This is a genomic window from Sphingomonas panaciterrae (genome assembly GCF_036890205.1).
Lineage (GTDB): Bacteria > Pseudomonadota > Alphaproteobacteria > Sphingomonadales > Sphingomonadaceae > Sphingomonas > Sphingomonas panaciterrae.
This window is the reverse complement of the sequence record NZ_JAKNQR010000008.1, coordinates 57,672-115,342: the sequence shown is the minus strand read 5'-3', so window position 1 is coordinate 115,342 and position 57,671 is coordinate 57,672. Positions and strand designations below refer to the sequence as shown.

Annotated in this window: 40 protein-coding genes and 1 pseudogene (2 of these 41 cut by a window edge); 21 read left to right on the top strand and 20 right to left on the bottom strand. The window is 66.5% G+C overall.

The window, feature by feature from the left end; genetic code table 11:
* On the top strand, window positions 1-1,022 hold the final stretch of the coding sequence (locus L8F96_RS15595) for a TonB-dependent receptor (protein ID WP_334656575.1). The gene continues 1,465 nt to the left of window position 1, outside the view; only the last 1,022 of its 2,487 coding nucleotides appear in the window; its start codon lies off the left edge, out of view; its stop codon occupies window positions 1,020-1,022.
* Window positions 1,023-1,064: 42 nt separating this feature from the next.
* Window positions 1,065-2,726: pseudogene (locus L8F96_RS15590) on the top strand (amidohydrolase family protein); the annotation flags it as partial.
* Window positions 2,727-2,891: 165 nt separating this feature from the next.
* On the opposite strand, the gene L8F96_RS15585 reads toward L8F96_RS15590, so the two are convergent.
* Window positions 2,892-3,347, bottom strand: a complete 456-nt coding sequence (locus tag L8F96_RS15585) for an Lrp/AsnC ligand binding domain-containing protein (RefSeq protein WP_046406818.1) — start codon at window positions 3,345-3,347, stop codon at window positions 2,892-2,894.
* Window positions 3,348-3,439: 92 nt separating this feature from the next.
* Between L8F96_RS15585 and L8F96_RS15580 the strand changes: the two genes are divergently transcribed.
* Window positions 3,440-4,855, top strand: a complete 1,416-nt coding sequence (locus L8F96_RS15580) for an amino acid permease (RefSeq protein ID WP_334656572.1) — start codon at window positions 3,440-3,442, stop codon at window positions 4,853-4,855.
* A 36-nt stretch (window positions 4,856-4,891) separates the two neighbouring features.
* The gene (locus tag L8F96_RS15575; RefSeq protein ID WP_334656571.1) at window positions 4,892-7,252 is read left to right on the top strand and encodes a TonB-dependent receptor; all 2,361 of its coding nucleotides are present in this window, start codon (window positions 4,892-4,894) and stop codon (window positions 7,250-7,252) included.
* Window positions 7,253-7,286: 34 nt separating this feature from the next.
* Here the strand turns inward: L8F96_RS15575 and L8F96_RS15570 are convergent, their stop codons facing one another.
* The 3 genes from L8F96_RS15570 to L8F96_RS15560 form a co-directional block, all read right to left on the bottom strand.
* Window positions 7,287-8,531, bottom strand: a complete 1,245-nt coding sequence (locus L8F96_RS15570; protein ID WP_046406833.1) for an acyl-CoA dehydrogenase family protein — start codon at window positions 8,529-8,531, stop codon at window positions 7,287-7,289.
* 96 nt (window positions 8,532-8,627) lie between these two features.
* Window positions 8,628-9,545, bottom strand: a complete 918-nt coding sequence (locus L8F96_RS15565; protein ID WP_125946153.1) for a LysR family transcriptional regulator — start codon at window positions 9,543-9,545, stop codon at window positions 8,628-8,630.
* Window positions 9,542-10,183, bottom strand: coding sequence for a flavin reductase family protein (locus L8F96_RS15560; protein ID WP_231621816.1), 642 nt, complete (start codon window positions 10,181-10,183; stop codon window positions 9,542-9,544). Before L8F96_RS15560 ends, L8F96_RS15565 begins: the two co-directional genes overlap by 4 nt.
* Window positions 10,184-10,472: 289 nt before the next feature.
* Here L8F96_RS15560 and L8F96_RS15555 point away from each other — a divergent pair, with 289 nt between their 5' ends.
* Window positions 10,473-12,230 (top strand): DUF885 domain-containing protein, encoded by a 1,758-nt coding sequence (locus L8F96_RS15555; protein ID WP_334656568.1) that lies wholly within the window; start codon window positions 10,473-10,475, stop codon window positions 12,228-12,230.
* An 82-nt stretch (window positions 12,231-12,312) separates the two neighbouring features.
* Window positions 12,313-14,949, top strand: a complete 2,637-nt coding sequence (locus L8F96_RS15550; RefSeq protein ID WP_334656567.1) for an ATP-binding protein — start codon at window positions 12,313-12,315, stop codon at window positions 14,947-14,949.
* Window positions 14,950-15,022: 73 nt separating this feature from the next.
* Here L8F96_RS15550 and mnhG read toward each other — a convergent pair whose 3' ends face one another.
* From mnhG to L8F96_RS15515, 7 genes are all read right to left on the bottom strand, one after another.
* Window positions 15,023-15,397: a monovalent cation/H(+) antiporter subunit G gene (gene mnhG / locus L8F96_RS15545; RefSeq protein WP_197075289.1), complete on the bottom strand. Its 375-nt coding sequence runs from the start codon at window positions 15,395-15,397 to the stop codon at window positions 15,023-15,025.
* On the bottom strand, window positions 15,394-15,669 hold the full coding sequence (locus L8F96_RS15540; protein WP_334656590.1) for a K+/H+ antiporter subunit F: 276 nt from the start codon (window positions 15,667-15,669) through the stop codon (window positions 15,394-15,396). The genes mnhG and L8F96_RS15540 overlap by 4 nt, the downstream gene beginning before the upstream one ends.
* 2 nt (window positions 15,670-15,671) lie before the next feature.
* A complete protein-coding gene (locus L8F96_RS15535; protein ID WP_296218842.1) occupies window positions 15,672-16,163 on the bottom strand; it encodes a Na+/H+ antiporter subunit E in 492 nt (163 codons plus the stop codon).
* Window positions 16,160-17,773 carry a monovalent cation/H+ antiporter subunit D gene (locus L8F96_RS15530; RefSeq protein WP_334656566.1) on the bottom strand — a complete coding sequence of 538 codons (1,614 nt, stop codon included), beginning with the start codon at window positions 17,771-17,773 and terminating at the stop codon, window positions 16,160-16,162. Before L8F96_RS15530 ends, L8F96_RS15535 begins: the two co-directional genes overlap by 4 nt.
* On the bottom strand, window positions 17,770-18,108 hold the full coding sequence (locus L8F96_RS15525; RefSeq protein ID WP_046406828.1) for a Na+/H+ antiporter subunit C: 339 nt from the start codon (window positions 18,106-18,108) through the stop codon (window positions 17,770-17,772). The genes L8F96_RS15530 and L8F96_RS15525 overlap by 4 nt, the downstream gene beginning before the upstream one ends.
* The gene (locus L8F96_RS15520; protein WP_222119865.1) at window positions 18,108-21,005 is read right to left on the bottom strand and encodes a monovalent cation/H+ antiporter subunit A; all 2,898 of its coding nucleotides are present in this window, start codon (window positions 21,003-21,005) and stop codon (window positions 18,108-18,110) included. The genes L8F96_RS15525 and L8F96_RS15520 overlap by 1 nt, the downstream gene beginning before the upstream one ends.
* Before the next feature lie 372 nt (window positions 21,006-21,377).
* Complete coding sequence (locus L8F96_RS15515) at window positions 21,378-21,785, bottom strand: hypothetical protein (protein WP_052742367.1); 408 nt, start codon at window positions 21,783-21,785, stop codon at window positions 21,378-21,380.
* 125 nt (window positions 21,786-21,910) lie between these two features.
* Here L8F96_RS15515 and L8F96_RS15510 point away from each other — a divergent pair, with 125 nt between their 5' ends.
* The 3 genes from L8F96_RS15510 to L8F96_RS15500 all read left to right on the top strand — a co-directional run bounded on the left by L8F96_RS15510 (window position 21,911) and on the right by L8F96_RS15500 (window position 24,003).
* The gene (locus L8F96_RS15510; protein ID WP_334656564.1) at window positions 21,911-23,017 is read left to right on the top strand and encodes a serine hydrolase domain-containing protein; all 1,107 of its coding nucleotides are present in this window, start codon (window positions 21,911-21,913) and stop codon (window positions 23,015-23,017) included.
* A gap of 268 nt (window positions 23,018-23,285) precedes the next feature.
* A complete protein-coding gene (gene rnk / locus L8F96_RS15505) occupies window positions 23,286-23,702 on the top strand; it encodes a nucleoside diphosphate kinase regulator (protein WP_334656563.1) in 417 nt (138 codons plus the stop codon).
* Between the two features lie 4 nt (window positions 23,703-23,706).
* Window positions 23,707-24,003: a hypothetical protein gene (locus L8F96_RS15500; RefSeq protein WP_334656562.1), complete on the top strand. Its 297-nt coding sequence runs from the start codon at window positions 23,707-23,709 to the stop codon at window positions 24,001-24,003.
* Between the two features lie 2 nt (window positions 24,004-24,005).
* On the opposite strand, the gene L8F96_RS15495 is transcribed toward L8F96_RS15500, so the two are convergent.
* From L8F96_RS15495 to L8F96_RS15485, 3 genes are read right to left on the bottom strand one after another with little or no spacing between them, the layout of a single operon-like run.
* Entirely contained in the window at window positions 24,006-25,823 is a 1,818-nt protein-coding gene (locus L8F96_RS15495; RefSeq protein ID WP_334656561.1) for a flavin-containing monooxygenase, read from the bottom strand.
* 39 nt (window positions 25,824-25,862) lie between these two features.
* A complete protein-coding gene (locus L8F96_RS15490) occupies window positions 25,863-26,801 on the bottom strand; it encodes an SDR family NAD(P)-dependent oxidoreductase (RefSeq protein ID WP_136450391.1) in 939 nt (312 codons plus the stop codon).
* A 37-nt stretch (window positions 26,802-26,838) separates the two neighbouring features.
* The gene (locus L8F96_RS15485; protein WP_334656560.1) at window positions 26,839-27,666 is read right to left on the bottom strand and encodes a phytanoyl-CoA dioxygenase family protein; all 828 of its coding nucleotides are present in this window, start codon (window positions 27,664-27,666) and stop codon (window positions 26,839-26,841) included.
* Between the two features lie 166 nt (window positions 27,667-27,832).
* Here L8F96_RS15485 and treF point away from each other — a divergent pair, with 166 nt between their 5' ends.
* Window positions 27,833-29,434, top strand: a complete 1,602-nt coding sequence (treF, locus tag L8F96_RS15480; RefSeq protein WP_417158995.1) for an alpha,alpha-trehalase TreF — start codon at window positions 27,833-27,835, stop codon at window positions 29,432-29,434.
* Between the two features lie 14 nt (window positions 29,435-29,448).
* On the opposite strand, the gene L8F96_RS15475 is transcribed toward treF, so the two are convergent.
* Window positions 29,449-29,961: a MarR family winged helix-turn-helix transcriptional regulator gene (locus tag L8F96_RS15475; protein ID WP_334656558.1), complete on the bottom strand. Its 513-nt coding sequence runs from the start codon at window positions 29,959-29,961 to the stop codon at window positions 29,449-29,451.
* A gap of 214 nt (window positions 29,962-30,175) precedes the next feature.
* On the opposite strand from L8F96_RS15475, the gene L8F96_RS15470 reads away from it, so the two are divergent.
* From L8F96_RS15470 to L8F96_RS15435, 8 genes are all read left to right on the top strand, one after another.
* Window positions 30,176-30,784 (top strand): hypothetical protein, encoded by a 609-nt coding sequence (locus L8F96_RS15470; protein WP_334656556.1) that lies wholly within the window; start codon window positions 30,176-30,178, stop codon window positions 30,782-30,784.
* A gap of 38 nt (window positions 30,785-30,822) precedes the next feature.
* On the top strand, window positions 30,823-31,680 hold the full coding sequence (locus L8F96_RS15465) for a cytochrome b/b6 domain-containing protein (RefSeq protein WP_334656555.1): 858 nt from the start codon (window positions 30,823-30,825) through the stop codon (window positions 31,678-31,680).
* The gene (locus tag L8F96_RS15460) at window positions 31,677-32,453 is read left to right on the top strand and encodes a molybdopterin-dependent oxidoreductase (protein ID WP_334656554.1); all 777 of its coding nucleotides are present in this window, start codon (window positions 31,677-31,679) and stop codon (window positions 32,451-32,453) included. Before L8F96_RS15465 ends, L8F96_RS15460 begins: the two co-directional genes overlap by 4 nt.
* A gap of 84 nt (window positions 32,454-32,537) precedes the next feature.
* Window positions 32,538-33,965 (top strand): L,D-transpeptidase family protein, encoded by a 1,428-nt coding sequence (locus tag L8F96_RS15455; RefSeq protein ID WP_231621819.1) that lies wholly within the window; start codon window positions 32,538-32,540, stop codon window positions 33,963-33,965.
* A gap of 421 nt (window positions 33,966-34,386) precedes the next feature.
* The gene (locus L8F96_RS15450; RefSeq protein WP_334656553.1) at window positions 34,387-35,856 is read left to right on the top strand and encodes a hypothetical protein; all 1,470 of its coding nucleotides are present in this window, start codon (window positions 34,387-34,389) and stop codon (window positions 35,854-35,856) included.
* 120 nt (window positions 35,857-35,976) lie between these two features.
* A complete protein-coding gene (locus L8F96_RS15445) occupies window positions 35,977-36,732 on the top strand; it encodes a Crp/Fnr family transcriptional regulator (protein ID WP_334656551.1) in 756 nt (251 codons plus the stop codon).
* A gap of 594 nt (window positions 36,733-37,326) precedes the next feature.
* Complete coding sequence (locus tag L8F96_RS15440; RefSeq protein ID WP_334656549.1) at window positions 37,327-40,266, top strand: TonB-dependent receptor domain-containing protein; 2,940 nt, start codon at window positions 37,327-37,329, stop codon at window positions 40,264-40,266.
* Window positions 40,267-40,397: 131 nt separating this feature from the next.
* A complete protein-coding gene (locus L8F96_RS15435; protein ID WP_334656547.1) occupies window positions 40,398-43,577 on the top strand; it encodes a WD40/YVTN/BNR-like repeat-containing protein in 3,180 nt (1,059 codons plus the stop codon).
* Between the two features lie 71 nt (window positions 43,578-43,648).
* Here L8F96_RS15435 and L8F96_RS15430 read toward each other — a convergent pair whose 3' ends face one another.
* From L8F96_RS15430 to L8F96_RS15420, 3 genes are all read right to left on the bottom strand, one after another.
* On the bottom strand, window positions 43,649-46,138 hold the full coding sequence (locus tag L8F96_RS15430; RefSeq protein ID WP_334656545.1) for a TonB-dependent receptor: 2,490 nt from the start codon (window positions 46,136-46,138) through the stop codon (window positions 43,649-43,651).
* A 236-nt stretch (window positions 46,139-46,374) separates the two neighbouring features.
* Window positions 46,375-48,321: a TonB-dependent receptor gene (locus tag L8F96_RS15425; protein WP_334656544.1), complete on the bottom strand. Its 1,947-nt coding sequence runs from the start codon at window positions 48,319-48,321 to the stop codon at window positions 46,375-46,377.
* Window positions 48,322-48,409: 88 nt separating this feature from the next.
* Window positions 48,410-51,745, bottom strand: a complete 3,336-nt coding sequence (locus L8F96_RS15420; RefSeq protein ID WP_334656542.1) for a VPS10 domain-containing protein — start codon at window positions 51,743-51,745, stop codon at window positions 48,410-48,412.
* 131 nt (window positions 51,746-51,876) lie between these two features.
* Here L8F96_RS15420 and L8F96_RS15415 point away from each other — a divergent pair, with 131 nt between their 5' ends.
* Both L8F96_RS15415 and L8F96_RS15410 read left to right on the top strand, forming a co-directional pair.
* A complete protein-coding gene (locus L8F96_RS15415) occupies window positions 51,877-52,344 on the top strand; it encodes an Lrp/AsnC family transcriptional regulator (RefSeq protein WP_125945606.1) in 468 nt (155 codons plus the stop codon).
* Between the two features lie 302 nt (window positions 52,345-52,646).
* Window positions 52,647-53,183, top strand: a complete 537-nt coding sequence (locus tag L8F96_RS15410; RefSeq protein ID WP_046408258.1) for a PepSY-associated TM helix domain-containing protein — start codon at window positions 52,647-52,649, stop codon at window positions 53,181-53,183.
* Here L8F96_RS15410 and L8F96_RS15405 read toward each other — a convergent pair.
* Window positions 53,175-54,818 carry an MFS transporter gene (locus L8F96_RS15405; protein WP_334656588.1) on the bottom strand — a complete coding sequence of 548 codons (1,644 nt, stop codon included), beginning with the start codon at window positions 54,816-54,818 and terminating at the stop codon, window positions 53,175-53,177. The two genes, L8F96_RS15410 and L8F96_RS15405, sit on opposite strands and share 9 nt — an antisense overlap.
* A 75-nt stretch (window positions 54,819-54,893) precedes the next feature.
* On the bottom strand, window positions 54,894-56,204 hold the full coding sequence (locus L8F96_RS15400) for a serine hydrolase domain-containing protein (protein WP_334656541.1): 1,311 nt from the start codon (window positions 56,202-56,204) through the stop codon (window positions 54,894-54,896).
* Window positions 56,205-56,391: 187 nt separating this feature from the next.
* On the opposite strand from L8F96_RS15400, the gene L8F96_RS15395 reads away from it, so the two are divergent.
* Window positions 56,392-57,671: the 5' portion of a M24 family metallopeptidase gene (locus L8F96_RS15395; RefSeq protein ID WP_334656540.1), read on the top strand. 67 nt of this gene lie beyond the right edge of the window; only the first 1,280 of its 1,347 coding nucleotides appear in the window; it begins with the start codon at window positions 56,392-56,394; its stop codon lies off the right edge, out of view.

The window sequence follows — 57,671 nt, the reverse complement described above, 5'->3', positions numbered from 1 at the left end:
GCCCGTCGACGCCAGGCGCGATCGCCTATGACCGGACGATCAACGACGAGCTGCGGCAGAAGGCGGCGTATGCGGAATTGAGCTACAAGCTGGCCGACCAGCTGACGCTGACCGCCGGCGCGCGATACTTCAACTTCGAGCGCAAGGTGGGCGGACGGATCGACGTCGGCCAGATCCACTACAGCTCGCGCGTGACGCCCTATACCGAGGCGAATTACGAAGAAGACGGCCTGATCTACAAGTTCAACGTGTCGTGGCAGCCGACCACCCGGCTGCTGTTCTATGCGCAGGCCGCGCAGGGCTTCCGGCCCGGCGGCGTAAACCAGGTGATCGGCCTGCCCGCCGAGCGCGCGGCCTATACCTCCGACAGCCTGTGGAATTACGAGATCGGCGCCAAGACCACGCTGGCGCGCGGCGTGTACCTGAACCTGGCGGGTTATCGCATCGACTGGGACAATCTGCAGGTGTCCGCGCGGACCGCGGGGACCGGTTCGGTGTTCGGGCTGATCTCCAACGCGGGCGCCGCGCGGGTATGGGGCGCGGAGGCCGAGCTGTCGGCCAATCTGCTGCCGGGCCTGTCGTTCAATGGCGCGGTCGGCTACACCGATGCCAAGCTGTCGGAAGATCAGGTCAGCGATTTCGTGGTGGCCACCGGCCGCCGCGGGGACCGCATCCCCAACGTGCCGCGCATCAGCGCCTCCGCCTCGCTCGACTATAAGCGGCCCGTGTCGGACACGCTGACCGCCACCGCGCGGGTCGATGCGAGCCATGTCGGCTCCTTCTACAGCACGCTCAGCCCGACAGACATATACCGCCGCAAGATCCCGGCTTATGAACTGGTCAACCTGCGCTTCGGCATCGAGGGCGTGGACAGTGACTGGGGGGTATATCTGTTCGCCAACAACCTGCTGAACGACACTGCCATCAACCAGATGAGCGCGAACGCCAATACGGGCGGGATCACCAACGCCGTCAGCATCGCACCGCGCACCTATGGGCTGAACCTGATGCGGCGCTTCTGATCCGCCGCGTCACGCCCCTGCCCATCTATTCAAGGATCGACCATGGCCCTGTTTCGCCTGTTGAACACTCGCCTGCTGATGCTGTCCTCGGCCGCCGGCATGGCATTGGCCGGCCCCGCGCTGGCGCATGAGGAAAAGGCGCCGCGCGCCGCCGCCGCGGCAGCCGCGCCCGCCGGCAACCAGCCGGGCGCCGCCCCGGCCCGCGCGGCCGGGGAAGGCGCCGGCCCGTTCCGCCGCCTCGTCATCCGCGGCGCGACGCTGATCGACGGTACCGGATCGGTGCCGCGCGGCCCGGTCGACATCGTCGTCGAGGGCAATCGCATCGCCGACATCCGCCAGGCCGGCTGGCCGGGCATGGCGTTGGCGCAGAACCGCGCGCCGCAGGATTTCGACCAGGAGATCGACGCAACCGGCATGTACGTGCTGCCCGGCTTCGTCGACCTGCACACGCATTTGCCGGCCAAGGACAAGGCGCCCGACGCTTCCTACGCCTACAAGCTGTGGCTGGCGCATGGCGTGACGACGGTGCGCGGCGTGTCGCTCGCCTCCCCGTCCTTCACCAGCAATGAAAAGGCACGGTCGGCGCGCAACGAGATCGCGGCGCCGCGCATCTTCAACTATCAGACGCTGGGCGCCGGCTGGTCTGGCGGGCGGATCTCCAGCCCCGAGAAGGCGCGCGAATGGGTGCGCTGGGCCGCCAAGAACGACATCGACGGGATCAAGTTCTTCGGGCGCGAGGATGAAACCCCCGCGGTGATGAGCGCGGCGATCGACGAGGCGCACAAGAACAAGATGGGCACCGTTGCCCATCTCAGCCAGACCGGCGTGTCCGATTTCAACGGTGCGATCGCCGGCCGCGCGGGGCTGGACACGATCACCCACTTCTACGGGCATATGGAATCGCTGCTGAAGAACCACACGATCCAGAAGTTCACGCCCGATTATAATTTCTACAACGAACTGCATCGTTTCGCACAGGTCGCCGACATCAAGGACGAGATCTATGATGTCGGGTCGGAGCAATGGTGGGATTATCTGAAGGAGCAGAAGGCGAACGGCGTCACGTTCGACCCGACGTTCAATATCTATGCGGCCTCGCGCGACCTGATGCGCGCCCGCAATGCGGACTGGCAGGGAAAATATACGACGCCGCAGCTGTGGAATTATTTTCAGTCGACGCGCGACAATCACGGATCCTATTTCTTCGACTGGACCAGCCAGATCGAAAATAACTGGAAGGGTTTCTACAAGAACTTCTTCCAGCTGATCCATGATTACAACCAGATCGGCGGCCGGGTGACGGTGGGGACCGATTCCGGCTTCATCTACAAGGTTTATGGCTTCGCCTATGTCGAGGAACTGGAATTATACCAGGAGGCGGGGCTGACCCCGCTGGAGATCTTCCGCGCGGCGACCGTCAATGGCGCCAAGACGCTGATGGAGCCCAAGGGTCAGGAGCCGGAGTTCGGCGCCGTGCGGCGCGGGATGCTGGCCGACCTCGTCATCGTGCCGGAGAACCCGCTCGCCAATCTGAAGACGCTGTACGGCACCGGCTACGTCCGGCTGAACCCCGAGACGAACAAGCAGGAGCGGATCGGCGGCGTGCGCTACACGATCAAGGACGGCATCGTCTATGACGCGCCCCGCCTGCTCGCCGATGTCGCCGCGATGGTCGAACGCGAGAAGCAGGTGGTGCCGACGCCCGTGTCGCCGCCGGTCATTCCGCAGGAACCGCCCTTCGCCACCNCAGGTGGTGCCGACGCCCGTGTCGCCGCCGGTCATTCCGCAGGAACCGCCCTTCGCCACCGCGACGCCCGCATCCTGATGCCGGTCGGGCGCCCCTGTTGAAGGGGCGCCCGGCCGATCGGCTCAGATCGGGAGGGCAGTCGTGTACTTTACCTCTTCCAGCACGGCGAAGGTGCGCGTTTCGCGGATGCCCGTCATGTGGAACAGCGAATTGCCGAGGAATGCGCGATAGGCGGCCATGTCCTCGACCCGCGCCTTCAGCAGATAATCGAAGCCGCCGGCGACCATGTGGCATTCCAGGATCTCGGGCATGTCCTGCACCGCCGCCGCAAAATCGCCCAGCACGTTGCTGGTGGTCCGATCCAGCATCACTTCGATGAACACCAAGAGCGCCCGATCAAGCTTTTGGGGGTCGAGCAAAGCGACGATGTCGCTGACATATCCCTGTTCACGAAGCTTGCGCAGACGATCGAAACACGCTGATGGGGAAATTCCGGCCTGGGCCGCAAGCTCCTGATTGGTGATGCGGCCATTGCGTTGGAGAACCCGAAGAATATTCCGATCGATCACATCAAGCATGGCAGACCTTCGGGAGGGAGCAGGAACGACAGACTATCCTGGCGAACCTGCTGCGCAACAAGGATCTGCTAAGACGGCATGAAGAAGGGGAATTGAGCGTGGCACGCTGGAATAAACGCAAGATCATCGCGCCACGGGAGGCCGGAGGGGAACAGCAGCTGAAAGCCACGCTGTCGTGGCCGCATCTGCTGGCGATGGGTGTCGGCGCGATCGTCGGCACCGGCATCCTGACCCTGATCGGCGTCGGCGCGGGCAAGGCCGGGCCGGCCGTCATCCTGTCCTTCGTCATCGCCGGCCTGATCTGTGCCTGCGCCGCGCTCGCCTATGCCGAAATGGCGACCATGTATCCCGGATCGGGCAGCGCCTACACCTATACCTATGCCGTGATCGGCGAACTGGCCGCCTGGGTGATCGGGTGGAGCCTGATCCTGGAATACAGCCTGGTGGTCAGCGCGGTAGCTGTCGGCTGGTCAGGCTATGCCGCGCCGTTGCTGCAGGGGACGTTGGGGATACCCATGTCGTTGATGCAGGGCCCGGAGCTTGGCGGGCTGGTCAATTTGCCGGCGATCTTCATCATCGGCGTGGTCGCGACGCTGCTGCTGCTCGGCACGCGTGAGAGCGCGACGCTGAACGCGCTTCTGGTGCTGGTGAAGATCGTCGCGCTGATCGTCTTCGTCGTGGTCGCGCTCCCATATTTCAACGCCGACAATTTCCACCCGTTCGCGCCGAACGGCTTTGCGAAGTCGACCGGGCCGGATGGCGTCGAGCGCGGGGTGATGGCCGCCGCAGCGATCATCTTCTTCGCCTTCTACGGCTTTGACGCGATCGCGACCGCAGCGGAGGAAACCCGCAAGCCGCAGCGCGACCTGCCGATCGCGATCATCGGATCGATGGTGGCATGCGTGGTCATCTATGTCGCCGTGGCCGCCGCTGCCGTCGGCGCCCTGCCCTACACCAGCTTTGCCAGCAGCCCCGAGCCGCTGGCGCTGATCCTGCGCGAGTTGAACCAGCCGGGCGCAGCGACCTTCCTCGCCGGATCCGCGGTGATCGCGCTGCCGACGGTGATCCTGGCGTTCCTGTACGGTCAGTCGCGGATCTTCTTCGCGATGGCGCGCGACGGGCTGCTGCCAGCATCGCTCGCCCGGCTGTCGAGCCGGGGCAGCCCGGTGCGTATCACCATCTTCACGGCGGTGATCGTCGGGGTGATCGCGGGCGTCTTCCCGCTCGACGAGATCGCCGCACTCGCCAATGCGGGGACGCTGGCAGCCTTTGCCGCGGTCGCGCTGTGCATGATCCTGATGCGCCGCCGTGCGCCCGATCAGCCGCGCGCCTTTGCCACGCCGCTGCCGTGGCTGGTCGGCGGAATCGCGATTGCCGGCTGCGCCTATCTGTTCCTTAGCCTGCCGGCGCAGACGCAATTGTACTTCCTGCTGTGGAACGGCCTTGGCATCGGCATCTACCTGCTGGTGACGATGATGATGAAGCCGCAGGCCGACGTTCAAGGCTGATCGCAACGCGGGGGTGACGCACATCGCCCCCGCCCCTTGACCAAGTGGCGTCCGCTCCATAGCGGGCGCCGGCTTGGCGCGCTGCGCCGGCTGTCGGGGGGATATGTGCGCAACGTCATGATGATAGCGGCTGGCCTCGCCGCCGTGCCGGCCAGTGCGCAGGTGGCACCGGACTCCGTTGCACCAGCAAGCCCGCGGGATGTTGCGCGTGGCGAGGTGCTGGGCGAGCCGCTGGGCGACATCGTCGTCACCGCGCAGCATCGCGAGCAATCGGCGCAGCGTGTGCCGATCGCGATCACCGCGCTGAGCGGCGCGCGGCTGGAGGCAGAGGGCGCGGCCAACCTCGACCGCATCGGGGCGGCGGTGCCCAACCTGTACCTCGCGCGAAACTTCGGGACGAGTTCGGGCGCGCTCGTGTTCCTGCGCGGCGTGGGCGAAGGCGATTCGATCTTCACCAACGATCCGCCGGTCGGCATCTATGTCGACGACGTGATCCTGCCGCGGTCGACGGGATCGCTGCTCGACCTGATCGATGTCGAGCGGATCGAGGTGCTGCGCGGCCCGCAGGGGACGCTCTACGGCCGCAATACGAGCGGCGGCGCGATCAAATTGGTGATGAAGCGGCCGACGCTGGACGCGGTGAGCGGCGCGATGGACGTGACGCTGGGGAGTTACCACCGGCTGGACGCGCGCGGTGCGATCAACGTGCCGCTGGCCAGCGATGTCGCGGTTCGTGTCTCCGGCCTGTCGCGCAACCAGCGCGGTTGGGGGCGCAACCTGATCAATGGCGCGCGGGTCAACGGGCAGGACCTGCTGGGGGGCCGGGTATCCTTGCTGTGGGAGCCGGATGCCGCGCTGACGATCCTGGCGACGGGTGACCTCACCCGCGATCGATCGGGGCCGCGTTTTCCGCAGCGGTTCCAACCCGATCCCGCCGCCCCCGGCCGCATCACCAACCGCTTCGTTGCGCCGAATGGAGATATCGACAATTTCCTGTCCGCCGACACCGATCCGCTGAACAGCACCGACAGCGGCGGGCTGTCGCTGCGTGCTGATTATCAGTTGGGCGGCGGGATGAAGCTGTCGTCGATCACCGGCTATCGCGCGCTGCGATCGCGCATCGGGTTCGACCAAACCGCCAATCCGCCGGGGGTCGGCAGCAATGTGATCCTGTTGCAGGATCAGCGGCAGCACAGCGTCAGCCAGGAAGTGCAGCTGACCGGATCGGCGCTCGGTGAGCGTGCTGAATGGGTCGCCGGCGCCTATTATTTCCACGAGCATAATGACCAGCTGACCGCCGTCAGCCTGGCGACGCCCGCGGGGTCGGATGCGCGGTTCCGCAACGGTGATTTCTTCAACGCGCCATCGCGCGGGGCGGGGACGAGCGGCAATTGGTCGCCCTATGAGCCGCGGCTCGATACTGACAGCTATTCGGCGTTCGGATCAATGACGGTCGCGCTCGATCCGCGCGCGCATGTGACCGCTGGCTTGCGCTATACCGATGAGCGCAAGCGCTACGCGGTGCGCTTCCTGACCGCACCCGACACCGTGCTGGTGCTGCCCGATGGGCGCGCGGCGCAGCGGCGGATTGCGCAGCGGTGGACCGACGTGTCGCCGCGCATTGCGGTCGATTATCGGCTGGGGAGCGAGGGAGGCGACAGCGCGCTGCTCTATGCCTCCGTGGCGAAGGGGTTCCGCAGCGGCAGTTTCGATGGGCGGGCGCGCAACATCAGCTTCGCGCTGGACCGGCAGGGCGCGATCGCGCCGGAGACGGTGTGGACCTATGAAGCCGGGGTGAAATCCGACTGGTTCAACCGGCGGCTGCGGGTGAACGCCGGCTATTTCATCAACGATTATACCGACATCGCCTTTTCCGCGTCGCGCGTGACGGCGGGGCCGCCGGAGATCTTTCGCCAGAATGTCGGCGATGCGCGGATTCAGGGGCTGGAGGTCGAATGGGCGGCGAACCCGTTGCCGGGGCTGGAGATCGGCGGGTGGATCGCGACGCTGGCGGACCGCTTCACGCGGCTGGCCTCAAGCCCAGGGTGCGGCGCGTTCGTTGCCGATGAGCGCCAGCTCGACCTGCGGTTCACCCCGTCGTTCCGCTATCAGCTGCGCGCCGCGCTGACCCGACCGATCGGCGACGCGCAATGGCGTGTGGGCGGCGATGTGAGCGGCGCGTCCGACTATAACATCGCCTTGTGCAACGAGCCGCAGCACCGCGTGACCAACGCCGAAACGGTCAATGTGCAGGCCGGGATCGACTGGCGGGACTGGGGCGTGATGATCGCCGCGACGAACCTGACCGATCGCCGCTACAATAGCGGCAGCGTGGGGACGATCGGTTATCCGATCGCCCCGCGCGAAGTGACCGTGCAGCTGCGCCGGCGGTTCTGACCGCCAGCGCCCCTGCCCCGGTTTCCTGATCGGATCAGTGCAGCGCCAGTTCGTTGCGACCGACGACCATGTGGTGAACCTCATCCGGGCCGTCGGCGAAGCGCAGGTGGCGCACGTCGGCGTAAAGCTCGGCGAGCGGGGTCCATTTCGACACGCCGGTCGCGCCATGGATCTGGATCGCCTGGTCGATGATCTGGCAGGTCTTTTCCGGCACCATCGCCTTCACCATGCTGACCCAGACGCGCGCCTCGCGGTTGCCAAGCACGTCCATTGCCTTGGCCGCCTTCAGCACCATCAGGCGCATCGCCTCAATCTCGATCCGCGCGCGGCTGACGAGTTCGAGGTTCTTGCCCAGCATGATGAGCGAGCGACCGAATGCCTCGCGCGAATTGCCACGCTTCACCATCAGGTCGAGCGCGATTTCCGCCTTGCCGATGGTACGCATGCAGTGATGGATGCGGCCCGGCCCGAGGCGGACCTGCGAGATCTCGAACCCGCGGCCGACGCCGAGCAGGATGTTCTCCTCCGGCACGCGCACGTTGTTGAAGCGGATGTGCATGTGGCCGCGCGGCGCGTGATCCGCGCCAAAGACGTGCATCGGCCCGAGGATTTCGACGCCGGGGGTGTCGATCGGCACGAGGATTTGCGACTGCTGCTGCGAGCTTGGCCCATCCTCGCTGGTGCGGACCATGGTGATCATCACCTTGCAGCGCGGATCGCCGGCGCCCGAGATGTAATATTTCTCGCCATTGATGACCCATTCGCCATTTTCGAGCACCGCCTGGCAGCGGACGTTCTTGGCATCCGACGAGGCGACATCGGGCTCGGTCATCGCATAGGCGGAGCGGATCTCACCGGCGAGCAGCGGCTCCAGCCACTGCTTCTTCTGTTCGGGGGTGCCGACACGCTCAAGCACTTCCATATTGCCGGTGTCGGGGGCCGAGCAGTTGAGCGATTCCGAGGCGAGCGGCGACTTGCCGAGTTCGGCGGCGATATAGGCATAGTCGAGGTTCGACAGCCCCTCGCCCGTTTCGGCATTGGGAAGGAAGAAGTTCCACAGGCCGGCGGCCTTTGCCTTCTCCTTGGCGCCTTCGAGCAATTCGAGCTGGCCCGGCGCGAAGCTCCAGCGGTCCTCGCGGCCTTCGCCAAGGCGGACATATTCCTCCATGATCGGATCGACGTTTTCGCGAATGTGGCGCTTGACCGCCTCAAAGAGCGGCCGGGCGCCCTCGGACATGCGCAGATCGTCAAGCTCGGGAATGGTGAAGATGTTGGACACGGGGGACGCAAGCCTCTCTTGATGATTGGCGCCAAGGCTAGCGCAGCGCGGATCATGCGCGAAATGACGTTTGTCGATCACGCACATGAGCACCATTCATGGCGTGCTGCCGGCAAAGGTTTCCTGCACCAGCGCCCGCAGCCAGGCATTGCCCGGGTCCCGCGCGGCACTTTCGTGCCAGAGCAGCTGGAGCGGCCATGCCGCGATCCGGAACGGCAGCGGCAGTACCTGGTGGTCAGCGACCGGCCTCAGCGCACGGGCATGGGCATCGAGCAGGGTCAGGATCATGTCGCTGCGCGCCACCGTCTGCCATGCCGACCAGATGTTCTGGCAGCGGACGCGCACGGTGCGCGACAGGCCTTTCGTGGCCAGCGCCTGATCCTCGAGCCCCAGCCCGGTTGAGCGGGGCGAGGCGTGGACGTGGTCGCAGGCAAGATAGGTCGCGAGATCGATCGCGCCGTCGATCGCCGGGTGACCGCGCCGTGCCGCGACGACCATCGTATCGGTGCGCAGCGGCTCGGCAAGCAGGCCGTCGATCGCCGCGCTTGGCACGTCGATCGCCATGTCCAGCTCGCCATGCGCCAGCGCGGCGGCGATCTCGCTGCGCCGGAAATTGACGCTGACCAGCGTCGCGCCGGGCGCCTGTGCCAGTGCGCGCGAAACGAGATCGGCAAAGAAGCGCGCCTCGTTCGCCTGGCGCAGCCCGATGCGAAAGCTGCGCTGCGTGGTGGCGGGATCGAAACGCGCGGCGGCGACCAGCGCCTGTTCCACCATGCCCAGCGCGTCGCGCACGGGACCGATGATTGCGCGCGCGAGCGCGGTCGGCACCATGGCATTGCCGAAGCGCACGAAAAGCTCGTCATCAAAGGCGACCCGCAGCTTGGCCAGCGAGTGGCTGATCGCGGATTGCGTCAGGTGCAGGTGCCGCGCCGCCGCGGTCACGCCCCCGCGCGAATAGATCGCCTCGAACACGCCGAGGAGGTTGAGGTCGATCCGACTGATCGGCCGGGTCATTCGCCCCGTCGCGCCGCGGCGGCTGCCGCGCGATCCGGGTCAAAGGCGGGGCGCTTCATGGTGAAGGTGTCGCTGTTGCGCAGATAGGTGCCGGTGCCATGGACGCGGCCGATCAGCCCCATGGCGGCCGTATCGAGATGGAGGCGTTCGCGATCAGTGACGAAGGCGTCCTGGACATGCGCGACCACCACCTCGCCCACGGCGATCACCTGGCGCGGGCCGATCTCCAGCATCTCGCGCCGGACGCATTCGAAGCTGACCGGCGCGCTGGCGATCAGCGGCGGTGTCACCCGGCTGGCGGGACGCGTCGCGATGCCGGCATAATCGATCTCGCTGACATTGCGCGGCGCATCGACGCAGGAGAGGTTCATCGCCTCGGCATCCGCCTCGCTCACCAGATTGATGACGAATTCACCGGTGTCGAAGATGTTGGTCGCGGTGTCCTTGTTCGCGCCCGACGCGTCCTTCAGCAGCCCCAGCACGACGAGCGGCGGATCATCGCCCATCGCGTTGAAGAAGCTGTAGGGCGCGGCGTTCACCACGCCGTTGCGCCCGCGCGTGGTGACCCAGGCGATCGGCCGCGGCGTGACGGTGGACACCAGGATCTTGTAGCGGTCGCGCGGCGCGAGATCGGACATGACGAACTGCATGCCGCCAGCGATGTCATCATCGGGCGGCGGGTGAAAGAGACTTGTCGCGTGCAGCCACGCGCCGCCGCTTTCGATCCCCCCGCACAACCGGGATGATCCAGATCAGTGACAAAGCAGCGTAACAGCGCCCCCGCCTACGACAATCGCGCTTTGTGTTGCTGGACCCCCGGCCCCATTGCTGACAAGGATGTAGGCAAGCAAAAGATGGTAACGGGGGAATGCATTGACGCAGGGATATACACGCCGGTCACTTATCACATCGGCCGCGGTGGGAACGATGCTCATCGCATTTCCTGCCGCCGCGCGCACCAGGACGACCAGCACGGCCATTCCAAACCTGCTGACCCGCCAGTTTGAAGAACGGCTGACGCTAAATCCCGAAATGGCGACCTTCTTCGGGATTGATACTGGAGAACGGGCATCATTGCGCAGCCGGTTCAGTGAAAGTTCGTTGAGTGGACTTGACCGGGCGAGGCGGACGACGGCGAAACATCTTCGCGAGCTTCAGGCCATGCCGGACACTGATCTTTCCGATGAGCACCGGCTGGAACGCGAGGTATCGCTTTTCGACCTGGAGGCGCAGCACGCGCTGAACAGCTTTGCCTATCACGCCGGCAGCGGCCCCTATGGGCCGACGCCGCTGGAATCCGCCTATCAGAACAGCACGCTGTTGCTCCGCGACTTCCATCCGGTCACCAGCCGTGACGATGCAGAGGCCTATCTTACCCGGCTGGCGCTGATACCGGGGCTGATCGACGGCGAGAGCGCGCAGATCACGCGCAATGCGGCGGCCGGCGCGATCGCGCCGCGCGTGATCGTGGCGCAGTTGATTGCCATCCTGACGGCGGCTCGGGACGCTGATCCTGCCAAGGACGGGCTGGTCACCGCGATCGAGACCAAGGCCTCCGCACTAAAGCTGGCCGGCTATGGCGCGCGAGCACAGACAATCGTGGCGGATAGCATACGGCCCGCGCTGACGCGCCAGATCGCGGCGTTGCAGGCCGTGCTGCCGCGGGGAGCGGACGGCGCCAAGGCGGGCGTGGGCGTGGGCCGATTGCCCAACGGCGCTGCCTATTACGAAGCCTGCCTGCGCATGCATACGACGACGGACATGACGGCCGACGCGATCCACGCATTCGGCGTGGCGCAGGTCGCCACGCTCTCGACGCAGATTGACGCTCTGCTGAAAAGCCAGGGAATGGCGAGTGGCAGCATCAAGCAACGCACCAGCGCGCTGGCCGTCACATCCGACCAGGCATTTCCGGATACGGAGGAGGGGCGCGCGGCGATCATCGCGTACCTGAATGACCGGCTGGACCGCGTGAAGAAGAAGCTGCCCGAGGCATTCGGGCAGCTACCCAAGAACGGGTATGAAATCCGCCGGATGGCGCGGGAGATGGAAGACGGCAATCCGTTCGGTGTCGCCTACCCCGGCGCCGCCGATGGCAGCCGGCCGGGCGTCTTCTTCATCAACCTGCAATCGATCAGCGACTGGCCGCGCTATACGCTGCCGACGCTCGCCTTTCATGAAGCGGCGCCTGGGCATTTGTTCGACATCGCGCTTCAGCTCGAGGCCGGCGAGCTGCCGCTGTATCGCCGCACCTGGTTCTTCAACGGCTTTCGTGAAGGCTGGGGCCTGTATGCGGAGCAGGTCGCGGACGAACTGGGCATGTATGACGATGATCCCACCGGGAAGATCGGCTATCTGCAAAGCCATCTGTTCCGCGCTGCGCGGCTCGTCGTCGATACCGGCATCCACAGCCGTGGGTGGGATCGCGAGCGGGCGATCGACTATCTGACCGAGCATAGCTCGATGACACGCGATGGCGCTGCCAAGGAAGTGGACCGGTATATCGTGATGCCAGCGCAGGCCTGCAGCTACATGATCGGTCATACGACCTTCACCCGGCTGCGCGACGAGGCCAGCAAGCGGCCGGGCTTTGACCTTCGCGCCTTCCATGACTTCGTGCTGCAAGGCGGGGCGATGCCACTGACGGTGCTGGAACGCCGGTTGAAATCGTGGCCAAGCGCCTGACAACCGGTAACCATTTAACGGATTGGACTATAGCCTGCGCGGATCGTTGGCGTTACTCGCACGCGATCCGCAACCGGGGCCCATGACATTGACGATCCGCAGTATCGAGCATGAGCTCTACAGTGACATCTTCGTAGGCGACAGTGAAATGGCGCGGCTGATGCGCGCCCATGACTGGTCCGCCACGACGCTTGGCGATCCCGACTGTTGGCCAAACGCGCTGAAGGTGGCGCTTCGCCTGCTGCTGACGTCGCGGTTCGAGATGTGGCTCGGCTGGGGCTCCGACATCCATTTCTTCTACAACGACGCCTATCGCCCGACGCTGGGCAACAAGCATCCGCAGTCGCTGGGCGCCCCGACGCGGATCCTGTGGGCGGAGATCTGGGACGACATCAAGGATCGTCTGGCGACCGTCTACGAGCAGGGCCAGTCGACCTGGGACCGCGCGCTGCTGCTGGTGCTGGAACGCAACGGCTATCGCGAGGAGACCTACCACACCTTTTCCTACAGCCCGCTGATCGGCGACACCGGTGCGGTGGAGGGCGTGTTCTGCGCGGTATCGGAGGAGACCGATCGCGTCATCAGCGAGCGCCGGCTCGAATCGCTGCGTGAGCTCGCCTCCGGGCTCGCCGCGGCGCAGGGCCGCACGCAAGTGGTGGAGGCGGTGCAGACCGGCCTTGCGCATAACCGTTCGGACCTGCCGTTCAGCATCGTCTATCTGTTTGGCGAAGACGGTGCGCCGCAGATGGCGGCCCATGCCGGGATCGCGGCCGATCATCCGCTGACATCGGCAGAGTGCTGGTCGCTTGACCGCTTAACCGACAACAACGCGATCCTGGTCGAGGATGCGCCGCCCGGAGACCTGCCGACCGGCAATTGGGACCGTTCCCCGTCGCGCATCGCGATCGTTCCGCTGGGTGCGCAGGTCGGCCACCGGCCGCGCGGCGCGCTGGTGGTCGGGCTCAACCCCTATCGCCCGGCGAGCGACCAATATCTGAGCTTCCTTGACCTGCTGGGCGGCCAGATCGCCTCCGGCCTGGCGAGCGCCGACGCGCTCGAGGCGCGCACGCGCGAGCGCGACCGGGTGCGCGACCTGTTCCGTCAGGCGCCCAGCTTCATGTGCATCGTGACCGGGCCCGATCACCGGTTCGAGCTGGTGAACAACGCCTATCTGCAGCTGGTCGGCCATCGTGACCTGATCGGCCTGTCGGCGCGCGAGGCGCTGCCGGAGATCGCCGGCCAGGGCTATTTCGAGCGGCTTGACCACGTCTATTCCACCGGTGAGCCCTATATCGGCCGCAACGTGCCGGTGATCGTCGAACGGCAGCCGGGGGCTGCGCCCGAGGAGCGGTTCGTCCACGTCGTCTACCAGCCGATCCGCGGCGAGGATGGACGCGTCACCGGCATCTTCGTCGACGGCTATGACGTGACTCACCAGAAGCGCGCCGAGGACCAGCTGCACCAGCTGAACGAGACGCTGGAGCATCGCGTCGCCGAGCGCACCGAGGAACTGCGCGCCGCGCTGGAGAAGCTGCACCATGAGGCGGCCGAACGCGCGACGATGGAGCGCGCGCTGCAACAGGCGCAGAAGCTGGAGGCGCTGGGCAAGCTGACCGGCGGGGTGGCCCACGATTTCAACAACCTGCTGCAGGTGATCAGCGGCAATCTGCAATTGCTCACCCGCGATGTGGTGGGGAACCCGCGCGCGGAAAAGCGCGTCGAGAATGCCATGGCGGGGGTCACCCGCGGCGCCAAGCTTGCCTCGCAATTGCTCGCCTTCGGCCGGCGTCAGCCACTGGAGCCCAAGGTCATCAACCTCGGGCGACTGGTGCGCAGCATGGACGATCTGCTGCGGCGGTCGATCGGCGAGGACGTGGAGATCGAGACGATCGTCGCCGGGGGGCTGTGGAACACGCTGATCGACCCGAGCCAGATCGAGAATGCGATCCTGAACCTCGCGATCAACGCACGCGATGCGATGGCGAACGGCGGGCGGCTGACGATCGAGGCGAGCAACGCCTTCCTCGATGACGAATATTGCCGCCAGCATGAGGATGTGAACCCCGGCCAATATGTGATGATCGCGGTGACCGACACCGGCAGCGGTATCCCGCGCGAGCTGATCGACCAGGTGTTCGAGCCGTTCTTCAGCACCAAGCCGGAGGGCAAGGGCACCGGGCTGGGGCTGTCGATGGTCCATGGCCTCGTCAAGCAGAGCGGCGGCCATGTGAAGATCTACAGCGAGGTGGAAGAAGGAACGACGATCCGCCTGTACCTGCCGCGATCGGCCGAGGACGAGGATATCGTCACCGAGATCAGCGCGGGGCCGGCACGCGGGGGGTCGGAAACCGTGCTGGTGGTTGAGGACGACGACGAGGTGCGCGAGACCACCGTCGCGCTGCTGACCGAACTTGGCTATCGCGTGCTGAAGTCACGCGACGCGCTGAGCGCGCTCAGCGTCGTTGACAGCGGCATCCCGATCGACCTGCTGTTCACCGACGTGGTGATGCCGGGGCCGCTGCGCAGCCCGGAGCTGGCGCGCAAGGCGAAGGAGCGGCTGCCGGAAATCGCGGTACTGTTCACGTCCGGCTATACCGAGAATGCGATCGTCCATCATGGCCGGCTGGACCCGGGGGTCGAGCTGTTGTCGAAGCCCTATACGCGCGAGGCGCTGGCGCGGAAGGTGCGCCATGTGCTGGGGTCGCGAACGGCCCCGTAACGCGCGGCGGCGGCCTGTCTGCGGCGATAATCGGCCTCGGATGACGCAGGACCGGACAAGCCCTGGCCAGCGTTTAATCGCGCCGGTCGGGGGCGTCGCGATCGTGCGCCAGATCGACCGCGCTCCCCTGTTTTTCCGCGCGCGTGCGATAGAGCGCGGAGCGGGCGAGGAGCATGAAGGCGGCCGGCGCGGTGCAGGTCAGGAACAAGACGACGAGCAGCTCGTGAATCGACGGGCGGGTGCGCAGGACCGAGAAGCAGACGATCGAGGCGCTGACGATCAGCAGCATCCCGAGGCTGGCGCCGAGCGTCGGCGCGTGGACGCGGTCAAAGAAGGAATTGAGCCGCAGCAGGCCGATCGACCCGATCAGCGTGACGCCCGCGCCGGCGAGCACGAGCAGGCCGACGAGCAGCGCTGCCCAGCCGGGAAGGTCCGGTGCCTGGATCATTCGATCACCTCGCCGCGCATCAGGAATTTGGACAAGGCAACGGTGCCCACGAAGCCGAGGAGCGCAATCGTGATCGCGGATTCGAAGTACAAGGTGCGCCCCGTCTGGATGCCGAAGGTGAGCAGCAGCAGCATCGCATTGGTGAAAAAGGTGTCGAGCCCCAGCACGCGATCCTGCGCGCGCGGCCCGATGGCCATGCGATAGGCTGCGCACATCATCGCCGCGCCCAGCATGACCTGCGCAGCCGTGATGGCGAGGGCGAGGACGATCATCGTCACCGTTCAAAGATCTCCATCAGCAGCGATTCATACCGGCCCTTGATCAGCTGGATCCAGCTTTCCTCGTCCACCAGGTCGAGCACGTGGAGCAGCAAGGTGCCGCGGCGGCGATCGAAGTCGACCCACAGGGTACCCGGCGTCGCGGTGACGATCAGCGCGAGGCAGGCGATTGCCTGCCGGTTGGTGAGCGAGATGGGGATGGTGATGAAATCGGCCACCCGGTCGCGCCGGCGCGAGACGATGATCGCCGCCACCGCCAGGTTGGAGCGCAGGATGTCGATCGCGACATGGCCGAAGAGCCGCGGCAGCGGGCGAAGGTTCACCCGGATCGGCGGGCCGGCGTAGAGCGCGGCAAAGGCGTGCGTAGCGAGCAGCGCGGCGGCCGCGCCGAGGAGGATCTGCCCGGGCGACACCGACTGGGTGAGCATCAGCCAGATGCCCAGCAGCGCCAGCGCGAGGAGCGGATGCGGGAGCAGGCGGCGGATCATGGCCGCCCCTCCTGCGCGGCGATGCGCGAGGCACCGAGCACGGCCTGAACATAGCCCTGTCGATCGCCGAGCGACTGGCCCGCGCGCTCCATGTAGCGCATCACCGGCCCCGCGAAGACCATGAGGCCGAGGCAGACGACGAGCAGCAGGCCGACCGGCACCGCCTCGCTGACGCGCAGCGCGGGCTGCGGCATGTCCGACGGGCCCCAGATGAGGTCGATGCCCGCACGGCTGGTGGAGATCAGCGTGGCCAAGCCCGAGCTGATCATCAGCGCGATCAGCACCCAGGTGGCAGGCGCGACCTTTTCACCCAGGTTCAGCAGGCCGTCGATCATCGCGAACTTGGCGATGAAGCCCGACAGCGGCGGAAGCCCGGCGATCAGCAGCGCACAGAAGGCGAAGCCGCCGCCGATGATCGCCAGCGTCGCCGGGATCACGACGCCGACCTCCGTCTCGCGTTCGTCGGGCGGGCCGGCATATTCATCGTCGAACACCGGCTCCCCCACGGCGAGCGGCCCCATGTCACGCCGGTCGATCAATTCGATCAGCAGGTAGAAGGCGCTGATGCCGAGCGTCGAGCTGACCAGATAGAACAGCGCGCCGGCAAGGACGTCGCCCTCCCCGGCGCCGACCGCGGCGAGCAGCGTGCCGGCCGAGACGATCAGCGAATAGCCGGCGATGCGCGTCAGCGTGCGGACCGCCAGCACGCCGATCATGCCGAAGGCGATCGTCGCCATGCCGCCGAACAGCAGCCATTCCTCACCGAAGTTGCCGCCCTGAATGCCGAACAGCAGGAGATAGACGCGCAGCAGCGCGTAGATGCCGACCTTGCTGAGGATCGCGAACAGCGCCGCGACCGGCGGCGCGGCGGCGGCATAGGTGCGCGGCAGCCAGAAGCCGAGCGGGTACATGCCCGCCTTCACCAGGAAGGCGATGCCGAGGATCGCCATGCCGCTTTGCAGCAGCGCGAGGTTTTCCGGGCCGACGGCGCGGATGCGCAGCGTCAGATCGGCCATGTTGAGCGTGCCGGTGACGCCATAGACCATTGCCGCGCCGATCAGAAACAGCAGCGAGGTCGCCACGTTGATCGCGACATAATGCAGCGCGGCCTTGATGCGCGCCTTGCCCGATCCGTGCAGCAGCAGGCCGAAGGACGCGGCCAGCAGGACCTCGAAGAACACGAACAGGTTGAACAGGTCGCCGGTCAGGAAGGCGCCGTTCAGCCCCATCAGCTGGAACAGGAACAAGGCGTGGAAGCGCGGCCCGGCGCGGTCCCAGCGCGCGGTGGCATAGATCAGCGACGTGAGGCCGAGGGTGCTGGTAAGCACCAGCATCAGCGCGGACAGCCAGTCGAGCACCAGCACGATGCCGACCGGCGCGGGCCAGTTGCCGACCAGATAGGCGACGGTCGCACGCTGCCCGGCGAAGCCGGCGGAGGCGACCTGCATGAGGAGCGCGATCGAGACGCCCAGCAAGGCAGCGGCGGTGCCGAGCGCGATCACGCGCTTTGCCACCACGCGCTGCTCCTTCAGCAGCAGGATGATCGCCGCCGCCACCATCGGCAGCAGCACGGGAGCGATGATAAGATGACGTGCCCAGTCCACCGTCATTCGCCGTCGTCCCCGTCGACATGGTCGGTCCCGGTGATGCCGCGCGAGGCGAGCAGGACGACGAGCAGCAGCGCCGTCATCGCGAAAGAGATGACGATCGCGGTCAGCACCAGCGCCTGGGGCAGCGGATCATCATAGCCGCTGGCATCCCCGGCGATGGCGCCGACGATCGGCGGGGCATCCACCTTCAGCCGGCCCATCGCGTAGATGAACAGGTTCACCGCATAGGACAGGAGCGACAGGCCAAGGATCACCTGGAAGGTGCGCGGGCGAAGAATCAGCCACACACCCGACGAGGTGAGGACACCGATGCCAAGGGCGAGAACAAGCTCCATCAGACGTGCTCCGGCGCGGGATCGACCGGCGGGCTCTTGCGCCGCACGGGGGTGCGGATCGACTGGTGTGCGATCGCGATCAGGATGACGCCGGTGGCGCCGACCACCAGCAGATAGACGCCAAGGTCGAACAGCAGCGCGGTCGCCGCCGGCACCTTGCCGATCACCGGCAGGTCCAGATAGCGGAACCAGGAGGTGAGGAACGGCCGGTCGAACAGCATCGCACCCGCCCCCGTCCCGGCCGCGCCGAGCAGGCCGATCGCCATCCAGTTGATCGGCCGGACCCGGAGCCGCGCCTCCACATGGCGGGTGCCCGACGCGATATATTGCAGCACCAGCGCGATCGACATGGTGACGCCGGCGGCAAAACCGCCGCCCGGCAGGTCATGCCCGCGGATCAGCAGGTAGAGCGCGAACACGATGATGACCGGGAACAGCCATTCGATGATCACGCGCGGCGCGAGCAGATAGTCGGAGAGCGTGTCACCGCGTTCCCGGCCTTCGCCGGCGTCGTCATACGCGTCCTGCCGCAACTGCTGCTTGGGCAGGCCGACGCTTTCGCCAGCCGGGCGGAAGCGGCGCAGCAGCGAGAAGACCGTCAGCGCGACGATCGCCAGCACGGTGATCTCGCCAAAGGTATCAAAGGCGCGGAAATCGACGAGGATGACGTTCACGACATTGCGGCCACCCGCCGCGACATAGGATTGCTCCACAAAGAAGCGCGAGATGGTCGCCGGCAGCGGGCGGGTCATCACGGCATAGGAGATGAGCGCCATGCCAGCGCCGGCCAGCACCGCGAGCAGGAGATCGCGCCCGCGGCGGAAGCGTACGCGGGACGGCGTATGATGTTCGGGCCAGACGTCGGGCAGGCGCTGCGGCAGCCAGCGCAGGCCCAGCAGCAGCAGCACCGTCGTCACCGTCTCGACCAGCAGCTGCGTGAGCGCGAGATCGGGGGCGGAAAGCCAGACGAAGCTGATGCAGCTGATCATGCCGACGCCCGACACCAGCACCACCGCAGCGAGGCGATGGTATTTCGCCTGCCAGGCGCCGGCGATGGCGAGCACCGCGCCGATCACCCACAACATGCCAAAGCCCGGATCCAGCACGGTGCCGAGCCGCGTACCCAGCGAATAGCCGTGGCTGAGGAAGGGGAGCACGCCCGCAAGGCAGGCGACCGAGACGAGGATGCGCAATTGCGGCTGCAGCCGGCTGGTTCCCGCGCGCGGCAGGACCCAGCGGGCGCCGGTGACGAGCCAGTAGAGCGCGGCATCGAACATGCGGCGGCCCTTGAGCAGGCCGACGAGCGGCGGCGCGCTCATCGCGTTCAGGCGGCGGGCGAAGATCACATAAGCAAAGGTGCCGAGCACCATCGCCACCACGCTCAGGAACAGCGGGAAGTTGAACCCGTGCCAGATCGCCAGGCTGTACACCGGCATGCGTTCACCGAGCACCGAAGCGGCGGCGAGCGAGAGCACCGGGCCGATGGTGATCGCCGGGACGATCCCGATGAGGAGGCAGGCGAGCACCAGCACCTCGATCGGCACGCGCATCCAGCGCGGCGCCTCGTGCGGGACACGATCGAGCTGCGGCGGCGGGCCGAAGAACGTCTTGTGGATGAAGCGCACCGAATAGAGCACGCTGAAGATCAGCGCGACCGTGACGAGATAGGGCAACGCCTGATCGAGCCAGGTGTCGTTGTAATCCTCCAGCGCCTCGGCGAGCAGCATTTCCTTCGACAGGAACCCGTTGAGCAGCGGCACGCCGGCCATCGCCGCGGCCGCGACCATCGCAAGCGTCGCGGTGATCGGCATGAAGCGGTAGAGGCCGCTCAGCTTCCTCAGGTCACGCGTACCCGCCTCATGATCGATGATGCCGGCGGCCATGAACAGCGATGCCTTGAAGGTCGCATGGTTCAGCGTGTGGAAGATCGCGGCGACCAGCGCGAGCGGGCTGCCGATCCCCAGCAGCAGCGTGATGATGCCGAGGTGGCTGATCGTCGAATAGGCGAGCAGCCCCTTCAGATCCTGCTGGAAGATCGCCGCCCAGGCGCCGATCATCAGCGTCGTGATGCCGGTGAGCGTGACGACGAAATACCAGGTGTCGGTGCCGGCCAGCACCGGCCACAGCCGCATCATGACGAAGATGCCGGCCTTCACCATCGTCGCCGAGTGGAGATAGGCGGACACCGGCGTCGGTGCGGCCATGGCGTGCGGCAGCCAGAAGTGGAACGGGAATTGCGCGCTCTTGCTGAAGGCGCCGATCAGGATGAGGATCAGCACCGGCTTGTACAGCGGATGCGCCTTGATCGTCTCGCCGGCCGAAAGGACCACCTGCAGATCGTAGCTGCCGACGATCTTGCCGATCAGCACCACGCCGATCAGCAGGCACAGCCCGCCCGTCGCGGTGACGAGCAACGCCATGCGCGCCGCCGTGCGCGCGCTTTCATTCTGGTGCCAATAGCCGATCAGCAGGAACGAGACGAGGCTGGTCATTTCCCAGAAGAAGGCCAGCTGGACGAGGTTGCCCGACAGGACGAGGCCGAGCATCGCGCCCATGAAGGCAAGCAGGAAGGAGAAGAAGCGCGGGACCGGGTCTTCCGGCGACATGTAATAGCGGGCGTAGAGGACGACGAGGAAGCCGATCGCCAGCACCATCATCGCGAACACCCAGGACAGGCCGTCGAGCCGAAGCACGAGGTTCAGGCCGAGCGAGGGCAGCCATTCGACACGGCTTTCGAGCAGGCCGCCGCCCGCCAGCGCAGGATACAGCAGCCCCACCAGGATGGTGCCCGCGAGCGCCGTTACCCCGGCGATCGATGCGGCGGCGGTACGCGCGCCCGGCCGCAACAGCGCGGCGGCGAGGCTCCCCGCGAACGGGAGCAGAAGGATCAGCCACAACAGGCCTGTGCCAGACGTCGGTATCCCACGACCTCCAATGGATGCGATGATTTCGGCAAAGCCAACGGTTCTGGGGGACTATCGCGAAAAACGCGCGAGTGCCACCCCCACGAACGGACAGATTTGCCGCCAACCACCGCGCCGGTAAGGCCCACGCAGCGAAAATCCCTGGATTGTGAAGGATGTGGCGACGGGTGGCGGGTCGGGGGGGGGGGGGGTGGGGGGGGGGGGGGGGGGGGGGGGGGGGGGGGGGGGGGGGGGGGGGGGGGGGGGGGGGGGGGGGGGGGGGGGGGGGGGGGGGGCCGGGGCCGGGTGTCGACCCGCCGGTTCAGCCCGCCGGCCCAGCCCGCCGGCCCAGCCCGCCGGTCGGGGTCAGCGCGCCGGGAGCGGCACGTCCGGCAGCGCGGCGAGCTGGTCACGCGTCATGGTGGTCGACAGGTCGCGATCGTCGCCGCGCTGCACGACGTTGAGGCCGGTCAGCGGAATCTGCACGTAGCGGTCGGGATTGGTGTCCTCCACCTCGACGATCAGGCCCTCCACGGCGCCCGAGGCGTTGCGCACCAGACTCTGCACCTCGCCGATCTCGACATTGTTCGGGCCGATGAGGTCGGCGTCGAGCAGCTGCGCCTCGCTCAGCCCCAGCGCGACCGGCGTCGGGCCAGCGGCGGCGGCATTGGCCTCGGCGGCGTCCTCCATCCGCTCGGCGGCGGCATCGCGGCCGTTATTGCCGCAGCCGGCGACCAAGGTAGCGGCGGCAAGTGCGAGAACCATGGTCTTCATCTATCTTCTCCCTTGGCGGACAGCATCAGGATAACCGGGGCGGCACACATCTGTTCCGAAGCGGCACCTTGCAGGTAGCGAGCGGGGACGTTACGACTACAGATGTAGTCAATGAGGATGTGCCCGTGTTCCGCAAGATCGCCCTCGCCTGTACCGCCATGCTGACTGTTGCCGCTAAGCCGCTTCCCGCCCCGCCCGAGGCGCTGGCGGCGATCGGCGCGCGGATCGACGCGGAATGCGCCGAGGGGCGGTTCTCCGGCGTGGTGATCATCAGCATCCGGGGCCGCGAGGCGTTGCAGCGCAGTTGCGGGATGGCGGATATCGTCAATCAGGTGGCGGTGACGCGCGACACGCGATTCAAGATCTATTCGGTCAGCAAGTATATCACCGCGCTCACCATCATGGCGCTGGTCGAGAATGGCACCCTGTCGCTGGACCAGCCGATCACCGCCTATATCGCCGATGCGCCGGCGGAATGGTCGGGCGTGACGCTGCGCATGTTGCTGAACCATACGTCAGGAATCGACGACCTGACGCTGCGGCTGCTGTATCACTATCGCAGCGATCATCCAGCCGCGATGCGCGACCTCTTCGCCGCGCTGACGCCGGGCGAACGGGCGCTGAAGAGCGCGCCCGGCACCGCGCGGAGTTACAACAATTTCGGGTTCGAGCTGCTCGCCGACGCGGCGGCGCGGGCGACCGGCACGCCCTTCGCCAACCTGGTCGAGCAGATGGTGTTCCGTCCCGCGGGGATGCGCAGCGCCAGCATCGAACCGCCGTTGATCGAGGCCGGGCACCTCGTCCCCGTCAGCGAGCCGGGGCTGGCCAAGGGCTATAATGGCGAGCGGGGGGCGCTGAGCGAGGCGGTGAACTGGGCGTTCGTTCAGCTGGGCGCGGGCGCGGTGCGGGCGAGCGCGGCGGATTTCATCGCGCTCGATGCGGCGCTTCGCCAAGGCAAGATCATCGGCCCGGCGATGCAGGCGGAGATGATCCGCAACCCCGTGGCGCCGCCCGACGGCAAGGCGGGCGCGGCGTTCGGGCTGGGCGTCGCGATCCAGGCGCCGCGCGGCACGGCCATGATCGGCCACACCGGCGGCACCAACGGCTATATCACCGATTTCCAGCGCTTTCCCGACGAGGACGCGATGATGATCGTCCTGTCCAATCGCGGCACGACGCGGACGGCGTGGATGTATGACCTTGTCGCGGCAGCGCTGATCGCGGCGCGCTGACGCCCCCCCCCGCCGACGCGCCATCGCGCCGTTGCGGCCGGCAAGGTTGACTCAGCGGCCCGCGATCATCAAATTCGGAAGATGTACGCTTCCGCGACATTCAGGCGCTTTCGCCACCACGCCGGGCAACTCGCCGCGCGCCCGTAGCCCGGGCTCCGGACGGCCGCGCGCCGCCTGAGTTCGGGCCTTTGTCGATCAGACCTGTGGGCAGGCCCCGGCAATGTTCCGGATTCCTGCCGTCGATAAAGCGGAAGAAGCTGTAACTGTCATGAACCATCAACCCTCGCTCGCGGTGGAATCGCCGCCGATCTATCTCGTCGCGGCCGAATGCGACGCGCTGTTCGATCTGGCGCTGAGCGCCGAGCGCCGCCACCCGCACTCCGCGGCGATGCTGCTGGCCGAGCTGGACCGCGCGACCGTATGCGATGCGCCCGACCTGCCCGACCAGACCGTGGTGATGAACTCGCGCATCGAATTCGTCGACGAGAAGAGCGGCGCACGGCGCATGGTGGAGCTGGTCTATCCCGGCGACGCCGATATCGCGCAGGGCCGCGTGTCGATCCTGACCCCGATCGGGGCCGGGCTGATCGGCATGCGCGCGGGCCATTCGATCAGCTGGCCCGACCGCGACGGGCGCGAGCGACTGCTGCGCATCGTCAGCGTCACGCCGATCAGCCGGACGTAAGCGGGTGATCGAGGAACTCGCCCGCCACCGCTGCACCGACGCTGCCGGCCTGACGGTCTTCGTCGTGGAGCAGCGCGCGGTGTTCACCTCGCACGATGCGAACGGGCAGCACCACCGCTATGGCGCTGCCCGGCTGGCGATGCTGAACGGCGAGCCGGTCCGCTATGTCGACGAGCGCACGTTCGGCGTCATCGCGAGCGGCGACATGATCGCGCATGATCCGGTGCGGTGCGGCTGTTCGCCGGCGCCCCGGATCATGGCGCGCGAGGGCGCCGAGGCGCCGGCGCCCTTGCTGGGCTGACCCTAGGCGCGCAGCGCCAGCCCCTGTAGCTCGCCATTGTTGCGCCAGTCGGCGAGCAAGGCGTTGAAGGCGTTGATGCCGGGTGCATAGGTCTGCCCCGCCTGGCCGCCCTCCAGATCCCCCTCATTGTTGTAATAGCCGGGCGTGCAGCTTTCGAGATAGGCGCGGTTCACCACCGACAGCTTTTTGATCGTCGTCACCCAGGCGTCCTGCGCCTCGGGCGTCGGCTCCACCTCGGTTGCGCCGCGCTTCTTCGCCTCGGCGATGATATAGGCGATGTGCTGCGCCTGATCGTCGAACATCGCGGTCATGTTCACCGACAGGCCGTTCTGCGACACGCCGATGTAGAACCAGTTGGGAAAGCCGGTGGTCGCGAAGCCGTGCAGCGTCCTGTACCCATTGGCCCAATGATCGTGCAGCAGCACGCCGTCGCGCCCCTTGATGTCGAAGCCGACGCGGCGCTTGAACGAGGTCGTGATCTCGAACCCCGAGGCGTAGATGATGCAATCCACCTCATACTCGCGGCCGTTGGCGACGAGGCCCTTGGGCGTGATCCGCTCCACCCCCTTGCTTTCGCTGACGTCGACCAGGGTCACGTTGGGGCGATTGAAGGTCGGGAGGAATTCGTCGTTGAAGGTCGGCCGCTTGCAGAACTGACGATACCAGGGCTTCAGCTTTTCGGCGGTGTCGGGATCCTTCACCACCTCGTCCACGCGCTGGCGGATGCGGTTCATCTTGCGGAAGTCGGCGACCTCGGCGTGGCGGATCGCCGCCTCCGGCCCCATCGTCTTCGCGTTGCGGATGACGAAGGACTGAACCTCGCGGAAGATCGAGGTCCAATTGTCGTTGACGAGGTCATGTTCGAACGGGCGGCCTTCGATAATGTCGGCGAAATTGTGCCGCCGTGCGCGCTGCCAGCCGGGTTGCAGCGACTGCGCCCATTCGGGATCAGTGGGCTTGTTGCCGCGCGTGTCGACCGATGAGGGCGTGCGCTGGAACACGTAGAGCTGCTTGGCATGGCGGCCGAGCGCGGGGATGCACTGGATCGCGGTGGCGCCCGTGCCGATGATCGCGACGCTCTTGTCCTCCAGCTTCCACAGGTTTCCGGTCGTGTCGCCGCCGGTATAGCCATAGTCCCAGCGGCTGGTGTGGAAGCTGTGCCCTTCGAAGCTTTCGATGCCGGGAATGCCGGGCAGCTTGGCGCGGCTGGCGGTGCCGAGCGCCGAGACGACGAAGCGCGCGCGGATCGCATCGCCGTGATTGGTGCGGATCACCCAGACCTTTTCCGCGTCATCCCAGGCGAGTTCGGAGACGCGCGTCTGGAACAGCGTGATCGGGTAGAGATCATAATGTTTCCCGATCCGCTGGCAGTGTTCGTAGATTTCGTTGACGTAGGAATATTTCTCCTTCGGGAGGTAATTCAGCTCCTCGAGCAGCGGCAAATAGCAATAGCTTTCGATGTCGCATTGCGCGCCGGGATAGCGATTCCAATACCAGGTGCCGCCGAAGTCGCCGCCCGCCTCGATGATGCTAAGATCAGTGACGCCCTTCTCCTTCAGCCGCGCGGCGGCGAGCATCCCGCTGAACCCGCCGCCGATCACCGCCACCTCGACGAAATCGGTCAGCGGCTCGCGGGTAAAGCCGGGTTCCACATAGGGGTCTTCCTCGGCGTAGCGGGCGTAATCGCCGGACAGCTCCTTGTACTGACGGTCGGCGTCGGTGCGCAGGCGCTTGTCACGCTCCGCCTTGTAGCGCGCGCGCAGCGCCTCGATGTCGAAATCAGCCTCGAGCACCGCCTCCTGGGTCTCGCTGTTGCTCATCGTGCCTCTCCGTTCTTTTTTGAGTAAGTCGCCCAGGCGCTATTCTGCGGCGTAGGCGAGGAAATCGGGGTCATAGGCGCGCTCCGGCTCGGCGCGGACGCGGCGGTCGAGCCGCTCGGCATCCTCGCCCACCAGGATGCGCCAGCGTTCGGCCTTCACGCCATCGAGGATGATCGTCGCGGCACGCGCGGCGCTGGTCGGCGCGAGTTCCTCGAACCGCTTGGCGAGCATCGACTGCGCCGCCTCCAGCGCGGCATCGTCCATCGTGTCGGCGCCTTCCATGCCGATCATCTTCAGATGCTGGCGCAGCTTGCGGCGGGTGACGTCGGTCATCGCGCCGGCCAGCACGCGGCGCGAATTGAGGCCGATCGGCGTGCCGACGCCGCCGGGCATGACGATCGACGCCCTGATATGCGGGGCATAGTTGCGCAGGTCCGTCACCAGCGCCTCGGTGAAGCCCTTCACCGCGAACTTCGCCGCGCTGTAGGCGGTCTGGGACACGCCGGGCATCAGCGCCGCCCAGAAGCCGTTGGCGCTCGACGTATTGACGATATGTCCTTCGCTCGCGCGCTCCAGCATCGGGAAGAAGGCGCGGCAGGAATAATAGACGCCGAACCAGCAGATCTGGAACACGCGGTCCCATTCGGCGCGGTCGTCGAGCACGAAGCTGCCGCCGCCGCCGATGCCGGCATTGTTGAAGAGGAGGTGGATGTGATCGCTCTGGTGGTCGCGCGCGACCTCCGCGGCGAAGCGCGTCACCTGATCCTCGTCGCCGACGTCGGCGATGTGGCTGGTGATGCGCACGCCCTGCGGCACGCCGTCCGCCTCGCACAGCGCCACGGTTTCGGCCATGCTGTCGGCGAACAGGTCACACATCGCGACGCTGGCGCCCTCGGCAACGAGCTGGCGCACCAGTTCGCGGCCCATGCCGGTGCCACCGCCGGTGACCACCGCCAGCTTTCCGCCGAAATCCTTCATCGCGATGCTCTCCTTGTCGTGGTGGCACGGCGCTGGGTCACGCGGTTGCGGCCGTCTTTGGGTGGAGGCGCAGGAAACCGGGCGCGCGCATCGGGTCGCCCGGCTTCAGCTTGGTCGCCATGTCGGGGAAGTTGGGCAGGGATTTCGCCGCCTTGGGATCATAATGCGTGCGCTCCCCGAAGAAGCGCAGCGTCAGTGTGCGGCGGCGCTGGCCGGGGCGCGTCGGCGCGCCGCCGTGCAGGGTGCGGAAGTGGAAGAAGATGACGTCGCCCGGCTCGACCGCCCAGGAGACGATGTCATGCCGGTCACGCTCCGCCTCGACATCGGGCAGGCGGGGGAGCGACAGGCGATCGTCGATCGGGCGGGTGTCGTCGTTCGGATCGAAGGCCGAGGTGTTGTACATCGGGCCCCGGTGCGAGCCGGGGATGAATTCCAGGCTGTCCTCGCGCGCGAGCGGTTCGAAGGTGATCCAGGCGACGGCATTATCCTCGCCATCCATCGGGATGTAGGAGCCGTCCTGATGCCAAGGGGTGCGGCGGGTATCGCCGCCTTCCTTCAGGAACACCTGTTCGTAGATGAACCAGACGGGATCGCGGCCCCATAATTGCGCGCACGCCGCCGGGATCGGCGAGCTTTCCAGCATCTCAGCATAGCCATCGAGCACATCAGGGTGAAAGGAATCGTTGTAGAACAGCGGCGTGCCGTCCCGCTTCAGCGCGGGGGCGTTGCGCGGCGTCGGATTGGCGAGACTCCATTCCCACGCCCGGAGCGTGGCGGCGAGTTGCGTGGGATCGAGCAGGCCCGGGATGTGGACCACCCCGTCCCGCTGGTACGCGGCACGCTTTTCCGCCCAGTCGACGACCATGGCATCCTCTCGCTTTTGGCGAAGAACCTATAACGTGTTTCACTTATGTCAAACGCAAAGCGGCGGCTGGACGAAGCGGGACGTGTGGGGCGAACTGGGTGCGTGCTGCTGCGTTGCCGCTACAGAGCGGGGCGGTGTAGCCAGGTGGACAGGAGCGAGATGAGGCATGCGGCAATGGCGGGCGACGGCTGGAACGATACTGATCCTTGGCGCTCTCCTCGCCCAACCCGCCTCCCCTGCCCTTGCGCGACAGAGCGCGATGCCGGCCGTGGCGCGGTCGGTCGCGCCCGCCTCCCCCGCCGCATTATATGGCGACCTGTTCCGCGCGGTGCAGACGCTTCGGATCTTCCCTGACGGCAAGACCTTCGTCGATGCCACGGCAAAGCGTGACCCGTCGGCGATCATGGCGGATTACCGCCGGCAGCGGCCGCGCGATGCGGCGGCGCTGCGTGCGTTCGTGCTGGCCAATTTCACCGTGCCGGGGGTCAACGATCGCCAGCCCGGCGATCTGAGGCAGCATATCCGCAGCCTGTGGCCGATGCTGGTGCGGCCCGCCGATCCGGTGGTCGCGGGTTCCTCCGCGCTGCCGATGCCGCAGCCCTATGTGGTGCCGGGCGGGCGCTTTCGCGAAATGTATTATTGGGACAGCTATTTCACGATGCTGGGCCTGGCGGTCGACGATCAGCAGCCGCTGGTCGAGACGATGCTGGCGGATTTCACCGACACGATCGAACGCTATGGCCATATCCCCAACGGGATGCGCAGTTACTATCTGGGACGATCGCAGCCGCCCTTCTTTGCGCTGATGCTGGACCTGTCGAAGGACGAGGACCCGGCGCTCGCCGCGCGGCGGCTGGCGGCGCTGAAGCGGGAACATGCCTATTGGATGAAGGGCGCCGCCTGCCTCGACGCGAGCGGGGCGTGCGCGCGGGTGGTGCGGATGCCCGATGGCACATTGCTGAACCGATATTGGGACGATCGCCCGCTGCCGCGCGATGAATCCTATGCCGAGGATGTCGCGACCGCCGCCGAGGACCGGTCACGCAGCGCAGAGGTGATCTATCGCCACCTGCGCGCGGGAGCGGAAAGCGGGTGGGATTACAGCAGCCGCTGGCTGGCCGATCCGAAGCGGCTCGCCTCGATCCGCACCACGGAGATCGTGCCGGTGGATCTCAACAGCCTGATGCTGATCATGGAGGAGGCGATTGCGCGGCGTGCCGGGGCGGCCGGGGATCGGGCGACTCAGGCGCGGTTCACCAGACTGGCGCAGCAGCGGCGCGCAGCGCTGAACCGGTATTTCTGGGTCGCCGATCAAGGGCGCTACGGCGATTGGGACCGGGTGACGCAGGCCCCGACATCGGCGGTGACCGCGGCGATGCTGTATCCGCTGTTCGCGGGCGCTGCCTCGCCCGAGCAGGCGCGCGCTGTTGCTGCCACGGTGCGCAGCACGTTGCTGGCGCCCGGCGGCCTGCGCACCACGCCGCTGCGCACCGGGCAGCAATGGGATGCGCCCAACGGCTGGGCGCCGCTGCAATGGATCGCGATCGCCGGATTGGAGAAGAATGGCGAACGCGCGCTGGCGAAGGAGATCGCGCGGCGCTGGCTGGGGACGGTCACGGCCGCTTATGCCGACACCGGCAAGATGCTGGAGAAATATGACGTCGAGGAGCGCAAGCCCGGCGGCGGCGGCGAATATCCGACGCAGGACGGCTTCGGCTGGACCAATGGCGTGACCAGCGCGCTGCTGGAACGGTATCCCGACCTGTAGAGGCGCGGCGCGGCTCAGCCGGCGCCGCCGCGCCCCGACAGCTCCGGCCGGGCGGCGAGGTTTTCGACGAGCTTGCGCGCGATGCGGCGCAGGGTTTCGCCCTCCTCCGGGGTGAGCGCGGGGTTGGTCACCATCTTTTCAGGGACATGCCGCGCCACGTCGCGCAGATTGTCGCCCTTTGCCGTCAGTGAAATGAGCACGCGGCGCTCATCCTCCACGTCGCGGCGGCGCGCGATGAGGCCGTTCGCCTCCATCCGCTTCAGCAGCGGAGTCAGCGTGCCACTGTCGAGATACAGGCGGCGGCCGATCTGGCTGACGCTCTGCCGGTCATTTTCCCACAGGACCAGCATCACGAGATATTGCGGGTAGGTGAGCCCCAGTTCGTCGAGCGCCGGACGGTACAGCCGGGTCAGCAGGTTCGAGGCGGCGTAGAGCGGGAAGCACAATTGCCATTCGAGCTTCAGCGCCTCCGACGCGAAATCGGCCGGCAGCGCTGCCGCGCCGCCAGAATGCATGTCCTGATCCATCTGCCTCTCGCCCATCATCCGTGACTCCGGCTGCGCTTGAACCGGCTATCCAGCGGATACGGCCTGTTACAACAAGGTCGTGGTAGCACGCAGCACGGAGCATCGCTTATTGTATTGTGCGCAATCTAGCCGCGCGCTACTATAAGCGAGTCGACGTGAGAAAAGCGTCGCCGCATCGTGGCGCCACGGGCGTCACCCATTGGGAGAGGTTCGAATGCGCTATTCGACCATGAGCGCCGCCTGTGCGGTGCTGTTTGCCGCGACGCCCGTTGCGGCTGATCCGGCCGCCACACCACAGATGCAGTTCCTGCGCGGTACCGTGACGGGCGTCTCGCCCGCCGCGCTTCGCGTCAAGACCGCCGCCGGCAAGACCGAGACGGTGAAGCTGGCGTCCGACTGGAACGTCCAGGTGACGAAGCCGGTGTCGGTGGAGCAGATCAAGAGTGGCAGTTTCATCGGTACCGCGGAAATGCCGCAGGCCGACGGCACTGGCCGGTCGCTGGAAGTGCATGTGTTTCCGCCGGGCGTGAAGGTCGGCGAGGGCCATTATGGCTGGGGCCTCAGGAAAGGCTCGATGATGACCAATGGCACGGTGGGCAAGGTCGTCGCCAGCCCGCAGGGCCGATCCTTCACCGTCAGCTATCCGACCGGCAACCGCCGCATCGTCGTGCCGCCCAGGACACCGATCGTTCAGATCGGGCCGGGCCCGCGATCCCTGGTCAAGGTAGGCGCGCGGGTGTTCATCCCGGCGGCGATGACGCCGGGCGGGCTGGCGACCAATTCGGTTGCGGTCGGCGCCAACGGCTCCGCGCCGCCGATGTGATCGGCTGAGGAACCAGGTTCGGCCGGGAGGGCGAAGCGATGAAGGCGGACAGACCGGCCGGACGGGGCCGGATCCTGATCTATCGCCATGGTCCGATCGTGCGGCTGACGCACTGGATCAATGCAGCGTGCATCCTGGTGCTGCTGCTGAGCGGCCTGCAGATCCTGTGTGCCCACCCGGCCTTCTACTGGGGCGACACGTCGCACTTCGCCGATCCGGCGGCGGCGATCGTCACCACCACCAATGATGATGGCGAGACGCGCGGCGCGCTCAGGATGTTCGGCCGGACGTTTGATACGACCGGCGTCCTGGGCGCGTCGCGCACCGCCGACGGACAGATGGTGCCGCGCGCGGTGCCCGCCTGGGCGACGTTGCCGGCGGAGCTTGACCTCGGCGCGGGGCGACGCTGGCATTTCTTCTTCGCCTGGATCTTCGTGCTGAACGGGATGCTTTATGTGGCGCAGGGGCTGGCGAGCGGGCGGGTACGCCGCACCTTGATCCCCGGCCGTGCGGATCTGGCGCATCTGGGCCGGGCGATCGCCGATCACGCACGGCTGCGCCTGCCGCATGGCGAGGAGGCGCGGCGCTACAATGTGCTGCAGAAACTGTCCTATCTGCCGGTCGTCTTCGGCCTGTTGCCGCTGATGATCCTGACCGGGCTGGCGATGTCGCCGGCGGTCAATGCGCTGCTGCCATGGCTGACGGTGATGCTGGGCGGGCGGCAGAGCGCGCGCTTCCTGCATTTCCTGGCGGCGGGCGGGCTGGTGCTGTTCGTGCTCGTCCATATCGCGATGGTGGTGCTGGCCGGCCCGCTGAACGAGCTGCGCTCGATGATCACCGGATGGTTCGCGATCCGGCCTGAGCCGGCGGTGAGCGTGGAGGAGCGCGCGGCATGAGCGATCGGGCGATCAGCCGGCGGGCGTGGCTGCGCGGCGGCGGCGCCTCATTGCTCGGGCTGGCGACCGCGGGGTGCGACCGGCTGACGCAATCGCAGGGGGTCAACCGGTTGCTGTCGAGCGCCGACGGGCTGAACCAGGCGCTGTATGACCTGGCCGCTGATCGCACGCTGGCGCGCGAATATCCCGCCAGCGCGATCTCGCGCGATTTCCGCGCCAATGGCAGCACGCAGCCGGACAGCGAGGAATATCAGGCGCTGGCGGCGAGCGGCTTTGCCGACTGGCGACTGGAGATCGGCGGGCTGGTTGATCGGCCACTGTCACTGTCGCTGGCCGATCTGCGCGCGGCTCCCGCGCGGCGGCAGATCACGCGGCACGATTGCGTCGAGGGATGGTCGTGCATCGCTGGGTGGAAGGGGGCGCGGCTGGGGCCGCTGCTCGACCGCGCGGGGCTGAAGCCGGCGGCGAAATATCTCGTCTTTTACTGCGCCGACACGCTGGAGCTGACGCTGGACGGCACGGGTGATTATTACGAGACGATCTCGCTGCTCGACGCTTATCACCCGCAGACGATCCTTGCCTATGAGATGAACGATGCGCCGCTGCCGGTGGCGCATGGCGCGCCGGTCCGCCTGCGGGTCGAGCGGCAGCTGGGCTACAAGATGGCCAAATATGTCATGCGGATCGAGGCGATCGAGCGGTTCGATCATCTGGGCATGGGCAACGGCGGCTATTGGGAAGATCGCGGCTACCAATGGTGTGCGGGGATCTGACCGCGCGCGATTTCCCCGATCCGACACGGCGGCGGAGCGTGCGGCGCATTGGTGCGTTTCCTTTGTGGTTCAAAGGAGTAGCCGGTGCAGAAAAAGTGGGTGATCGCAGCGTCGATGGCGGCGCTGATGGCGGGGTGCAGCGTTCAGGATCAACCGGCTCAAAATGGCGCCGCAGGGGCAGAGGCCCAGCAGGAGGCCAAATGGACCAGCAAGACAAAGGACCAGTTGCGCAAGGCGATCGACAATCGCGCCGCGCACGGCCTCGACCAGATGCCATTCGCCGTGGAGGGCGAGGATGACGCCGCGCTGACCAAGGCGGCGCTGACCTATGCCAAGGCGCTGGCGAGCGGCGCGACCGATCCGTCGAAACTATATGAGGTCTATACTGTGGCCCGGCCCAAGGCGGACCTGGAACAGGGTCTCCGCGGGGCGCTGGCGGCGGGTGATGTCGGCAAATGGCTTGACAGCCTGGCGCCGCAGGACGCCAATTATCGCCGCCTGTCGCAATCCTATCTGGAGCTGCGCCGCCCGGATGCGACCGCCAGCCCGGCGGTTCCGGAAACGGGCAAGCTGATCAAGCCGGGCGCCAGCGATCCGCGCATCCCGATCATCGCGCGCCAATTGGTGGTGCTCGACTATCTCGATCAGGGGGCGGCGAACGGCAATGCTTATTCTCCCGCGATGGTGGCGGCGGTGAAGGCGATGCAGGCCGATTACGGGATGGAACCCGATGGCGTGATCGGCGACGACGCGCTGTCGATCCTCAACATGTCGGACGCCGATCGGGCGCGCGCGATTGCGGTCAACATGGAACGGCTGCGGTGGCTGGAGCGCACGCCGCCGGCGACGCGGATCGACGTCAATGTCGCCGCCGCACGGCTCAGCTACTGGCGCGACGGCAAACTGGTCGACAGCCGCAAGGTGGTGGTGGGCGAGCCCGATACCGAGACGCCGCAGCTTGGCTCCCCGATCTTCCGCCTGGTCGCCAACCCGACCTGGACGGTGCCGCGGTCGATCCAGGAAAAGGAGATCGCCAAGAAGGGCGCCGGCTATCTCAAGGCCAACAACATGGCGTGGAAGGACGGGTGGATCGTCCAGCAGCCGGGGCCGAAGAACTCGCTGGGGCTGGTCAAATTCGACATGCAGAACGACCATGCCATCTATCTGCACGACACGCCGGCCAAGCCCATGTTCGGCATGATCCAGCGCCAGCGCAGCCACGGCTGCGTGCGGGTGGACGATGCGCTTGGCTTTGCCGAGATGCTGGCACGCGACGGCGGCGTGCTGGACGAATGGAACAAGGCGCGGGCGACCGGCAAGGAAACCTTCGTCAAGCTGCCGGCGCAGATCCCGGTGCGCATGCTGTACCAGACGGTGCTGTTCGACGAGGCCGGTGCGCCGGTGATCCGCAACGACCCCTATGGCTGGAACGACCGGGTGGCCGAGGCGCTGAAACTCGACGGTCATTCCTCGCTGCGCGTGCGCAGGGGCGGCGCCGATGTCGGGCCCTAAGCCGGGCCGGACAGGCATGGTGTGACGAAGATCACAGCGCAGCGTGCGCGGCGTCACTGCACGCGGGGGCCAAAGGCGCGAAGAACATGGTGTCGTCGCCGCCGCCTCGTGTGACGTGCGGCCCGGCGCTTTGATCGACGCGAGTCCCTAGGTCGTCGACGATTCACTGGCGGAATCGACCGCTGCATGACGTGGCAGGCATGATGCCTGCCGCCTCTGACCCCCAAGGCAGCGGGAACTGCGGGGACGGATAACACCGTCCCCGTTTCTTTTCGTGCCACCAGGGGACAGATGCTTCGTCCTCCTGCACCTGATGGTTTATCTTGTTTTCCCCTGGCGCTGCGTGCCGCTAGAAACGGGTGAACACGCCGGCAGGCCGCCGTTCATCGGCTTCGCCGGTAACCGCAGCGAACGGGCGAGGATGGACAGGGGCGAGGAGCGGCTGGACGGCTGGAAGGCGATTGCGCGCTATATCGGCCGCGATCGTTCCACCGTGATCCGCTGGGCGAACGAACGCCAGCTGCCGGTCCATTCGCTGCCCGGCGGCAAGAGCCGCACCGTTTATGCGCTGCGCAGCGAGCTCGACGCCTGGGTGCGGGGCGACGGCGATGCCCCGCCGCCAGGCGAGCCGCCGCCAGCCGGGTCGAAACCGGCCGAGCCGCAACCAGACCCCGCCGGCGCGCCGGAGCCCGGCCTGCCACCGGCTGACCGCGTCGCGGATGCCGGATGGCCGCCCGAGCCCGCACCGGCGATGGCGCCGCGGGCAGCGACGTCCCGGCACGAACAGTCGAAGCGGCGTCGGATCAGCGTCGCCGTGGCGGCCTTCCTCGTCCTGATCCTGGGTGCGCTGGCGCTCGGCAGGTTTGCGCCGGGCATTCTGCCGACACCCGGCGCCCCTTCCCCAGCCGCGCTGCCGCTGCCCCCGGCGATGCACCGCCAGGTGCTGGAGGCGCGCGATGACATTGCCTCGCGGTCGGCCGAGCGGCTGCAGCGCGCGATCCAGACGCTGACCCGGCTGAGCAACCATGCGCCCGACCACCCCGCCATTCGCGCCGCGCTGGCCGAAGGGTATCTGCTGGCGCGCGAATTCGGCGCGCTGCCTGACGCGCTGGCGCTGGAAAGGGCCGAAAGCGAGGCGGAGGCGCTGCTGGCGACGACGCCGCAATCCGCGCCCGCGCTGCGCGTGCTAGGCGTCGTCGCCTATTGGCGGGACCGTGATCCGGCGCGAGCCGGCGCGCTGTTCCGCCGCGCGATCGCCGCTGCGCCGCAGGATGCACTGGCGCGTCAATGGTATGCCAACATCCTGTCCGACAATGGCGAGGACGCAGCGGCGCTGCGCGAGTTCGACGTCGCGCGCGCGCTGAATCCCGGCGCGCCCTATCTGCTGGCCGATTATGCCTGGGCCTTGTGGAACGCGGGACATGACGAAGAGGCGGAGACGCTGCTGCGCGAACTGGCGCGTGCCTATCCCGCGCTCGCCAGCGTTCACGACTGCCTGAGCGTCATCGCTCTCTCCCGCGGGGATCGCACAGGCTATGCCCGGCACCTGCGGCTGCGCGCCGAGATCCGGCGCTCGCCCGAACTCGCGAGCTATGCGCGGGTCGTGGAGCAGATGGCGCCGCGCAACGCGGCCGCGCTGTACGACGTGATGCTGACCCGCGCGCTATCGCAGGCGGAGGCGAGCGCCGATCCGGATCATTCCTGGGCGGCGTTCGTCGCCAGCGTCTTTGGCGATCGCACACAGCTGCTCGCGACGCTGGCGCGGGCGCGTGCCAATGGCGAACAATGGGGTGCCGCCGGCTTCACCCGCCGCATCGCCCGGCGGTGGCGCGATGATCCGCAGGTGACCACGCTGCTTCCCCCGCTCGCGCAGGAACGCATCGAGGGATGATCCGCCATGTTGCGACGCTTTGCGACGCAATGAGACTGGCCCGCGCACGACCACTTTCCCTAGCGTTCCCCAACACTTGCACAGCGCGACCTTCGGGGGAGGGTTGCCGCAGCGGGGGCAATGGCGATGAACACCCAGGCAGCAGCACGCCCGCAGATCGAACCGGTCGCAGAGCCGTGGCCAGTCGCAGAGCCGTGGCCAGCCGGGCCGCCCGAGCGGTCGGCGAGCGCGAGCCAGGCCGCCGTGCGGCGCTCGAGCCGGGTGCGGGCGGGCGACAGCTTCGACTGTTTCGACCGGGGTGCCGCGGCGATGGTGGAAAGCGGTGCGCTGATTGCCGAGCTGACGATGACCAATGGCGCGACGCTGCCGCTGGTGCGTTTTTCGGCCGGCGATGTGGTGCCGGCGCTGGATACATTGTCCGCCCCCGCCTTCTCGCTTTCCTATCGCGCCGAGCAGCCGACGCAGATCGCCTGGCTGGATGACGATCACCGCGCCGGCTGGGTGCGCGAGCGTGCGATCCGGGCACGCGAGGCGATGCTGTTTTCCAGCATGCGGCAACTGACCTGCCTCGCCTGCCTTCCGGCCACGTATCGCGTCTATGTGGAATTGCTCCGCGCCGCACGGCTGGCGCGCGGGCGGGCCTTTGCGCTTCCCACGCATGGCGAGCTGGCAGCACGCGCCTCCACCACCCGCGAGACGGTATCGCGCGAGCTGTCGGCGCTGCGTCAGGATGGCGTGCTGTCGAAGGGGAAAGTGGTCACGATCGTCGCGCCCGACGCGCTGCTGCGCCGGATCGGCCGCGCGCTGAACCTGGAGGATGCGGGCGACGTGTGGGAGAGCATCGGCATCGCGCGCACCGGGGTGGGCAGCGCCTGATCCCGGCGGCGGTGCACTGCCGCGCTTCACCTGTCGGGTTACAAGGTGGAAGCACGGGCAGCTGCGGCTGGCAGCCTTGCCAACATCACGGTCATCGCTTACCGATTTCACACATGATTGCCGCGCGATAGCGGCAGTATTGGCCGGGCGCCGCGGCCCAGCAACACTTTGCAACATTGATGGTCGGCTGGTTTGGCAGCGCGCCAGCCCATAGCAATGTCGCATGGCTGCCGTCCAAACATGCATGGCCCACAAATTAGACTCTGCTTGACGGTGCAAAGTCGACTGTTAGCCTCACTGAACTAGGAACAGCGACGACAGGCGATCAAATGCGCCTGTCTGATCGTCAATCATAAGCGCTGCCAAAAGGCGCATGTTCCATCCACGCAGGGGAAACACATAACCTTAGCCATAGGGGGCCATATGCGTGTGTTCGTGCGTTCTGTCTTGAAGTCGGGGCGTGTTCCCGACGACGGCAAGTCTGCCTGTTATCAACATGCTGGCGCCGAACAACATTCCCCGCCGTCGCAACTTCTCGTAAAGAACTGGCTGTCGGCGCCCACCCTTCCATCCGATACCGCGCCGAAGCGGGCGATGCGCCGCGCCTTGCTGAGCGCCATGCTGCTGACCGGGGCGCAGGCGGCCTATGCACAGGATGCGCAGCCGGTGCCGGCCGCCCCCTCCCCCTCGCCCAATCTGACGCCCGAACTGGTGCCCGACGCCGCCGACCAGCTTGGCGAGGCAGCCGCCGCCGAGGGTGATGGCGGGACGATCACGGTCACGGGATCGCGCATCGTGCGCAACGGCTATGACGCGCCGACGCCGGTGACGGTGATCGGCCTTGCCGACATTCAGGCCTCCGCCCCGGCGAACGTCGCCGATTTCGTCAACCAGATCCCTTCCGTCGCAGGCAGCGTCACCCCGTCCAACACGCAGCGCGTGCTGAGCGGCGGCACGGGCGGGATCAACACGATCAACCTGCGGTCGCTGGGCACCACGCGCACGCTGGTGCTGCTCGACGGGCATCGATCGGTGGGGTCGATTGCGCAGGGGACGGTGGACGTGAACACCATCCCGCAAGGGCTGGTGAAGAGCGTCGAGGTCGTCACCGGCGGTGCATCGTCGGTCTATGGGTCGGACGCGGTGGCAGGCGTCGTCAACTTCATCCTCGACCGCGAATATAAGGGGCTGAAGGGCGAGGTTAGCTATGGCGAGACCACCTATGGCGACGACCAGAACTGGCGCGCGACGCTGACCGGCGGGGTCGAGTTCGCCGACGGGCGCGGCCGCGCGTTGCTGAGCGGCAATATCGTGCGGCGCGATGGCGTGCGTGGCGCCGGGCCGCGCGCGTGGCAGAACCGCGGCGTCCACCTGATCCAGAACCCGCGCTATGTCGCCGGCAACGGCCAGCCGGAATATATGGTCGCCGGCCAATCGGGGCTGAACACCACCACCGGGGGCGGCATCATCACCTCCGGCCCGTTGCGCGGCACCTATTTCGGCCAGGGCGGCACGGTGAACCGCTATGATTATGGCAACAACCGACTGAACAACCTGCCCTGGACGATCGGCGGCGACTGGCAGATCAGCCAGCATTATTACGGCACGTCGATTCAGCCGGGCGAGGACCTGACCAGCGTGTTCGGCCGCTTCAGTTTCGACGTGCTCGACAATTTCCAGCTGTTCACCGAGCTGTCGTACAACCGCAGCAAGCAGGACAGCTGGGGCGGCTATCACACCGACAAGGCGAATGTGTCGATCCGCGGCGACAATGCCTTCATCCCCGCCGCCGTCCGGTCGCAGCTGAACGGCGCCGGCTTCACATTGGGCACGTGGAACCAGGACATTCCGACCCGCGAAAGCCATTATGACCGCAACGTCCAGCGTTACTTGGCGGGGTTCGAGGGATCGTTCGATCTCCTCGCGCTGGAATGGAAATGGGACGGTTATTACCAGCGCGGCATCACCAATGCGAAGGAAGCGCTGATTTCCGCCAATCGCGTGAAGCTGGGCTTTGCGCAGGATGCGGTGCGCGATGCGATCGGCGCGATCGTGTGCCGCGTGACGCGCGACGGCAGCACCGACCCGCTGGCGGCCGGGTGCGTGCCGTTCAACCGCATGGGGATCGGCGTCAATTCGGCAGCGGCGGTCGATTACATCATGGGTGCGCCCTATGCCGATCGGCGCATCCAGCAGGACGTCGCCTCGCTCAATTTCAGCACCAATGTCACCAATCCGTGGCTGAAGCCGATCGGCCTCGCGTTCGGCGTGGAAAGCCGCAAGGAACAGATCGATGGCTATGTGCCGGCCGAATATGCCGCCGGCTGGTATTCGGGCAATTTCACGCCGACGATCGGATCGTACACGGTGACCGAGGCGTATCTGGAATCGCTCGTTTCACTGCCGCTGAACATCGAGTTCAACGGTGCGGCGCGCTACACCAGCTACAGCGAATCCGGCGATGTGGTGACGTGGAAGGCGGGGCTGAGCTGGGAGCCGATCAGCGACCTTCGCCTGCGTGCCTCGCGATCCCGCGATATCCGCGCGCCCAATCTGTCGGAGCTGTTCCAGGGCGGCGCGCGCAACACCAATTCGATCGGCGATCCGTGGCAGAACAACCTGTCGATCCGCTATACGCAGACGGTGACCGGCAACCTCGCGCTGGAACCCGAAAAGGCCGACACCTGGGGCTTTGGCGCGGTGTTCCGCCCGTCGTTCATTCCCGGCCTTGGCCTGTCGGTCGATTATTACGACATCAAGATCAACGGCGCGATCGGGACGCTGGGGCCTCAGGAGATCGTCGACCGCTGCTTCACCGGCAACATCGAATTGTGCCGCCGGTTGCAGGCGGTGATCGGCAACCAGGTCATCCCGTTCGGCAGCAACGGTTTCACCAACACCGCCGGACCGGGGCCGGCCGTCAGCGAATATCTGATCGCCAACAGCCCGTATAACTTCCTGTCCAACCGCGCACGCGGCATCGATTTCGAGCTGAGCTATCAGTTCGATCTGGCCGACGTGTCCGCCACGCTGCCGGGCACGGTCAGCTTCCGCGGCATCGCCACCCATTATCTGGAGGCGTCGGAATCGAACGGGGTCAATGCGCCGACCGACACCGTCGGGCAGACCGCCGGGGGCGGCCCACCGAACTGGACATACCGGGCGACGCTTGGCTACGCGCTGGACAATTTCTCGATGCAGGTGATCGGGCGCGGGATCAGCGCGGGCGTGTACAACAATGACTGGGTGGAGTGCGCGATCAACTGCCCGGCGAGCAACACGATCAACCGGACGATCCTGAACAACCGGGTGGACGGCGCCTTCTACGTCGACACCTATTTCGCCTACGACCTGCCGATCGGCGGCGCGAAGAGCCAGCTGTATCTGCGGGTCGCGAACCTGTTCAATCGCGATCCGGCACCCGTCGGCAAGGGGCCGTCCGACACGTCCAACGTCGACCTTGGCATCAACCAGACGTTCTTCGACTATCTCGGTCGCACGTTCCGGCTGGGCATCCGGTTCGACCTGAAATGAGCCGCTGAGCGCCGATCCCCGGCCGGCGGCGCGATGCTGCCGGTCGGGGGCGGCCAAGCGGCGCGGCATCATGTTTGGACAGGGTCGCCGCACACCGTCATGACTGTTTTCTGAATCTCGGGGGTAACAAGATGAAATATACGTTGGCGCTGCTCGCTGCGGGCACCATGCTGGGCGGCATCGCGGAGGTGGCCAGCGCGCAGGGGAAGGCCCGGACGCAGGCCGCCGCCAGCGCGCAGACCTATGACGCCAAACAATGGTCGGGCCTGCGCTATCGCCATGTCGGGCCGTGGCGCGGGGGGCGCGTGACCACCGTGACGGGCGTGCCGACGCAGCCGCGCACTTTCTACATGGGCACGGTCGGCGGCGGCGTGTGGAAGACCACCGATGCTGGCCACAAATGGGTCAACACCACCGACGGCCAGATCAGGGTCGGCCCGATCGGTGCGGTTGCGGTGGCCGACAGCAACCCCGACATCGTATATGCCGGCACCGGATCGTCCAAGATCCGCAGCAACGTGTCGATCGGGCGCGGCATCTACAAATCGGTCGACGGCGCCAAGACCTGGACCTTCATGGGCCTGCCCGATGTCGGCCAGATCGCGACGATCCGCGTCAATCCCATCAACCCCGATGAAGTGTTCGTCGCGGCGAGCGGCAATCCGTTCGCGTACAGCAAGGATCGGGGCGTCTATCGCACGCGCGACGGCGGGCGCACGTGGAAGAAGGTGTTCTTCCTCAGCGAACGGCTGGGCGCGGCGGATGTCGAATATCACCCGAGCAACCCGGCGGTGCTCTACGCCACGATGTGGCACGGGCTTCGCCAGCCGTGGTCGATCATCTCCGGCGGCAAGGAAGGCGGCATCTACAAATCGGTCGATGGCGGTGACAGCTGGACGAAGCTGGGCGGCGGCCTACCCACCGGCCTGTTCGGGCGCGCCAATGTCGGCGTCAGCGCCGCGGCGCCCGACACGCTCTACGCCTTGATCGAGGCGAAGCCGGGCCAGGGCCTGTACCGGTCGAACGATGCGGGCGCGACATGGACGCTGGTGAACGGCGACGGGAAACTCGTCACCCGGCCGTTCTATTACACCACGCTGGGCGTCGATCCGAGCAATGCCGAGCGCGTGTTCGTCGGCAACGAGGGATGGTTTGAATCGCTCGACGGCGGCAAGACCTTTGCCACCCGCCCCACCCCGCATGGCGACAACCATGACGTGTGGATCAACCCCGCCGATCCCAAGGTGATGGTGCAGGCCAATGACGGCGGCGCCAATGTTTCGCTGGACGGCGGCGCGACATGGAGCGTGCAGAGCAACCAGCCGACGGCCGAGCTCTACCAGGTCGCGGTCGACAACCAGTTTCCCTATCGCCTCTATGGCGCGCAGCAGGACAATACGACCGTGATCGTCCCCTCGCTCGCACTGGGCGACGGGCAGGATTATCGCGTCGGCCCGGGGTGCGAGACGGGGCCGATCATGCCCAAGCCCGACGATCCCAACATCGTGTGGGGTGCGTGCAAGGGGCAGTTCAGCCGCATGGACATGCGCACCAACTTCAACGAGGAGCGGTTCTGGATCGGCAGTGAATCCTTGTACGGCAACGATCCCGATCGCCTGCGCTATCGTTTCCAGCGGACCGCGCCGATGGAAGTATCGCCGGTCGAACCGAACACCGTCTATTACGGGTCGCAATACGTCCACCGTTCGCGCGACGGCGGCGTGACGTGGGAGACGATCAGCCCCGACCTCACCTGGCGCCCGGCGGACAAGCAATTCGCCTCGGGCAGCCCGATCACCATCGATGCGACCGGCGAGGAAGTCTATTCGACGCTCTACGCCATTCGCGAAAGCAAGGTGCGGCCGGGCGTGATCTGGGCCGGATCGAACGACGGGCTGATCCATGTCACGCAGGACGGCGGAAAATCGTGGCAGAACGTCACGCCCAAGGGGCTGCCGCAGGGCGGGCGCGTGCAGAATATCGAGCCGGGCGTGCGCGAACCCGGCACCGCCTATGCCGCGATCTACCGCTATCTGATGGGCGATTTCGCGCCCTACATCTATGCGACGCGCGACTATGGAAAGACGTGGACGCGGCTGACCGACGGGCGCAACGGCATCGCCCCGGACGAGCCGACGCGCGTGGTGCGCGAGGACCCGGAACGCCCCGGCCTGCTCTACGCCGGTACCGAATATGGCCTGTACGTGTCGTTCGACAATGGCGCGCGCTGGCAGAACTTCCAGCTGAACCTGCCGGCAACGCCGGTCACCGACCTGCGGCTGGCGCATGGCGACCTGGTGTTGTCGACGCAGGGCCGCGGCTTCTACATCCTCGACAACCTCAGCGTGCTGCGGCAGCTGCCGACCGACGGCACGCTGGATGCGACGCGGCTCTACAAGCCAGCACGTGCGGTGCGGATCAACGCATCGGGCGACAAGGGATCGGACCCGAATGTCGGGCCGGAGCATATCCTGCCGGGGGCGCAGATCGATTACTTCATCGCGCCCGGCACCGCCGCCACGCCGATGGTCCTCACCATCCGCGACGCGGCCGGCGCAGTGGTTCGCCGCTTCACCAGCGATACCGGGGAGGCAGCGACGCCGGGCGGCGGCGGCGCGGATGACGATGGGCTGGGCCGCTATCGCCCGACCTATCCGACGCGCCTCGATGCGACGCCGGGGATGCATCGCTTCATCTGGGATCTGCGCACCGCCGGCACGCCCGATGGTGCGCCGGCCAGCGGCGGCCGCCGCGCGCCGACCGGGCCGATGGTGCCGCCGGGCAGCTATACCGTGGAGATGGTCGCGGGCGGCATCACCACGCGCCAGCCGCTGGAGATCGTCGAGGATCCCCGCATCCTGGCGAGCGGGATCACCAACGCCGATCTGGTGGCGCAATATCAGCACAATCAGCGCACGCTGAAGCTGGTGCACGACACCAACCTGGCGGTGTCGCGCGTCACCCAGGCGCAGGCCGCGCTGGCCAAGCAACCCGATGCCAGGCGCGAAGAGGCGCTTAATGGCATCGCGCAGCGGCTGATCACGCCCAGGATCCGCTACAGCCAGCCGGGGCTGCAGACGCATGTCGTATATCTCTACAATCAGCTGAACGGCAGCGACCAGAAGGTGCCGCCCGATGCCGCCGCGCGCTACACCGAATTGCGCGGTGCGATCGACGCGATCACGGCGGAGCTTGATACGCTGCTGGGGCCGGTGACCAAGACCGAGCTGGCCGCCTATCGCAGCGGCGGAGACGGCGCGATCCTCAACATCGCCGACACCACTGAGGATGAAACCGAAAGCGACAATTAAGAAGAAAGGCTGCCGGCGCCCTGTGGCGCCGGCAGCCGATCCGTCAGGCCCGATCCCTCAAGCGTTACCCGTCAGAAGCGGGTACGCAGGCTGAGGCCGATCACGCGCGGCGGGCTGGAGGTGACATAGACGCTGGGATAGGTCACGCCGTTGCTGACCACCGGGGCGAGCACCGAACTGGTCGCGCTGGTCGTCTTGTTCACCGCGCCGATCACGTCGAACACATTGTTGGCGAAGACATAGAGGCCCCAGCGGTCCCCCTTCTGCACGCCGAAACGAAGGCCGACGGTGGCAAAACCGGGCAATTCCATTCCCGCCGCGGTGATGTTCGGCGCGGTGCGATCGTACACCGTCCACGAGGAGCTGCGGTAGCTGATGTTGCCGTGGTAGAAGATCTCCATGTCGTTGCCGATCGGCTGGGTGTAATCGGCCGATCCCTGCGCGGTCCATTCGGGCGAATAAGGCACGGTATTGCCCTTGCGCCCGATCCCCGCCAGCACCGCGCAGCCGAGGTACGGCGGCGCGCCGGTGCACAGGTTGATCCCCGACGGCAGCGAAATGTTGTCCTGCAATTTCGCCGAGGTGTAGCTGCCCGAGGCGCGCAGCGCGAGGCCGTCGATCGGGTAATAGGCCGCATCCATTTCTGCACCGCGGATGCGCGTTCCGCTTGGCGTGTTAGTGATGAAGCCGAACGCGCCCTGGTAGGAAGCGGAAATCTGCACGTTGCTCCAGTCCATCTGGAACACGTCGACGTTGAACGTCACCTTGCGGTTGAACAGCGAGGTCTTGAGGCCGATCTCGTAATTCCACAGCTGATCGGAATCATAGGTGGTGGCGTAGCTCGGCAGGCCCAGCGTCTGGTTGACGCCGCCGGGACGATAGCCCTGCGAAGCGAGGCCGTAGAGCATCACGTCGCGGCTGAACTTGTAGCTGGCGTTGAATTTTAGGAGCGTACCGTTCTCCTTGCCCGACAGCTCCGAGAACGGCAGCCGCACGTTGCCCGCGACATAATTGGGGATGATGACCTCGGCGCCGGTGCTCTTTTCATATTCGAACCAGCGCGCGCCGGCGGTCAGTTCCAGCTTGTCGTTCACCTCCCACGTCGCCTCGCCGAACACGGCGATCTGCTTCAGCGTGTCGGCGATGGTGCGATCGAGCTGCGTCGTCGAACCGAAGCCGTAGGGCGCGTTGGAATAGCCGCTGGGATACAGCTGCCGCCCGGTCCCGGGATCGACCGTATTGAGCAGGCTTCGTGTGAAATTGTCGCGGTTGCTGTGGAAGAAACCGACCGTCCACTTGATCGCATGCTGCGCGTCGGCGAGGCGGATTTCCTGCGTCGACGTCTTGGTCGATTGCGGCTGATAGGCGGTCAGGCTGCCCCAGCCGGTGACGAAGCGCTGATATTCCTCCGGCGAGCAGCCGTTGGCGCCGCCGATCAGGCCGCGATTGCAGTCATTGGCGAAATTGGCATAGCCCGGCACGCGATTGGCCGCGATGTTGCCGGTGAAATAGCGGCTGAAGAACGGCGCGTAATCGAAATTCACCGCCAGATCGCGCTTCGAATAGGAGGCGATCGCGGTCAGCGTGGCGAAACTGAAATCCCAGTTGAGCGTGCCGCTGTACAATTGGAACTTGTCCGATTGCGGCGTCTGCGTGCGCAGGTCTTGGTCGAAGCGGCGGCCGAACAGCTGCTCACGCGTCAGGTTCCAGTTCGGGTTGAAGCCGTCGCGATCCTGATAGACCGCCATGCCGTCGATGGTGAGATTCTCCATCGGGCGGAAACGCAGCAGCAGGCGGCCGCCATAACTGCGGTTCTTGTTATAATCCTTCAGCCCCAGCACGCTGTTGTCGAGGAAGCCGGCGGTGCGATCCCAATAGCCGACCGCGCGAACCGCGAGCACATCCTCGACGATCGGCACGTTGACGACGCCGTCGATATTGGCACCCGCTCCGCTGCCGTGGCTGACGGTGCTGACCTGCGCATTCACCGCGCCCTCGAAATCGTCGAGATCGGGCTTGTTGAAGATCAGGCGGATCGTGCCGCCCATCGAACTGGCGCCGTAGAGCGTCCCCTGCGGGCCGCGCAGCACCTCGGCGCGCTCAACGTCGAACAGGCGGATTCCCGGCTGCGTGCCGCCGGCGTCGTTGCTGACGCCGCTGGTGCCGGTGATCGGCGTCTCATCATAGTAAAGCCCGACGAGCGGCTCGCCCGGCGCATAAAGATTGCGGATGATGACGCGGCTGCCGCCGTTCGCATTCTCGTTGATGATGAGGTTCGGCGTGGTGCGGGTCAGCTCCTGCGAATCCGTGATGCCCTGCGCCACCAGCGATTCCGAGGTGACGGCGGAGATGGCGAGCGGCGTCTGCTGAAGGCTGGTCGCGCGCTTCAGCGCGGTGACGACGATGTCGCCGGGGCTGCTATTGTCCGCCGCCTCCGGCTCGGCCGTCGGTACGGCGGGCACGTCGGCCTGTTGCGCGAGCGCGGAGGTGGAGGCGGCCAGCAGCGAAACGCCAAGCAGCAGCCATCGTCCGCGGAAACACCGCGTTGAACCCGTCGTCATCTTTGAGCCCCCTAGAACCCCAATGGTTGGTTTGATCTGCGTCCCTGTTTCGATCGAAAGCGTCCGCCAGTCCGTTCACCAGCCAGCCACGGCGCCGCTTTCTTTAAAAGACATAAAACTGTCGTGAAGCGCCAAACGCAATCCTAAATGTTGCAGTGCCGAACATTTTTTTGAGGCTTAGTGTCCTGCGATACGAGTTGTTGTTAGCGCGAAACGTCTAAGTTCCTGGATCTTCTTCATCCACCTGAGATGGTAAGGCCGATTCGGAGCGTTCTGCCCGGCGCGGGCAACCCGATCTGCGGGACGATCCGATCATCGAACAGATTGTCTCCACGCGCGAACACATCGGCGGCGACCCCGGCGAAGCGCACGCGCTGGCTCATCCTGACGTTCACCGACGCTGATCGCGGCAGCGCCACCAGCACGCCGTCCGCATCGGCCGAATAGGCGCGGCCGGTGTAGAGCACCTCCGCCAGCGCGCCGAACCCTGATTGGCCGTCGTAATCGCCATAGATCCGGCCGATCACGTCCGGCTTTTCGGCGAGCCGATCGGTCTGGTCGCCGGTCGTCCCCTTGCGCCGCGAGCGGGCGAAGGTGCCATTGCCGCCGAGCGTCCATTCAGGGGCGGGATGCCAATAGGCGGTCGCCTCCACGCCGATCACCTGCGAGCCAATGAGGTTGATCCGCTGGCGCAGGCGGCCGACGTTGCGCTGGTCGATCGTCCCGTCGAGATCCTGCACGAAGCCCGCGACGGATGCGCCGGCCGCGTCGCTGCGCCATTCCGCGCCAAGATCGGCGCTGACGATGCGTTCGGGCTGCAGATCGGGATTGAGCAGGAAGCGGTTGAGCGCCTGGCCGAACAATTCGCGCATGGTGGCGGGGCGGATCTTCCGGCCGACCGCCGCGCGGATGCGCCATTCCTCGGCCGGGGCCCAGGAAAGCCCCACCCGGCCGGTCCATCCCTTGGCATCGGGCGTGTCGGGCTTGTCCCCGGTTTCCAGATAATAGACCCGGTCGTAGCCGAGGCCGATCTCGCCAGTGATCGCATCGGTCAGCGCGGTGGTGGCATCGAGGCCGAAGCTCCAGTTGCGCTGGCGATAGTGGAGGAAGGCGGGGAGCAGCGCGGGCGGCTGGCCGCGCGTGAATGTCGTGTCACGCTGGTCATGCTGCGAATCCAGCACATTGGCCGAGGCGATGATCCGCGTGCGGCCGAGCTGCTGTGTCAGCAGCAGGCGCGCGCCGACGGTATCGTCGCGATTGGCCTCCTGCGAATTGCGCACGGTGTAGGTATCGTCGGTGTAGCTGTCGATCGTCTGGCGGAACCGTTGGTACCAGCCGACCAGATCGAGCGCGGTGGTCGGCCCGAGCACCAGCCCGGCGTTGGCCGACACGAGCGAGTGCTGAAGCGTCGGGTAGCGCCAGAAGCGCGCACCATCGGGCCGATCGCTCTCGGGCGCGATCCCCTTGTTCGCATCGACGTGAAAGGCGGTGACCGACAGCAGATGATCGCCGATCGATGTGCCGACACGGCCGAACACGCTGGCGATCTCGCGATCGGTGTTGGTGCGCAGGGCCCCGCGCTGCGAGAAGGGCAGATCGGCATGATCGGCGATCGTATCGCCGTCGCGCGTGGCGTAACTGCCGCCGATCATCACATCGGTGCTGCCGCGGGTGAAGGGCGCGACCGCCTCCACCTCACGCAGTCCGCCGCTGCCGATCATGCCGCGGACATGGCCGTGGGCAGGGCGCGGCGGGGTGAAGCTGACCGCCCCCAAGGCGCTGACGCCGTAGAGCGGGGCGAGCGGCGCGGCGGCCACCTGCGCCCGGCCGGCGAGCGCGGCGGGAAACAGGCTGAGGTCCAGCCGGTTGTCCCACGGCACGTTGATCGCCGCGCCATCGTAGAATAGCGCCACCTGCCGTTCGGCGGCATTGCGGACAAAGGCCACTGCCTCGCCGCGCGAGTTCACCGGCACATAGACCGACGGCAGGCGACGCAGAATCTCGTCGGCCGCCACCGCATCGACCAGCGCGATGTCGCGCGCATCGAGGACATGGCGGGTTTCGAGCGGTTGCGGCGCCCGGCCCTGCGGCAGGGAAACGACGATGTCGCCGGTCGGGTCGGGCCCGTCCTGCGCCATGGCGGTCGTTGCCAGCATCATCGCCAGCAACGCGCCGCCCCCCATTCTTACGCTCACCGACATTATCTCCGTCCCCCAATCTCAACGGCGAACGGCCGGGGCAGCACCACACCCCGGCCGCCTTGTTGCGCGCCTAGTGCTCCATCCCGACCTGCTCGTCCTCGGGCATCCAGCTGGCGAGGGCCTCCGCCCGGTCGCGTTCCAGCTGGACGCTCGCGACCAGCTTCACCGGCGCGACGCCCTGCTGTGACAGCTGGCCGTTGAGCTGGGCGAGGTCGCCTGCCTTGATCTGTTCCCATGCGGCAAGCTGCTGATCAGCGACTGCCTTCAGCTTGGCATATTCCTCATGGTGCTGCTGCGCCGGCGCGGTGTCACCCTGCGACACGGTGCTGGCGAGCGAGATCAGCATGTTGTTGAGGCGGATCGGATAGTTGAGCGGATCCTGCGGGGCGACGTTCTTCACCTGGATAAGCACATCCTCGACCGCGGTCGCCTTTGCCTCCACCGCATCGGCGGCGCTGACCAGCGCCGGCTTGCCGGCCGCCGCCTTGCGCACGTCACCCAGCTGCTGATGCAGCGCGCGCAGTTCGAGTACCGCGGTCTGCACGCGATTGAAGTCGCGGTTGATCGCGGAGACCAGATCATATTGCTGCTTCAGCTCGGCCTGGGTCACCGTCAGGTTCGGGTTGGGCGTGATCGTCACCGGCTGGACCTGGCTCTTGCCGTCGACGGTGAGGCGGATCTTATACTGCCCGGGCAGCACCACTGGCCCGCCGCGCGCGTTGCGCCACAAGGATGCCTTGGGCACCTTCACGGGCCCTTCTTCGCGGAAATCCCAGACGAAGCGGTTGATCCCGGCATTGCGGGTGAGCTTCGCCGGCTTGCGGCCGCGGCCTTCCTCTTCCTCGCCGTCATCAGCCCCCGGCGCCTCGACGGCGGGATAGGTGCGGATCACGCGATCCGTCGCATCGAGAATCTCGAGCTTGATGCCATTGTCGACCGGCGGCTTGACCGCGCCGGTCGCCGTGGCGCCAGCGGTCGACGGCGCATCGGTGGTCTTGGGCGTGTAGCTGGCGTCGACCTTCCCGGCGGCCTTGGGCTCTGCCTGCCCTTCCTTCAGGTGGTAATAGATGATCACTCCCTGCGGCGGATTGGTGCCGGTCGGGCCGCCCGTGCCATTGCCATAGCCGGTGTAGAGGATGCGCATCGTGTCGCGCGGCTGGAAGAGGTGGACGTCCTTCTTCGCAATGTCGGGCGACCATTGCCGCACCGCGCTGAGATCATCGAGCACCCAGAAGGAGCGGCCGTGCGTCGCCACCGCGAGGTCTCCGGCGCCGGCAATGGCAAGGTCATGTACCGGGCTGCGCGGCAGGCCCATCTGGAACGGCTGCCATTGCTTGCCGCCGTTGAAGGAGATGAACACGCCGTTCTCGGTGCCGGCATACAGCAGCTCCGGCCGCGCCGGATCGGCGCGGATGACGTGCATATAGGCGTCCGCCGGCAGCCCGTTGGTGATCGACGTCCACGTCTTGCCATAATCGTCGGTGCGGAAGGCATAGGGCTTGAAATCGTCGAGGCGATGGCGGTCGGCGGACACGTACATCGTGCCCGGGCGGCGCGGATCGGGCTCCACCATGTTGACCGTCGCCCATTCCGGCATCGCCCTGGGCGTCACATTCTCCCAGCTGCCGCCTTCGTCGCGGGTGACGTGGATCAGCCCGTCGTCGGTGCCGACCCAGATCAGCCCCTTCTGCACCGGCGATTCATTCACGCTGAAGATCGTGTTGTAATATTCGACGCCGGTATTGTCCTTGGTCAGCGGGCCGCCCGAGGATTGCTGCTTCGACTTGTCGTTGCGCGTGAGGTCGGGGGAGATCTTGGTCCAGCTCTTCCCCTCATTGTCGGTGCGCCACAGCACCTCCGTCGCATTGTAGAGGACGTTGGGGTTGTGCGGCGAATAGAGAAGGGGCTCCGTCCATTGCGGGCGATGCTCCAGGTCCTTCGCGGCCCAGCCCATCGCCTCGCGCGGGAAGGGGCCGATCGGCGTCAGCTGCCCGGTCTTGTGGTCGTAGCGGGTGACGTAATTGCCATAGCTGTTGGCGATGGTGACGTCGGGGTTCTTGGGATCGGCGATGACATAGCCGCTTTCGCCGCCACCGACCGCGTAGAAGCTTTCCTGCCCGATCGGCCCGCGCACGTTGCCGCTGGCGATCGACACGGTGCTGTTGTCCTGCTGCGCGCCATAGATGCGGTAGGGCACCTGCTTGTCGACGGAGATGTGATAGAATTGCGCGGTCGCCTGGTTCATGCCGGTGGTCCAGCTGGCGCCGCCGTTGACCGACACGTTCGCGCCGCCGTCATTCCCCTCCACCATGCGATCGGTGTCGTTGGGATTGATCCACAGCGAATGGTTGTCGCCGTGGAAGGTCGGCATGGTCTTGAACGTCTTGCCCGCGTCCTCCGACTTGTAGGCGTTGACGTTCAGGACATAGACCTTGTCCTTGTTCTTCGGGTCGGCGATGACATGGGTGTAATACCAGGCGCGCTGGCGGAAATCGCCGCGGTCGCTGATCCGCTGCCAGCTTGCGCCGCCATCGTCGGTGCGGAACAGCCCGCCCTCCGCCGCCTCGATCAGCGCATAGACGCGCTTCGGATCCGCCGATGGCGCGACACCGATGCGGCCGAGAATGCCCGCGGGAAGGCCGTTGCCGGTCACTTTCTCCCACGTCGTGCCGCCGTCGCGTGAGCGATAGAGGCCGCTGCCGGGCCCGCCGCTTTCCATCGTCCATGGCTTGCGGTGGACCTGCCACATCCCGGCCCAGAGCGTGTTGGGATCGTTGGGATCCATCTGCACGTCGATCGCGCCAGTCTTCTGGTCGACGAACAGCACGCGCTGCCACGTCTTGCCGCCGTCACGCGTGCGATAGACGCCGCGTTCCGGATTATCGCCGAACGGATGGCCGAGCGCCGCGACGAATACCGTGTTCGGATCGGTCGGGTGGACGACCATGCGGCCGATCGCCTGGCTGTCGCGCAGGCCGGCGAACTGCCACGTCTTGCCGCGATCGGTGGACTTGTAGACGCCGTTGCCGGTGATGACGTTGCCGCGGATGTTCGCTTCGCCCGTACCGACGTAGATGACGTTCTGGTCCGACGGCGCGACCACGATCGCACCGATCGAGGGCGATGCCTCGTGCAACTTGTCCCACAAGGGCTGCCAGCTGTTGCCCCCGTCCTCGGTACGCCACACGCCGCCGCCCGACGCGCCCTGGTAGAAGGTATCGGGTTCCTGAATCACGCCGGCGACCGCACTGACTCGCCCGCCGCGGAACGGGCCGATCAGGCGATATTGCATCCCGGCGAACGGCGTCTGCGCGGCGGCCTTCGCCTCCTGCGCGACCGCAACCTGCGGCAGTATCGTCAACGGCGTGCCGGCAAGCAACAAGGCGAAAATCAGGCGTCTTTTCATGAGCGATCCTCCGAAAGAAAAAGAACAAGATCGCCGCGACAAAGGCACGCGATCGAATTGCGGTATGAGCCTGTGTGTGTAAGCGTCCCTGACGAAGATCCGTGAAAAAGCGGGCCAACGGGGACAGCAGAATGGCAACAAAGGCAAAGCTGGATGCATTCGACACGCGCATCCTGCAGATACTGACCAATAACGGGCGGATTTCCTGGCGCGATCTGGCGGACGAAATCGGGCTTTCGCTGACACCCACCTTGCGCCGCGTGCGCCGCCTCGAAAGCGAAGGCTATGTGCTTGGCTATACCACCCGCCTTAACGAGCGGCGGCTGAGTGGTGCGATCGAAGCGATGATCTCGATCACGCTTGATCGTCAGTCGGACGAGGCGTTGACCATATTCGAACGCAACATCCAGGACGTGGAGGAAGTCACCGACTGCTACCAGATGACGGGGGATTATGATTATCTGGTACGTGTCGTCGTGGACGACCTTGAACATTATCAGGCGATGCTCGGCACGCTGTCGCGCATCCCGATGCTGTCGCGAATCAATTCCAGTTTCGTGCTGAAAACGGTGCTTCGGCGCCCGGTGAAGGTGTCGTAATCGATGAACGGGGGCATGGCGAGGGCGCCTGGGACACGGGCCAGCGTCGCGCGACACCGCGCGCGCGCTGGCGCAACCTGGCAATCCCCCCTGCTTCATCCGCCCCCGCTTCCGAAGCCGGCAAGCTAGGCGAGAAGCGTTGAGCCTGTCTCGCCAAAATTCAATGCGTCATCCATAGGCTTTGGTTAAGTCGAACCAAGACTTGTTTGTCTTTTGGTGCTTATGCGCTGCGAGACACGAAAAGTTACATTGCCAACGTTCAACATACTTGGCCGCGTCGACGCAGCCGGTATGAGAGCCCGATGTCCGCCCAGCGTCTCTTGCGCAAGATCCATTACTGGCTGTCGCCGGCCCTGTTGATCAGCCTGTTCGTGATCGCAATCACCGGGTCGCTGCTGGCGCTGAAGAAGGATGTGGATTTCCTGCAGCCGCCAACGCGGGACGGCATTGCGCCGGGGCTGCCCGACCGATCGCTGGCGTCGCTTGTCACATCGGTGAACGCGCTGCCCGCGCATGCCGGGGTGACGTGGAAGGACATCGACCGCATCGACGTGCGTCCCAAGGATGGCATCGCAAAAGTGATCCTGAAGTCGCGGCATGAAGTGCAGGTCGACCTGACGAGCGGGGCGGCGGTCGACACCGGCTATCGCACCTCCGACCTGTTGGAGACGATCCACGATTTCAGCTTCATGGGTGACTGGGCGAAGTATGTGCTGTCGTTCGGATCGGGGATCGCGCTGATCTTCATGGGCGCGACGGGGGTCTATCTGTTCGCGCTGCCGATGCTGGTGCGGCGGCGCAAGCGCATCGACAAGGAACGTCGCCGCCCGTCAGCTTGACCGCGACGGATCGGTCACGGCGTCAAACGCGCGCGCATCGTCCGCACCGGCGCCCGGCATCGATCCCGTCTGCCGTTCGATCCAGCGGTGGATGACCGAGGGCTGCGCATCCAGCCACAGATCGTGCAGCGCATCGCTGTTGGCGATATCGGCGCGGGTACGCCGTTCATTGTGCCGCACATATTCAAGCCAGGTCGGAAAATGGAATCGCTCCATCCACAATTGCGGATCGGCAAGGTCGCGCATCAACGTCCAGTCGCGCGCGCCGTCGCGCCGCCGGATGCGGCGACGTTCACTCATCACGCTGAGGAAGGCGGGAATGTCGGCCTCTGCGATGCGATGTTCCACCGTGATGACGACGGGGCCGGTGCGCGGTTCCACCGGTACGGCGGTGTCGGGTTCGCGCCAGGTGTTCGCCGGATCCAGGTTGAGCTGGCTGATCTCCGGCAGGCGGCGGATCGCGCCGGCGAGGATGCTGAGCAACTGGACCGACGCGGCACTCAGCAGCGCAATCGCGACGCCGTGCGTGCCGGCGACCGATCCGAACAGCCAGCTGCCCGCCGCCATGCCGCCGAACGCCGCCATCTGGTACAGGGCGACCGCGCGGGCGACGACCCAGCGCGGCGAGGCGAGCTGAACGCTGACGTTGAAGGTCGACAGCGCCAGCACCCAGCCAGCGCCCGCCAGCGCGAGGGCAGGCAAGGCGAGCAGGAAGATGCCCGCAGCGGTCACTGCGGCACCGACGGCGAGCGCCAGCGCGGCGATCTGCACGATCCCCTCGGTCGCCATGCGCATCCGCAAGCGCCGCGACGCCAAGGCGCCGCCGACGGCGCCGACGCCGAACGCGCCGTACAACAGGCCATAGACCAGCGGCCCACCGCCGATCAGGTCGCGCGCGACGATCGGCATCAGCGCGGGGATCGCGCTGGCCGCGACGCCGAACAGCGCCGCGCGGCCCAGCACCATGCGGATCGACGGTGACATGCGCACGTAGCGCAACCCCGCCGCCATCGCGAGGCCGAGCCGCTCGCGCGGCAGCTTGCGCGGCGGCAGGTTCGGGCGCCAGCGTGCAATGACGACGATCAACCCAACGTAGCTCAGGGCGTTGATGAGAAAGGCGGTCGCGGTGCCCGCCGCCGCGATGATCGCGCCACCGATCGCGGGGCCGGCGCTGCGCGCGATGTTGAACCCCATGCTATTGTACGCGACCGCGCTCGACAGCATCGGACGCGGTACCATGTCGCCAACCGACGCCTGCCAGGCGGGCCCGTTGATCGCGGTGCCGCAGCCGATCAGGAAGGTGAAGATCAGCAGCAGCCAGGGCGTGATCCAGCCCAGCCACGTGCCGATCGCGAGCAGCGCCGACACGATCAGCATGAAGCTTTGCGCGGTGAGCAGGATGCGGCGCCGGTCGAGATTGTCGGCCACTGCGCCGGCCCATAGCGACAGCAGCATGATCGGCAGCGTCGTCGAGGCCTGGACCAGCGCGATCATCTGCGCCGAGGCGCCCAGGCTGGTCATCATCCACGAGGCGCCGACCGCCTGGATCAGCCCGCCGAAGTTTGACGACAGGCTGGCGATCCATACCGCGCGAAACAATGGAAGGCTGAAGGGGGAGTCGGCGGCGAAACGCATCCCTGGTGGAATGCAGAAGCCGCCCGCATGATCCGTCCCCACGGGCGGATCATCGATCTTTTGCCGCTGCCGGGCTCAGCCGGCTCGGCCGGCCCCCGCGCGCGCCGTCCTCTGCTGACCCCTCGACGCGGGCAGATCCAGCCAGTCGGTGGGCGGCAGGCCGTACAGCATGTCGAAGAATTCCAGCTGCAGCCGCGCGGCGTTGTACGAGCCGCTGTTCCACAGCATCACGATCCCGCTCTGCTCGGCCGGATCGAACAGCACCAGCGCGCCATAGCCCTCCACCGCGCCACGATGGCCGACCAGCGCATGGCCGGCATAATTGAAGCTGCGCCAGCCAAGGCCATACGACGCCTGGGTAAGCGCGCGTTCCATGCCCGACCGGCGGCCGGCCGGCGGGGTGGAGACGCGCGGCATGTGCATCGTCTGCAGCATCTCGGCCGACAGCACGTCCGGCGCCTTCCCCATTTGCGCCAGCATCCAGCGGGCAAGATCACTGACGGAGGAATTGACGCCGCCCGCGGCGGGCACGCGGTAATAGGCGTCCTTGACCGTTACCGGCGTGCGTCCGCGATGCGGCCGGGCCCAGCTGGGTGCGGATTGCAGGCCGAGCCGCCCGACGCTGGCGCTGGTCATGCCGAGCGGCGCGAAGAGCCGGGCGTGGGCGACATCACCATAAGGCTGGCCGGCGGCATGTTCGACGATCTCCGCCGCGGTATCATAGGCGATGTTTTGATAGGCGTAGCAGCTGGCCGGCGGGCAGAGCAGCGGCAGCGTGCCCAATTGTGCGCGCAGCGCGCGGGGATCGGCGCCCTGTTCGAGCCGGTCGTCCCATGCGTTGCGCACAATGCCGACGCGGTGCGAAAGCACGTCGGCGACGGTCACGTTGCGGCCCGCGGGCGATAGCTTCAGGCTGGTGTTCAGCCCCTCGACCGGCGCCTCCAGCGACACGCGGCCTTCCTTGGCGAGCTTGGTCACCAGGGCGGAGGCCACGCCCTTCGATACCGAGGCCCAGCGGAATACCGTATCGGGGGTCACCGGGTCGCCCGAACCGGCGAGTGTCTCACCATAGCCGCGCAGGAAGCGCACCTTGCCGCGTTCGACGGCAGCGACGGCGAGGCCGACAAAATCCTTTTCCTGCATCAGCAGCGCGATGCGCGAATCCAGCCGGCGATAATCGACACGGCCCGGTTCGGTCACGCCCTTGGTCGAGAGGAGATCGGGCACCGCCGGCTTGATCTCCTGCGTCGCCTGCACGACCACCGCGGACGAGCTTCTGAGGCTCATCATCACGAGCGCGATCGCGGTGATGATCAGCAGCAGGGCCACCCCCAAGATGCGACGCCGCGTCCATGCCAGCTGCGGCGTGCGAAAGGGTTGAAGCATCGGGTTTCCGGCAAGTGGCAGAGGTCAGCGGGCTTATGCCGCGTCGCCCCGGTGGCGGCAACGTGCCCCGGTCAAAATCCTGGCGCGTTTTTCCGGGTAGTGACTGCCCCTTTCCAACCGTCAACCGGCACGCTAGCCACTCTCCCAAACAACCGTTCGCTATGTGAACAACAAAAGGGGGAGTATCATGATTACCTTGGCCATGGCGCTGGCGATCGGCGCCACGTCACCTGCCATCGCGCAAAGCCCCGCGGACCGGGCGATGCCCGCGATCCTGCCGCTGGAGCGGCGTGCGGAAACGGAGGATCGCTGGTTGAAGCAGCGGCTCGACACGCTGCTGCCGACGCTGATGCGCCGCGACAAGGTGCAGATGTGGGTGCTGGTCGCGGGCGAATATAACGAAGATCCGGTGATGGCGACGATGCTGCCCGCCACCTGGCTTCATGCCCGCCGTCGTACGATCCTCGTCTTCTTCGATCCGGGCGAGGGCAAGCCGATCGAAAAGCTGGCGCTTGCGCGCTACCCGGTCGGCGATTTCCAGCCCTCCTGGAACCCCGACGAACAGCCCGACCAATGGGCCGAGCTCGCGAAGATCATCGGCCAGCGCAATCCCGCGACGATCGCGCTCAATCGTTCGGAGGGCTTCCCGCTCGCCGATGGGCTCAGCTCCACCCATTATGAGGCGATCGTCCGTGCGCTGGGGCCGGACATGTCGAAGCGCCTCGTTTCGCACGAACGGCTCGCGCTAGGCTGGCTCGAGACGCGCATCCCGGAGGAAATGGCCGCCTATCCGACGATCTCGCGCATCTCGCATGCGATCATCGAGGAGGGCTTTTCCGATCGCGTCATCACGCCGGGGGTTACCACCTCCGACGATGTCGTGTGGTTTTTCCGCAACCGCATCAACGCGCTTGGCCTCGACACGTGGTTCCAGCCGAGCGTCGCCATCCAGCGCGCCGATGGTGGCAAGTTCAGCGTGCAGGAAATGGGCCATCGCGGCGACACGATCATCATGCCGGGCGACATGCTGCACGTCGATTTCGGCATCACCTACCTTGGCCTTAATACCGACATCCAGCGGCTCGCCTATGTGCTGAAGCCGGGCGAAACGCAGGCGCCCAAGGGGCTGCGCGACGGCATGGCGGCGATGAACCGCGTGCGCGCCGCAACGATCGCGGCGCTGAAGCCGGGCCGCACCGGCAACGAAGTGCTCGCCGCCGCGCGCCGGCAGGTGGAGGCGGAGAAGATCGACGGCACGATCTACTCACACCCGATCGGCCATCACGGCCATGGCGCAGGGACGTGGATCGGCGCGTGGGAAAGCCAGAAGCCGGCGCCCGGCCGCGGTGATTATCGCATCGACCCGAACACCGCCTGGTCGATCGAACTGAACGCACAGGCCAATGTGCCCGAATGGGGCGGCGGGCAGAAGGTGCGTTTCATGCACGAGGAGAACGGCTTCCTCGC

Excerpts from the sequence above, each read along its gene's own strand:
- L8F96_RS15560 (WP_231621816.1), bottom strand. The coding sequence starts at position 10,183 with ATGTCCGATCTCGCGCCGCGCGACCGCTACAAGATCCTGGTGTCCACC.
- L8F96_RS15470 (WP_334656556.1), top strand. The coding sequence starts at position 30,176 with ATGCGCTATTCGACCATGAGCGCCGCCTGTGCGGTGCTGTTTGCCGCG.
- L8F96_RS15425 (WP_334656544.1), bottom strand. The coding sequence starts at position 48,321 with ATGGGGGGCGGCGCGTTGCTGGCGATGATGCTGGCAACGACCGCCATG.
- L8F96_RS15435 (WP_334656547.1), top strand. The coding sequence starts at position 40,398 with ATGAAATATACGTTGGCGCTGCTCGCTGCGGGCACCATGCTGGGCGGC.
- L8F96_RS15550 (WP_334656567.1), top strand. The coding sequence starts at position 12,313 with ATGACATTGACGATCCGCAGTATCGAGCATGAGCTCTACAGTGACATC.
- L8F96_RS15485 (WP_334656560.1), bottom strand. The coding sequence starts at position 27,666 with ATGGTCGTCGACTGGGCGGAAAAGCGTGCCGCGTACCAGCGGGACGGG.
- treF (WP_417158995.1), top strand. The coding sequence starts at position 27,833 with ATGCGGCAATGGCGGGCGACGGCTGGAACGATACTGATCCTTGGCGCT.
- L8F96_RS15415 (WP_125945606.1), top strand. The coding sequence starts at position 51,877 with ATGGCAACAAAGGCAAAGCTGGATGCATTCGACACGCGCATCCTGCAG.
- L8F96_RS15475 (WP_334656558.1), bottom strand. The coding sequence starts at position 29,961 with ATGGATCAGGACATGCATTCTGGCGGCGCGGCAGCGCTGCCGGCCGAT.
- L8F96_RS15585 (WP_046406818.1), bottom strand. The coding sequence starts at position 3,347 with ATGCTTGATGTGATCGATCGGAATATTCTTCGGGTTCTCCAACGCAAT.
- L8F96_RS15410 (WP_046408258.1), top strand. The coding sequence starts at position 52,647 with ATGTCCGCCCAGCGTCTCTTGCGCAAGATCCATTACTGGCTGTCGCCG.
- L8F96_RS15540 (WP_334656590.1), bottom strand. The coding sequence starts at position 15,669 with ATGATCGTCCTCGCCCTCGCCATCACGGCTGCGCAGGTCATGCTGGGC.
- L8F96_RS15525 (WP_046406828.1), bottom strand. The coding sequence starts at position 18,108 with ATGGAGCTTGTTCTCGCCCTTGGCATCGGTGTCCTCACCTCGTCGGGT.
- L8F96_RS15530 (WP_334656566.1), bottom strand. The coding sequence starts at position 17,773 with ATGACGGTGGACTGGGCACGTCATCTTATCATCGCTCCCGTGCTGCTG.
- L8F96_RS15430 (WP_334656545.1), bottom strand. The coding sequence starts at position 46,138 with ATGACGACGGGTTCAACGCGGTGTTTCCGCGGACGATGGCTGCTGCTT.
- L8F96_RS15565 (WP_125946153.1), bottom strand. The coding sequence starts at position 9,545 with ATGACCCGGCCGATCAGTCGGATCGACCTCAACCTCCTCGGCGTGTTC.
- L8F96_RS15495 (WP_334656561.1), bottom strand. The coding sequence starts at position 25,823 with ATGAGCAACAGCGAGACCCAGGAGGCGGTGCTCGAGGCTGATTTCGAC.
- L8F96_RS15460 (WP_334656554.1), top strand. The coding sequence starts at position 31,677 with ATGAGCGATCGGGCGATCAGCCGGCGGGCGTGGCTGCGCGGCGGCGGC.
- rnk (WP_334656563.1), top strand. The coding sequence starts at position 23,286 with ATGAACCATCAACCCTCGCTCGCGGTGGAATCGCCGCCGATCTATCTC.
- L8F96_RS15535 (WP_296218842.1), bottom strand. The coding sequence starts at position 16,163 with ATGATCCGCCGCCTGCTCCCGCATCCGCTCCTCGCGCTGGCGCTGCTG.
- L8F96_RS15555 (WP_334656568.1), top strand. The coding sequence starts at position 10,473 with ATGCTCATCGCATTTCCTGCCGCCGCGCGCACCAGGACGACCAGCACG.
- L8F96_RS15450 (WP_334656553.1), top strand. The coding sequence starts at position 34,387 with ATGGACAGGGGCGAGGAGCGGCTGGACGGCTGGAAGGCGATTGCGCGC.
- L8F96_RS15440 (WP_334656549.1), top strand. The coding sequence starts at position 37,327 with ATGCGCCGCGCCTTGCTGAGCGCCATGCTGCTGACCGGGGCGCAGGCG.
- L8F96_RS15490 (WP_136450391.1), bottom strand. The coding sequence starts at position 26,801 with ATGAAGGATTTCGGCGGAAAGCTGGCGGTGGTCACCGGCGGTGGCACC.
- L8F96_RS15420 (WP_334656542.1), bottom strand. The coding sequence starts at position 51,745 with ATGAAAAGACGCCTGATTTTCGCCTTGTTGCTTGCCGGCACGCCGTTG.
- L8F96_RS15445 (WP_334656551.1), top strand. The coding sequence starts at position 35,977 with ATGGCGATGAACACCCAGGCAGCAGCACGCCCGCAGATCGAACCGGTC.
- L8F96_RS15515 (WP_052742367.1), bottom strand. The coding sequence starts at position 21,785 with ATGAAGACCATGGTTCTCGCACTTGCCGCCGCTACCTTGGTCGCCGGC.
- L8F96_RS15405 (WP_334656588.1), bottom strand. The coding sequence starts at position 54,818 with ATGCGTTTCGCCGCCGACTCCCCCTTCAGCCTTCCATTGTTTCGCGCG.
- mnhG (WP_197075289.1), bottom strand. The coding sequence starts at position 15,397 with ATGATCCAGGCACCGGACCTTCCCGGCTGGGCAGCGCTGCTCGTCGGC.
- L8F96_RS15465 (WP_334656555.1), top strand. The coding sequence starts at position 30,823 with ATGAAGGCGGACAGACCGGCCGGACGGGGCCGGATCCTGATCTATCGC.
- L8F96_RS15400 (WP_334656541.1), bottom strand. The coding sequence starts at position 56,204 with ATGCTTCAACCCTTTCGCACGCCGCAGCTGGCATGGACGCGGCGTCGC.